Source organism: Pseudomonas sp. S60 (assembly GCF_016647865.1).
Classification (GTDB): domain Bacteria; phylum Pseudomonadota; class Gammaproteobacteria; order Pseudomonadales; family Pseudomonadaceae; genus Aquipseudomonas; species Aquipseudomonas parafulva.
On the sequence record NZ_JACVVH010000014.1, the window covers coordinates 57,672 to 112,360 of the forward strand.

At 62.1% G+C, this 54,689-nt stretch carries 57 protein-coding genes (1 of these 57 only partly in view); 30 read left to right on the forward strand and 27 right to left on the reverse strand.

Annotation, left to right across the window (positions count from 1 at the left end):
* Positions 1 to 234 carry the start of an arginine-ornithine antiporter gene (arcD, locus tag IAE33_RS09180; RefSeq protein WP_201163264.1) on the reverse strand. 1,194 nt of this gene lie to the left of the window's left edge, so only the first 234 of its 1,428 coding nucleotides appear in the window; it begins with the start codon at positions 232 to 234; its stop codon lies off the left edge, out of view.
* Positions 235 to 675: 441 nt separating this feature from the next.
* Between arcD (IAE33_RS09180) and arcD (IAE33_RS09185) the strand changes: the two genes are divergently transcribed.
* From arcD (IAE33_RS09185) to gltS, 7 genes are all read left to right on the forward strand, one after another.
* Positions 676 to 2,103, forward strand: coding sequence for an arginine-ornithine antiporter (gene arcD / locus IAE33_RS09185; protein WP_060483422.1), 1,428 nt, complete (start codon positions 676 to 678; stop codon positions 2,101 to 2,103).
* Between the two features lie 33 nt (positions 2,104 to 2,136).
* Entirely contained in the window at positions 2,137 to 3,390 is a 1,254-nt protein-coding gene (arcA, locus tag IAE33_RS09190; RefSeq protein WP_028631489.1) for an arginine deiminase, read from the forward strand.
* 65 nt (positions 3,391 to 3,455) lie between these two features.
* Positions 3,456 to 4,466: an ornithine carbamoyltransferase gene (locus IAE33_RS09195; protein WP_201163265.1), complete on the forward strand. Its 1,011-nt coding sequence runs from the start codon at positions 3,456 to 3,458 to the stop codon at positions 4,464 to 4,466.
* Positions 4,467 to 4,594: 128 nt separating this feature from the next.
* Positions 4,595 to 5,524 carry a carbamate kinase gene (gene arcC, locus IAE33_RS09200; RefSeq protein WP_201163266.1) on the forward strand — a complete coding sequence of 310 codons (930 nt, stop codon included), beginning with the start codon at positions 4,595 to 4,597 and terminating at the stop codon, positions 5,522 to 5,524.
* 53 nt (positions 5,525 to 5,577) lie between these two features.
* The gene (locus tag IAE33_RS09205; protein ID WP_201163267.1) at positions 5,578 to 5,946 is read left to right on the forward strand and encodes a DUF5064 family protein; all 369 of its coding nucleotides are present in this window, start codon (positions 5,578 to 5,580) and stop codon (positions 5,944 to 5,946) included.
* 71 nt (positions 5,947 to 6,017) lie between these two features.
* Positions 6,018 to 7,526 (forward strand): sigma-54-dependent transcriptional regulator, encoded by a 1,509-nt coding sequence (locus IAE33_RS09210; RefSeq protein ID WP_201163268.1) that lies wholly within the window; start codon positions 6,018 to 6,020, stop codon positions 7,524 to 7,526.
* A gap of 165 nt (positions 7,527 to 7,691) precedes the next feature.
* Positions 7,692 to 8,891 (forward strand): sodium/glutamate symporter, encoded by a 1,200-nt coding sequence (gltS, locus tag IAE33_RS09215; protein WP_201163269.1) that lies wholly within the window; start codon positions 7,692 to 7,694, stop codon positions 8,889 to 8,891.
* Positions 8,892 to 9,003: 112 nt separating this feature from the next.
* Here the strand turns inward: gltS and IAE33_RS09220 are convergent, their stop codons facing one another.
* The 3 genes from IAE33_RS09220 to IAE33_RS09230 all read right to left on the reverse strand — a co-directional run bounded on the left by IAE33_RS09220 (position 9,004) and on the right by IAE33_RS09230 (position 12,420).
* Positions 9,004 to 10,101: an acyltransferase family protein gene (locus IAE33_RS09220; RefSeq protein ID WP_201163270.1), complete on the reverse strand. Its 1,098-nt coding sequence runs from the start codon at positions 10,099 to 10,101 to the stop codon at positions 9,004 to 9,006.
* A 423-nt stretch (positions 10,102 to 10,524) separates the two neighbouring features.
* Entirely contained in the window at positions 10,525 to 10,791 is a 267-nt protein-coding gene (locus IAE33_RS09225; RefSeq protein ID WP_201163271.1) for a bacteriocin immunity protein, read from the reverse strand.
* Positions 10,792 to 10,794: 3 nt separating this feature from the next.
* Positions 10,795 to 12,420, reverse strand: a complete 1,626-nt coding sequence (locus IAE33_RS09230) for an S-type pyocin domain-containing protein (RefSeq protein WP_201163272.1) — start codon at positions 12,418 to 12,420, stop codon at positions 10,795 to 10,797.
* An 829-nt stretch (positions 12,421 to 13,249) separates the two neighbouring features.
* Between IAE33_RS09230 and gcvH the strand changes: the two genes are divergently transcribed.
* From gcvH to IAE33_RS09255, 5 genes are all read left to right on the forward strand, one after another.
* Complete coding sequence (gene gcvH, locus IAE33_RS09235; RefSeq protein ID WP_201163273.1) at positions 13,250 to 13,633, forward strand: glycine cleavage system protein GcvH; 384 nt, start codon at positions 13,250 to 13,252, stop codon at positions 13,631 to 13,633.
* Positions 13,634 to 13,643: 10 nt separating this feature from the next.
* Entirely contained in the window at positions 13,644 to 16,499 is a 2,856-nt protein-coding gene (gcvP, locus tag IAE33_RS09240; protein ID WP_201163274.1) for an aminomethyl-transferring glycine dehydrogenase, read from the forward strand.
* A gap of 64 nt (positions 16,500 to 16,563) precedes the next feature.
* Positions 16,564 to 17,685: a glycine cleavage system aminomethyltransferase GcvT gene (gcvT, locus tag IAE33_RS09245; protein WP_442967359.1), complete on the forward strand. Its 1,122-nt coding sequence runs from the start codon at positions 16,564 to 16,566 to the stop codon at positions 17,683 to 17,685.
* A gap of 358 nt (positions 17,686 to 18,043) precedes the next feature.
* Entirely contained in the window at positions 18,044 to 18,256 is a 213-nt protein-coding gene (locus IAE33_RS09250; RefSeq protein WP_028631500.1) for a cold-shock protein, read from the forward strand.
* 90 nt (positions 18,257 to 18,346) lie between these two features.
* Positions 18,347 to 18,832: an RDD family protein gene (locus IAE33_RS09255; protein ID WP_028631501.1), complete on the forward strand. Its 486-nt coding sequence runs from the start codon at positions 18,347 to 18,349 to the stop codon at positions 18,830 to 18,832.
* An 82-nt stretch (positions 18,833 to 18,914) separates the two neighbouring features.
* On the opposite strand, the gene lptG is transcribed toward IAE33_RS09255, so the two are convergent.
* A complete protein-coding gene (gene lptG, locus IAE33_RS09260) occupies positions 18,915 to 19,976 on the reverse strand; it encodes an LPS export ABC transporter permease LptG (RefSeq protein WP_028631502.1) in 1,062 nt (353 codons plus the stop codon).
* The gene (gene lptF / locus IAE33_RS09265; RefSeq protein ID WP_028631503.1) at positions 19,969 to 21,084 is read right to left on the reverse strand and encodes an LPS export ABC transporter permease LptF; all 1,116 of its coding nucleotides are present in this window, start codon (positions 21,082 to 21,084) and stop codon (positions 19,969 to 19,971) included. Before lptF ends, lptG begins: the two co-directional genes overlap by 8 nt.
* 300 nt (positions 21,085 to 21,384) lie before the next feature.
* Between lptF and IAE33_RS09270 the strand changes: the two genes are divergently transcribed.
* The 5 genes from IAE33_RS09270 to rlmF all read left to right on the forward strand — a co-directional run bounded on the left by IAE33_RS09270 (position 21,385) and on the right by rlmF (position 27,853).
* On the forward strand, positions 21,385 to 22,878 hold the full coding sequence (locus tag IAE33_RS09270) for a leucyl aminopeptidase (protein ID WP_201163275.1): 1,494 nt from the start codon (positions 21,385 to 21,387) through the stop codon (positions 22,876 to 22,878).
* A gap of 48 nt (positions 22,879 to 22,926) precedes the next feature.
* Positions 22,927 to 23,355, forward strand: coding sequence for a DNA polymerase III subunit chi (locus tag IAE33_RS09275; protein WP_201163276.1), 429 nt, complete (start codon positions 22,927 to 22,929; stop codon positions 23,353 to 23,355).
* A 5-nt stretch (positions 23,356 to 23,360) separates the two neighbouring features.
* Entirely contained in the window at positions 23,361 to 23,726 is a 366-nt protein-coding gene (locus IAE33_RS09280) for a hypothetical protein (protein WP_028631506.1), read from the forward strand.
* Positions 23,727 to 23,922: 196 nt separating this feature from the next.
* On the forward strand, positions 23,923 to 26,769 hold the full coding sequence (locus IAE33_RS09285) for a valine--tRNA ligase (RefSeq protein ID WP_201163277.1): 2,847 nt from the start codon (positions 23,923 to 23,925) through the stop codon (positions 26,767 to 26,769).
* A 133-nt stretch (positions 26,770 to 26,902) separates the two neighbouring features.
* Positions 26,903 to 27,853: a 23S rRNA (adenine(1618)-N(6))-methyltransferase RlmF gene (gene rlmF, locus IAE33_RS09290; protein ID WP_201163278.1), complete on the forward strand. Its 951-nt coding sequence runs from the start codon at positions 26,903 to 26,905 to the stop codon at positions 27,851 to 27,853.
* 50 nt (positions 27,854 to 27,903) lie between these two features.
* On the opposite strand, the gene IAE33_RS09295 is transcribed toward rlmF, so the two are convergent.
* Entirely contained in the window at positions 27,904 to 28,185 is a 282-nt protein-coding gene (locus tag IAE33_RS09295; RefSeq protein ID WP_028631509.1) for an HU family DNA-binding protein, read from the reverse strand.
* 372 nt (positions 28,186 to 28,557) lie between these two features.
* On the opposite strand from IAE33_RS09295, the gene yejK reads away from it, so the two are divergent.
* The gene (gene yejK / locus IAE33_RS09300; RefSeq protein WP_028631510.1) at positions 28,558 to 29,565 is read left to right on the forward strand and encodes a nucleoid-associated protein YejK; all 1,008 of its coding nucleotides are present in this window, start codon (positions 28,558 to 28,560) and stop codon (positions 29,563 to 29,565) included.
* A gap of 13 nt (positions 29,566 to 29,578) precedes the next feature.
* Here yejK and IAE33_RS09305 read toward each other — a convergent pair whose 3' ends face one another.
* Entirely contained in the window at positions 29,579 to 29,845 is a 267-nt protein-coding gene (locus IAE33_RS09305) for a GIY-YIG nuclease family protein (RefSeq protein ID WP_236403231.1), read from the reverse strand.
* An 82-nt stretch (positions 29,846 to 29,927) separates the two neighbouring features.
* Here IAE33_RS09305 and IAE33_RS09310 point away from each other — a divergent pair, with 82 nt between their 5' ends.
* Positions 29,928 to 30,800 (forward strand): hypothetical protein, encoded by an 873-nt coding sequence (locus tag IAE33_RS09310; RefSeq protein WP_155273711.1) that lies wholly within the window; start codon positions 29,928 to 29,930, stop codon positions 30,798 to 30,800.
* On the opposite strand, the gene IAE33_RS09315 is transcribed toward IAE33_RS09310, so the two are convergent.
* From IAE33_RS09315 to IAE33_RS09375, 13 genes are all read right to left on the reverse strand, one after another.
* Positions 30,779 to 31,264 carry a nuclear transport factor 2 family protein gene (locus IAE33_RS09315; protein WP_028631512.1) on the reverse strand — a complete coding sequence of 162 codons (486 nt, stop codon included), beginning with the start codon at positions 31,262 to 31,264 and terminating at the stop codon, positions 30,779 to 30,781. The genes IAE33_RS09310 and IAE33_RS09315 overlap by 22 nt on opposite strands.
* Before the next feature lie 67 nt (positions 31,265 to 31,331).
* Positions 31,332 to 32,612: a CynX/NimT family MFS transporter gene (locus tag IAE33_RS09320; RefSeq protein WP_201163279.1), complete on the reverse strand. Its 1,281-nt coding sequence runs from the start codon at positions 32,610 to 32,612 to the stop codon at positions 31,332 to 31,334.
* A 12-nt stretch (positions 32,613 to 32,624) separates the two neighbouring features.
* On the reverse strand, positions 32,625 to 33,272 hold the full coding sequence (locus tag IAE33_RS09325; RefSeq protein ID WP_060482213.1) for a FadR/GntR family transcriptional regulator: 648 nt from the start codon (positions 33,270 to 33,272) through the stop codon (positions 32,625 to 32,627).
* A gap of 134 nt (positions 33,273 to 33,406) precedes the next feature.
* On the reverse strand, positions 33,407 to 34,453 hold the full coding sequence (gene hisC / locus IAE33_RS09330) for a histidinol-phosphate transaminase (protein ID WP_201163280.1): 1,047 nt from the start codon (positions 34,451 to 34,453) through the stop codon (positions 33,407 to 33,409).
* Between the two features lie 2 nt (positions 34,454 to 34,455).
* Entirely contained in the window at positions 34,456 to 35,781 is a 1,326-nt protein-coding gene (gene hisD, locus IAE33_RS09335) for a histidinol dehydrogenase (RefSeq protein WP_028631516.1), read from the reverse strand.
* A 130-nt stretch (positions 35,782 to 35,911) separates the two neighbouring features.
* Complete coding sequence (gene hisG, locus IAE33_RS09340) at positions 35,912 to 36,547, reverse strand: ATP phosphoribosyltransferase (RefSeq protein ID WP_028631517.1); 636 nt, start codon at positions 36,545 to 36,547, stop codon at positions 35,912 to 35,914.
* A 91-nt stretch (positions 36,548 to 36,638) separates the two neighbouring features.
* Complete coding sequence (gene murA, locus IAE33_RS09345; protein ID WP_028631518.1) at positions 36,639 to 37,904, reverse strand: UDP-N-acetylglucosamine 1-carboxyvinyltransferase; 1,266 nt, start codon at positions 37,902 to 37,904, stop codon at positions 36,639 to 36,641.
* Between the two features lie 23 nt (positions 37,905 to 37,927).
* Positions 37,928 to 38,167: a BolA family protein gene (locus IAE33_RS09350; protein ID WP_028631519.1), complete on the reverse strand. Its 240-nt coding sequence runs from the start codon at positions 38,165 to 38,167 to the stop codon at positions 37,928 to 37,930.
* Positions 38,168 to 38,284: 117 nt separating this feature from the next.
* Positions 38,285 to 38,587, reverse strand: coding sequence for an STAS domain-containing protein (locus tag IAE33_RS09355; RefSeq protein ID WP_201163281.1), 303 nt, complete (start codon positions 38,585 to 38,587; stop codon positions 38,285 to 38,287).
* The gene (locus tag IAE33_RS09360; protein ID WP_201163282.1) at positions 38,584 to 39,231 is read right to left on the reverse strand and encodes an MlaC/ttg2D family ABC transporter substrate-binding protein; all 648 of its coding nucleotides are present in this window, start codon (positions 39,229 to 39,231) and stop codon (positions 38,584 to 38,586) included. Before IAE33_RS09360 ends, IAE33_RS09355 begins: the two co-directional genes overlap by 4 nt.
* Positions 39,232 to 39,240: 9 nt before the next feature.
* Complete coding sequence (gene mlaD / locus IAE33_RS09365; protein WP_028631522.1) at positions 39,241 to 39,726, reverse strand: outer membrane lipid asymmetry maintenance protein MlaD; 486 nt, start codon at positions 39,724 to 39,726, stop codon at positions 39,241 to 39,243.
* Positions 39,726 to 40,523, reverse strand: a complete 798-nt coding sequence (mlaE, locus tag IAE33_RS09370; RefSeq protein WP_028631523.1) for a lipid asymmetry maintenance ABC transporter permease subunit MlaE — start codon at positions 40,521 to 40,523, stop codon at positions 39,726 to 39,728. Before mlaE ends, mlaD begins: the two co-directional genes overlap by 1 nt.
* Entirely contained in the window at positions 40,523 to 41,332 is an 810-nt protein-coding gene (locus tag IAE33_RS09375; protein ID WP_201163283.1) for an ATP-binding cassette domain-containing protein, read from the reverse strand. The genes mlaE and IAE33_RS09375 overlap by 1 nt, the downstream gene beginning before the upstream one ends.
* A 247-nt stretch (positions 41,333 to 41,579) precedes the next feature.
* Between IAE33_RS09375 and IAE33_RS09380 the strand changes: the two genes are divergently transcribed.
* From IAE33_RS09380 to IAE33_RS09425, 10 genes are all read left to right on the forward strand, one after another.
* Positions 41,580 to 42,554 (forward strand): KpsF/GutQ family sugar-phosphate isomerase, encoded by a 975-nt coding sequence (locus IAE33_RS09380; RefSeq protein WP_201163284.1) that lies wholly within the window; start codon positions 41,580 to 41,582, stop codon positions 42,552 to 42,554.
* A gap of 12 nt (positions 42,555 to 42,566) precedes the next feature.
* Positions 42,567 to 43,091, forward strand: a complete 525-nt coding sequence (locus IAE33_RS09385) for a KdsC family phosphatase (RefSeq protein WP_201163285.1) — start codon at positions 42,567 to 42,569, stop codon at positions 43,089 to 43,091.
* Between the two features lie 8 nt (positions 43,092 to 43,099).
* Positions 43,100 to 43,672, forward strand: a complete 573-nt coding sequence (gene lptC / locus IAE33_RS09390) for an LPS export ABC transporter periplasmic protein LptC (protein WP_201163286.1) — start codon at positions 43,100 to 43,102, stop codon at positions 43,670 to 43,672.
* On the forward strand, positions 43,659 to 44,183 hold the full coding sequence (gene lptA / locus IAE33_RS09395; RefSeq protein WP_028631528.1) for a lipopolysaccharide transport periplasmic protein LptA: 525 nt from the start codon (positions 43,659 to 43,661) through the stop codon (positions 44,181 to 44,183). Before lptC ends, lptA begins: the two co-directional genes overlap by 14 nt.
* The gene (lptB, locus tag IAE33_RS09400; protein WP_028631529.1) at positions 44,184 to 44,909 is read left to right on the forward strand and encodes an LPS export ABC transporter ATP-binding protein; all 726 of its coding nucleotides are present in this window, start codon (positions 44,184 to 44,186) and stop codon (positions 44,907 to 44,909) included.
* A gap of 176 nt (positions 44,910 to 45,085) precedes the next feature.
* Positions 45,086 to 46,579, forward strand: coding sequence for an RNA polymerase factor sigma-54 (locus tag IAE33_RS09405; RefSeq protein ID WP_201163287.1), 1,494 nt, complete (start codon positions 45,086 to 45,088; stop codon positions 46,577 to 46,579).
* Positions 46,580 to 46,658: 79 nt separating this feature from the next.
* Positions 46,659 to 46,967 (forward strand): ribosome hibernation-promoting factor, HPF/YfiA family, encoded by a 309-nt coding sequence (gene hpf, locus IAE33_RS09410; RefSeq protein ID WP_003255135.1) that lies wholly within the window; start codon positions 46,659 to 46,661, stop codon positions 46,965 to 46,967.
* Between the two features lie 12 nt (positions 46,968 to 46,979).
* Positions 46,980 to 47,444 carry a PTS IIA-like nitrogen regulatory protein PtsN gene (ptsN, locus tag IAE33_RS09415; protein ID WP_028631531.1) on the forward strand — a complete coding sequence of 155 codons (465 nt, stop codon included), beginning with the start codon at positions 46,980 to 46,982 and terminating at the stop codon, positions 47,442 to 47,444.
* A 2-nt stretch (positions 47,445 to 47,446) separates the two neighbouring features.
* Positions 47,447 to 48,301: an RNase adapter RapZ gene (gene rapZ, locus IAE33_RS09420; protein ID WP_028631532.1), complete on the forward strand. Its 855-nt coding sequence runs from the start codon at positions 47,447 to 47,449 to the stop codon at positions 48,299 to 48,301.
* A 19-nt stretch (positions 48,302 to 48,320) separates the two neighbouring features.
* On the forward strand, positions 48,321 to 48,593 hold the full coding sequence (locus tag IAE33_RS09425; protein WP_028631533.1) for an HPr family phosphocarrier protein: 273 nt from the start codon (positions 48,321 to 48,323) through the stop codon (positions 48,591 to 48,593).
* 52 nt (positions 48,594 to 48,645) lie between these two features.
* On the opposite strand, the gene IAE33_RS09430 is transcribed toward IAE33_RS09425, so the two are convergent.
* The 6 genes from IAE33_RS09430 to pmbA form a co-directional block, all read right to left on the reverse strand.
* On the reverse strand, positions 48,646 to 49,539 hold the full coding sequence (locus tag IAE33_RS09430) for a ZIP family metal transporter (protein WP_201163288.1): 894 nt from the start codon (positions 49,537 to 49,539) through the stop codon (positions 48,646 to 48,648).
* An 11-nt stretch (positions 49,540 to 49,550) separates the two neighbouring features.
* Complete coding sequence (locus tag IAE33_RS09435) at positions 49,551 to 50,162, reverse strand: superoxide dismutase (protein ID WP_201163289.1); 612 nt, start codon at positions 50,160 to 50,162, stop codon at positions 49,551 to 49,553.
* 1 nt (position 50,163) lies between these two features.
* Positions 50,164 to 50,619 carry a hypothetical protein gene (locus tag IAE33_RS09440; RefSeq protein WP_201163290.1) on the reverse strand — a complete coding sequence of 152 codons (456 nt, stop codon included), beginning with the start codon at positions 50,617 to 50,619 and terminating at the stop codon, positions 50,164 to 50,166.
* A 26-nt stretch (positions 50,620 to 50,645) separates the two neighbouring features.
* Complete coding sequence (locus IAE33_RS09445; RefSeq protein ID WP_201163291.1) at positions 50,646 to 52,022, reverse strand: class II fumarate hydratase; 1,377 nt, start codon at positions 52,020 to 52,022, stop codon at positions 50,646 to 50,648.
* Positions 52,015 to 52,416 carry a hypothetical protein gene (locus IAE33_RS09450; protein WP_028631538.1) on the reverse strand — a complete coding sequence of 134 codons (402 nt, stop codon included), beginning with the start codon at positions 52,414 to 52,416 and terminating at the stop codon, positions 52,015 to 52,017. Before IAE33_RS09450 ends, IAE33_RS09445 begins: the two co-directional genes overlap by 8 nt.
* 149 nt (positions 52,417 to 52,565) lie before the next feature.
* Positions 52,566 to 53,912, reverse strand: coding sequence for a metalloprotease PmbA (pmbA, locus tag IAE33_RS09455; RefSeq protein WP_028631539.1), 1,347 nt, complete (start codon positions 53,910 to 53,912; stop codon positions 52,566 to 52,568).
* A 157-nt stretch (positions 53,913 to 54,069) separates the two neighbouring features.
* Between pmbA and yjgA the strand changes: the two genes are divergently transcribed.
* Positions 54,070 to 54,591 (forward strand): ribosome biogenesis factor YjgA, encoded by a 522-nt coding sequence (yjgA, locus tag IAE33_RS09460; RefSeq protein WP_028631540.1) that lies wholly within the window; start codon positions 54,070 to 54,072, stop codon positions 54,589 to 54,591.
* Positions 54,592 to 54,689 lie beyond the last annotated feature (98 nt).

Below are 54,689 nucleotides of genomic sequence, written 5' to 3' on the forward strand. Positions count from 1 at the left end.
GGCATAGGCATAAACCCCCGAGTCAAGCTCAGGCTTGCGGTTGGCCAGGGTCTGGAACACGAATGCCAGCGCCAGCATACCCACCGCAGTGATCGCCCAACCGATCAGCACCGCGCCGGCGCCGGCTCGCGCTGCCATGTTCTGCGGCAATGAAAAGATGCCGCCCCCAATCATGGAGCCCACCACCAACGCGATCAGCGCACCCAGCGGAAGTTTCTGCGTGTTTTCGCCCATGCTCCAAGCCACACCCTATCGCTGCACTGTCATACATAGGTAACCAGATTATTGTTTATATAACCCATTGCATGTAGAGCGCCTCCCACGCCGCCGACCTGCCCCATTCATAACCCAATTGTCTATGCAGCGCGCTTGTAAAAACCTCGCGTTTGCCAACCCCTTCACACTAAACCGTTAAAACTTTTAATTTCAGCAAAAAATTTGCGATCACGGCGAAACCGTCTAGTTTCAACCCTCGCAGGCCATCAAGAGCCACTGCTCTGGAATGACATGGAGGTGCCAGCACACCAGGCCTGCAGCCGAAGCAGTCGGCACTCTCCAGGAGCCCCGTGAAGTTTTTTTTGCGACTTCACACTGCCGTGCACTGATCCACATCAGGGCATGGCCACGGCGTCGGATTTAATCTGATGTCAACTTTCTCCTGGCAGGAGTTGTTAAATGTCTGATGGTTCGGGAAAACTTAAACTCGGTGCACTAGTTGCACTTGTGGTCGGTTCCATGATCGGTGGCGGCATCTTTTCACTGCCGCAGAACATGGCCGCCAGCGCAGGTGTTGGCGCCGTCCTGATTGGCTGGGCCATTACCGCCGTGGGCATGCTGACCCTGGCGTTCGTGTTCCAGACCCTGGCCAACCGCAAGCCTGACCTCGACGGCGGAGTGTACGCCTACGCCAAGGCCGGGTTTGGCGACTACATGGGCTTTTCCTCGGCCTGGGGCTACTGGATCAGCGCCTGGTTGGGCAACGTCGGCTACTTTGTGCTGCTGTTCAGCACCCTGGGGTACTTCTTTCCGCTCTTCGGCGAAGGCAACACACCTGCCGCCATCATCGGCGCCTCGGTATTGCTGTGGGCGGTGCATTTTCTGGTGCTGCGCGGCATCAAGGAAGCCGCCTTCATCAACCTGGTCACCACCGTGGCCAAGGTCGTCCCACTGGTGCTGTTCGCGCTCATCTGCCTGTTCGCATTCAAGCTGGATGTGTTCACCGCCGACATCTGGGGGGCTGGCACGCCCGAGCTGGGCAGCGTGATGAACCAGGTGCGCAACATGATGCTGGTGACCGTGTGGGTGTTCATCGGCATCGAGGGCGCCAGCATCTTCTCGTCCCGCGCAGCCAGGCGCGCCGATGTGGGCAAGGCCACGGTGATCGGCTTCATTACCGTGCTGCTGTTCCTGGTGCTGGTCAACGTGCTGTCGCTGGGCATCATGACCCAACCCGAGCTGGCCGGCCTGCAGAACCCGTCGATGGCGGCCGTGCTGGAGCATGTGGTTGGCCACTGGGGCGCGGTGCTGATCAGCGTCGGGCTGATCATCTCGCTGCTGGGGGCGCTGCTGTCGTGGGTGCTGTTGTGCGCCGAGATCATGTTCGCTGCCGCCAAGGACCACACCATGCCGGCGTTCCTGCGCCGCGAGAATGCCAACCAGGTACCCGCCAACGCCCTGTGGCTGACCAACGCCATGGTGCAGGTGTTTCTGGTGATCACGCTGTTCTCCAACAGCACCTACCTGTCCCTGATCTACCTCGCCACCTCGATGATCCTGGTGCCCTACCTGTGGTCGGCTGCCTACGCCGTATTGCTGGCCGTGCGCGGGGAAACCTACCAACAGGCCCTGCGCGAGCGCCGCAAAGACCTGCTGATCGGTGGCATCGCCCTGCTCTACGCCATCTGGCTGCTGTACGCCGGCGGGGTGAAATACCTGCTGCTTTCGGCCCTGCTCTACGCACCTGGCGCGATCCTGTTCGCCAAGGCCAAGCGGGAACTGGGCCAGCCAGTGTTCACCCGCGTGGAAAAGCTGATCTTCACGGCCGTGGTCATCGGCGCCCTGGTGGCAGCCTTTGGCCTGTACCGCGGTTTCCTCACGCTGTGACCCACGTTTTCAATCGTATGGAGGATAGAAACCATGTCCGCTGAGAAACAGAAATACGGTGTGCATTCCGAAGCCGGCAAGCTGCGCAAGGTGCTGGTGTGCGCCCCGGGGCTGGCCCACAAGCGCCTTACCCCCAGCAACTGTGACGAACTGCTGTTCGACGATGTGATCTGGGTGGACCAGGCCAAGCGTGACCATTTCGACTTCGTTACCAAGATGCGCGAACGCGGGGTGGATGTGCTGGAAATGCACAACCTGCTGACCGATATCGTGCAGCAACCTGAAGCGCTGAAATGGATACTGGACCGCAAGATCACCCCCGACACCGTCGGCGTGGGCCTGACCAACGAAGTGCGCAGCTGGCTCGAAGGCCTGGAGCCGCGCCACCTGGCCGAATTCCTCATCGGCGGTGTGGCGGGCCAGGACCTGCCCCAGAGCGAAGGCGCCGAAGTGGTCAAGATGTACAACGATTACCTGGGCCATTCGAGCTTCATCCTGCCGCCACTGCCCAATACCCAGTTCACCCGTGACACCACGTGCTGGATCTACGGTGGCGTCACGCTCAACCCCATGTACTGGCCGGCACGCCGCCAGGAAACCCTGTTGGCTACCGCTATCTACACGTTCCACCCGCAGTTCACCGGCGCCGATTTCCAGGTGTGGTATGGCGACCCGGACAAGCAGCACGGCCAGGCCACTCTCGAAGGCGGCGACGTGATGCCGATCGGCAACGGCATCGTGCTGATCGGCATGGGTGAGCGCACCTCGCGCCAGGCCATCGGCCAACTGGCCCAGAGCCTGTTCGCCAAGGGCGCGGTACAGAAGGTGATCGTGGCTGGCCTGCCGAAATCCCGCGCTGCCATGCACCTGGACACGGTCTTCAGTTTCTGCGACCGCGACCTGGTCACGGTTTTCCCGGAAGTGGTGAGTGAAATCGTGCCGTTCATCATCCACCCCGACGAGAGCAAGCCCTATGGCATGGACGTGCGCCGCGAACACAAATCGTTCATCGAGGTGGTGGGCGAGCAACTGGGCGTGAAGCTGCGCGTGGTCGAAACCGGCGGCAACAGTTTTGCCGCCGAGCGCGAGCAGTGGGACGACGGCAACAACGTGGTGGCCCTGGAGCCGGGCGTGGTGATTGGCTACGACCGCAACACCTACACCAACACCCTGCTGCGCAAGGCCGGCGTGGAGGTGATTACCATCAGCGCCGGCGAACTGGGCCGCGGCCGCGGCGGTGGCCATTGCATGACCTGCCCGATCGTACGCGACCCGATCGACTACTGACTCCCTCACCCCGGCCGCCCCACCCGGTGGCGGCCGGCGCGTTCAGCACTCCAAGGAGAACCGTCATGGCGTTCAACATCCGCAACCGCAACCTGCTCAGCCTCGAACACCACACCACCCGCGAGCTGCGCTACCTGCTGGACCTGTCCCGTGACCTCAAGCGGGCCAAGTACACCGGCACCGAACAGCAACATCTGAAGGGCAACAACATCGCCCTGATCTTCGAAAAAACCTCCACCCGCACCCGCTGCGCATTCGAGGTGGCCGCCTACGACCAGGGCGCCAACGTCACCTACATCGACCCCAACTCGTCGCAGATCGGCCACAAGGAAAGCATGAAGGACACTGCCCGCGTACTCGGGCGCATGTACGACGCCATCGAGTACCGGGGCTTCAAGCAGGAAATCGTCGAAGAACTGGCCAAGTTCGCGGGCGTACCCGTATTCAACGGCCTGACCGACGAATACCACCCCACCCAGATGATCGCCGACGTGCTGACCATGCGTGAGCACAGCGACAAGCCGCTGCACGACATCAGCTACGCCTACCTGGGTGATGCACGTAACAACATGGGTAACTCCCTGCTGCTGATCGGCGCCAAGCTGGGCATGGATGTGCGCATCGCCGCGCCCAAGAGCCTGTGGCCCCACGATGACCTGGTGCAGCGGTGCAAGCAGTACGCCGAGGAAAGCGGCGCACGCATTACCCTCACCGAAGACGCCAAGGCTGCAGTCAAGGATGTGGACTTCATCCACACCGACGTGTGGGTGTCGATGGGCGAGCCGATCGAAGCCTGGGGCGAGCGCATCCAGCTGCTCAAACCCTACCAGGTGAACCCTGAGCTGATGAAGGCCAGCGGCAACCCACGGACCAAGTTCATGCACTGCCTGCCGGCATTCCATAACAGCGAAACCAAGGTAGGCAAGCAGATCGCCGAACAGTACCCGGACCTGGCCAATGGCATCGAAGTGACCGACGACGTGTTCGAGTCGCCCGCCTGCATCGCGTTCGAGCAGGCGGAAAACCGCATGCACACCATCAAGGCGATCCTGGTATCGACCCTGGCTGACCTCTAAACGCTTACAGCTGCAAGCTTCGAGCTCCAAGCCACAAGAAAAAGCGGCCCATTACGCGCTCCCGCCTCTCCTTGAAGCTTGAAGCTTGAAGCTTGAAGCTTGTAGCTTCCCTAACAAGGACATCTCCCATGCGTATCGTGGTTGCATTGGGCGGCAACGCCTTGCTGCGTCGCGGTGAACCGATGACCGCCCAGAACCAGCGGGCCAACATCCGTACCGCCACCGAACAGATCGCCAGGATCCACCCGGGCAACGAACTGGTGATCGCCCACGGCAATGGCCCGCAGGTAGGGCTGCTGTCCCTGCAGGGCATGGCCTACAAACCCGACGAAGCCTACCCGCTGGATGTGCTGGGGGCGGAAACCGAAGGCATGATCGGCTACATGATCGAGCAGGAACTGGGCAACCTGCTGGACGCCGAGGTGCCTTTTGCCACCCTGCTGACACAGGTGGAAGTGGACGCTGACGACCCTGCCTTCAACGACCCCACCAAATTCATCGGCCCGGTGTACAGCCAGGCCGAAGCCCAGCAGCTGGCGGCAGAAAAAGGCTGGGTGGTGAAGGCCGACGGCGACAAGTATCGGCGTGTAGTCGCCAGCCCCGCGCCCAAGCGCATCTTCGAGATCCGCCCGATCAAATGGTTGCTGGAAAAAGGCACCATCGTGATTTGTGCCGGTGGCGGGGGCATCCCCACCCTCTACGATGAAAACGGCAGGCTCAAGGGCATCGAGGCCGTCATCGACAAGGACCTGTGCTCGGCGCTGCTGGCCGAACAACTGGAGGCAGACCTCCTGGTCATCGCCACCGACGTGGATGCGGCGTACATTGACTTTGGCAAGCCAACGCAGAAGGCCATTGCCCAGGCTCACCCCGATGAGCTGGGCAAGCTGGGCTTCGCGGCCGGGTCCATGGGGCCGAAGGTGCAGGCAGCCTGCGATTTTGCCGGGCATACGGGCAAGGTGGCTGTGATCAGTTCACTGGCCAACATCGAAGACATCGTCAAGGGCACTGCCGGCACCCGCGTTTCAACCGCAAACCCCGGGATCAGCTACCGTTGATTGCAGTCGGCGGGCGTGCAGCGCCCGCCATAACCTTTGCGTAGGAGACCCCCATGGCCAAGTACGAGCCCGGTCACGTACACATCGAGCGCACCGCGCTCAACAAGAACGACCACAGTTATGACCTGAAAGTGGACTACGAGGCGTCTACCGACCCCACTGAGGGCCGTGGCATCCAGTTCCGCATGCACGGCAACATCGAGGGCAAGCCGGTGGATGAGGCCTTCTTCCTGCCCAAGGACCAGGTACTGCCCAGCTTTCTCATGCAACTGACGCGCAGGGCCCAGGCCTACTTGGCTGCGCCGAAAAAATTCGAAAGCCTGGCCTCGCCCCACCGCATCTATGACTGGATGTTCGAGGACATCCGCGCAAAACTGGATGTGAAGTCTGGCGACCCGATCAAGCCCGAACACCTGGGGTAGGCCGGGGCCGTCACGGGCGCGGCGATGTTGAGGCATACTAGCGCCCTCCCCGGCCATATCCGATTGCCCCAATGCGTATCCACGTCAGCTTCATCGACCGTGTCGGCATCACCCAGGAAGTCCTGGCCCTGCTCGGTGCCCGCCACCTCAACCTGGATGCGGTGGAGATGGTGCCGCCAAACGTCTACATCGACGCCCCCACCCTGAGCCCGGCGGTACTCGAAGAGCTGCACGATGCCTTGTTCGACGTAGCAGGCGTGCAAGCTGTAGAGGTGGTCGACATTCTGCCGGGCCAACGGCGCCACCTGCAGCTCGATGCCCTGCTCACGGCCATGAGCGACCCCGTGCTGGCGGTGGACCGTGCGGGCAAGGTGCTGCTGGCCAACCCCGCCTTGATCGCACTGTGCGGCCGCGAGTCCACCGGGCGGTCGGTGGGCGAGCTGTTCGGCGACCCGGCCTTGCTGCCCACCCTGCTGGAAAGCAACTTCCACCTGCCCATGCGCGAGATGCAGCTCAACGGCCAGAGCCTGCTGCTTGATGCCATGCCGATCACCCACACCGGCGGCCTGCTGACCCTGTACCCGCCAACACGCATGGGCGAGCGCCTGTCGGCCCTGCGCCACGACCACGCCGAAGGGTTCGATGCACTGCTGGGCGAATCGCCTGCCATTCGCACCCTCAAGGCGCGGGCCCTGCGGGTGGCGGCGCTGGACGCACCGCTGCTGGTGCATGGCGAAACCGGTACCGGCAAGGAGCTGGTGGCCCGCGCCTGCCATGCCATCAGCAGCCGCAGCAGCGCCCCATTCCTGGCCCTGAACTGCGCCGCGCTGCCCGAGAGCCTGGCCGAGAGCGAACTGTTCGGCTACGCCCCAGGTGCCTTTACCGGCGCACAACGCGGCGGTAAACCGGGGCTGATGGAGCTGGCCAACCAGGGCACGGTGTTCCTCGATGAAATCGGTGAAATGTCGCCCTACTTGCAGGCCAAGCTGCTGCGTTTTCTCAGCGATGGCAGCTTCCGCAGGGTGGGTGGGGACCGGGAAGTGAAGGTGAATGTGCGCATCATCAGCGCCACCCACCGCGACCTGGAGCAAATGGTGGCCGAGGGCACGTTCCGCGAAGACCTGTTCTACCGCCTGAACGTGCTCAACCTGCAGGTGCCGCCACTGCGCGACCGGGGGCAGGACATCATCATGCTGGCGCACTTCTTCATGCAGCAAGCCTGCACGCAAATCCAACGCCCGGCCTGCCGGCTCACCCCGGAAACCCATTCAGCACTGCTGGCCAACCCATGGCCGGGCAACGTGCGCCAGCTGCAGAACGTGATATTCCGCGCTGCGGCCATCTGCGAGAGCAACCTGGTGGATATCGGCGACCTGGATATCGCCGGCACCTCGGTCGCCCGTGGCCACGACGGCGACGTGGCCAGCCTGGCGCAGGCGGTAGGCGATTTCGAGCGCGAGCTGCTGCAACGCCTGTACGCCAGCTACCCTTCAACCCGGCAACTGGCGGCCCGCCTGCAAACCTCCCACACCGCCATCGCCCAGCGCCTGAAAAAGTACGGCATTCCGGGGAAAGGCTGATTTTGTCGGCAATTTCCCTGAATTGTTCAGACTTTTCCTAGGATTTCGCCAGATACGCTCTGACGTGTGCCTCGTAGAATGACAGCAGTGCAATCCTGCCTGTCACCCCGCTAAACCGCCCAAGAGCGGTCTGTGGTTCGCTACTGGATATAACGAGAGTACCTGATGTTAGAACTCGATTTTTACGGCACGCTGGTGGCTGCCTCCCTGGTGTTGCTGCTCGGGCGCGGCCTGGTCGCGCGCATTGGTTTTTTGCGCGCCTACAACATTCCCGAGCCTGTGGCCGGTGGCTTGGTGGTAGCCATCGCGCTGCTGGCGATGCGCAGTTTCGACCTGCACGTGCAGTTTGACACCTCCCTGCAAACCCCACTGATGCTGGCCTTCTTCGCCACCATCGGCCTGAGCGCCGACTTCGCCAGCCTGAAAAAAGGCGGCAGGGCGGTAGGGGTGTTCCTGCTTGCGGTCACCAGCCTGCTGGTGGTGCAGAATGCGCTGGGCATCAGCCTGGCTACAGCGTTGGGCCTGGACCCGCTGATGGGCTTGCTGGCCGGCTCCATCACGCTGTCGGGGGGCCACGGCACCGGTGCCGCCTGGGGCGCGACGTTCTCAGAAACCTACGGCCTGGCTTCAGCGTCGGAACTGGCCATGGCCTCTGCTACCTTCGGCCTGGTACTCGGTGGCCTGATCGGCGGCCCGGTTGCCCGCCTGCTGATCAAGCGGGTTACCCCACCCGGCCTTGCGGGCGATGCACCGCAACTGCCCACGGGTTTCGAGCAACCTGAAAAAGAACGCCTCATCACGTCTTTTTCCTTCATCGAAACCCTGGCCCTGATTGCCGTGAGCCTACTGGCAGGTACGCTGTTGAACGGGTTGCTGAAAGGCACCCCCTTCGAGCTGCCGAACTTCGTGTGCGTGTTGTTTGTGGGCGTGGTGCTGCGCAACGGGCTCTCGGCCTTTGGTTTCTATCAGGTGTTCGAGCGGGAAGTATCGGTGCTGGGCAATGTCAGCCTGTCGCTGTTCCTGGCCATTGCCCTGATGTCGTTGAAGCTGTGGGACCTGTCAGCCCTGGCCCTGCCCTTCTTCGTGCTGCTGGCCGCGCAGACCTTGGTGATGGCACTGTTTGCCATCTTCGTGACCTTCCGCGTGATGGGGCGCAACTACGATGCCGCCGTACTCGCTGCCGGGCACTGCGGCTTCGGCCTGGGCGCTACACCAACGGCAATCGCCAACATGCAAGCGGTTACCCAGCGTTTCGGGCCGTCCCATGTCGCGTTTCTGGTGGTGCCGATGGTAGGGGCGTTCTTCATTGACCTGATCAACGTGGTGGTGATCAAGCTGTACCTGGCGTTGCCGTTTTTTCAGTGAGCCAAGCTGGCTTATGACGCCGCGGTTTATGCCGTGAACAAGCCCCTCACCCGGGTACGGGCGGGGGGGCTTTAGCTGAGGTCAGGCGGCGCCCGGAGAACACTCATGACGCTCATTCTTTGCCGAGCGCTGCCGGGCGACGTTGACGCAGATAGCGCTGAACAGGGCGTTCGAGCCAGCGGTGGCTTACCAGGCTCAATGGAATGAGGATGGCAAAAAACAGCAGCATCACCCATTCCTGGTAGAACACCGTCCGCGGAAAAGCAAAGGCATCGAGCGCTAGGGCAAAGATGATCTGCAGCGGAAAGTGAATGAGGTAGGACGCATAACTGATATCCCCCAGCCAGCCCCAACGCCGTCCGAGCCCTTGCCAAAGAAAGCCCAGCCCCGCCAGCGCCGCCACCAGAAGCGGATAGCACACATATAGAAGCAGGTTACCGTTCAATGCATCGGCCCCATGGATCAACCACCCCCACGCAACGATGCACAACGGCACCGTAACCCACACGGCGCCGGTATCGCCTGCCCAGCGCCTGATCTGTTGCAGCAACCCATAGGTCACACCGCCGATGAAAAAGCAGAGCACGCCGCTGCCGAGCTTGTACACCTGCGGGTAAAGATAGCTTCCCAATGCCAGTGCTAACACGGTCAGCGGCCATCTTCCGCGGCGGCTCAGGCAGACCAGAAAGAATACGGCATACAACAATATCTCTACTGACACGGACCAGATCGGGGCGTTGAACGACCAACCTTTTTCCAGCCCCCACGCAGGCATCATCAACAGATTGAGTACGGCGTGGTAGGCATCATTGAAGGGGTAGACGAAATAGCCCTGATGACTGTTCGAATAGGCACTTTGCAACCCAGCCACTGCCAGGAAGGTCACTAGGTGCAAAGGATACAACCGAGTCAAACGATCCCAGGCGAAGCGCGCAGCAGGAAGGGAGCGGTTCGCCACCTCGTTAGCAAAAAGCCAATAGAAAACAAAGCCGGAAAGCGTGAAGAACAGCTGAACTGCCAGGCCCCCGTGCTGGTACAGCAGCGTAAAAGGCTTGAAGAACGGCTGCTGGGCAGGATCGAAATTGACAGGCGCGCCGCCGTCGTAGAAAAAATGCTGCCAATGCCAGAATACGACGCACAAAGCAGCCACGCCACGTAGCACGTCTAGCGTGTAGAGCCTGTTTTCACTGTTGGGTAGAGCCACATTCACTGCCTCGTTCGCTTGGCCATCACGGCCCTCACGTTTACTTCAAATGCCCTAAAGGCCCTGGAAAATGTCTGACATCGTTGCATTTCAATGATGAGGTGTCTGAATACGGTTAGGACCGCAGGAGCAGCCGAGACAACCTCCTATACAACGGCATTCGCATGCGGGGCGAGAATAGGTTTTGCGTTTTCTATCTGCAATGAAAACCGAGGCAGGCCCTGATCTTTGGGAAATGGATGACGAATGACTGACCGCGATGGCTGCCCCAATTTTTCCATTCGTGAGGCGTTCCTCAGTGACCTGATCAATCTGATGGTGATCAAGCTGTGCTTGGGGTTGCCGTTTTTTCAGTGAGCCAAGCGGGCTTATGACGCTATGCCGTGAAGTAGCCCCTCGACCGGATACGGGCGGGGGGCTATAGGGAGGTTAGGCGTCTTTGAAGCCCGGCAGGCCTTGTTCTTGGCGCCAGCGTTTGACTTCATCAACAATAGCTTGAGGTGAATCTTTGATACCCACCTTGCTAGGTTTGAAAATCACATCACATCCTTTAGGGTGTTCCGAAAGCTTCTCGAATTTGATAATCCCGCTTGAGTGAGCACGGTCAGAGGGATACAACACCGGATCTGCATGATAGATACCATAAACAAGTCTAAAAAATTCCTGTTCGGTATAGTCAGATATTTTTTCCTGCATAATTTATTTACCTTTATGCTTCTGAATGTGATGATGTGGGCCCATTAAAACAAGGTTATCGAAATCATAAACACCTCCCCCATCAGAAATACTTACGATATGATGTAGCTCCCACTTATTCCGATGACCGACTCGCTCGCTGGCGAAAGCGACGGGGGCTCGCCCACGTCGCATCGCCAAAAGATCAGCAGTATCAAATTGCCCTTCAAACAGTGGGCTTCTTCCAATCATTTGCCAAAACCTTCGACGAAAAGCGCCCCAGCTACTAAATTTTTTTCCTCGCAACTTACTGGCAATCTGAGCAGGTATGGGTATGCCCTCCCGAGCGCCTTCGACAAGAAGCGTACCATCGATAAGCTTACCTTTCCCCGTCACGACCCCCGGAAGGTTCCGGCGGCTCTTGAACATCACATAAAGCGGAGCCAACCCGGAGTCGATCGGGAAAATGATGACGTAGTCATCGAACCCGACGTCAGGCAGGTCCGGGTAAACATCCAGCCGGCCGTCAAGCGGCTCCAGTGTCGGGCCTACCATTTTGTTATCGCTGGGCGAGGTAGGTGGTAATACTGTGGAGCTGCCCGACGACTCTACCGCAGGCGTCCAGACCACTGTTCTGGAGGGTATGTCGTCCGTGATGACGGTGTAGCTGCCGGTCTGCGCGTCATACTGGGCGAGCAGTACCGGCACCGCCGAAGGAAGGGCTGAGCCATCGGTACGCGCGGCGAACAACTCTGCAGGGCCATCAAGGTCCTGCCTCTCGCCCATGCGAAATGGAAGGTCTAGCGCCCCACGTTCGACCGCCTCGGCCTGGGCCGCAGCATCAAGCTCAACCGAGAGCTCGCCCAGCGGCAGGGTGAGTAGATAGTTCCCCAAGGGCTTCACTGGGCGCCGTCGTTCGGCATTACCCAATTTGGGCGCGTACAGCAGGGCGGCGAGGCCAACCAGAAACGGCGCCACCAGCGCCTCCACCGGCGCCACACTCAATGAGCTGACAGCAGCCCTGATGGCACTCCCCAGCGCTGCGCCAGCGACCACTGCGGGCGGCGCACCGGACGACATGACCACCTTGGGCTCGGACACTGGCCCTGCAGGTGGCACAAGGTAGGTATTGGCCTGCCGAATAGCCTGCTCTGCCAAGGCCTTTTCGGCAGCCGCCTTGGCTGCCGCAGCCTGCCGCGCCTCGGCCTCAGCCTGGGCTCGAGCCAGCGCCGCTGCGTGCGCCGCCTTCAGGGCTTCCTCATGGGCCCGGCGCTGAGCCTCCTCATGGGCCCGCGCCTGCGCCTCGGCCTCGGCAAAGGCTTGAGCTTCGGCGTGGGCGCGAGCCTGGGCCTCGGCTAACCGTTCTGCCTCGGCCTGGATGGCAGCCTGGGCAACGGCATTCGCAACCTCTTGCCGCAGCGCTGCAAGCTGCCCTTCGAGCTGCTGAATTTCTGCATCGCGCAGCTGTACCGTATAAGCGGCGAGGTAAGCATCATTCAACGCCTGCTGCAGGTCCGATGACTTGATACGGCCCGACGCGATATTTTGAAATGCAGCATGAGCGTACGTCGATGGATGCTTGCCCAAAGGGCTGGAACCGTAAAAACGGTTGGCCAGTTCGGTGCGGTACGCGCGATCGGCATGTTTCAAGGCCAGTAGTTTTGATCGCCCCTGTATTCCATTGTTTAACCTTTCGACAACGGTTGCCGAGGGGGCAGTGACGCTGCGGCAAGGGCATTGACTTCCTGCTCAAGCGAACTGGGCAGGCGGGATAATTGTTCTGAATAAAAACGTCTGGCAACTTCATCTGCGATCCTGAATGCATTGCCAGCGGTGGCAGTGAACCCATCCAAAATAGGACCCGTTTGATTAGGTAAGTTACCTGAAGAACTAGAGGCCCCTGGCCGACTGGGTTGCGCCCCGACGAACGTGGGTGGCAGGGTAACCTGTCTTTTTTTACGAGACACGCCATGACTCCTTTTCAATTATTGAATAGTGCTTTCCCTCCTCATTAACCTGACCAATGCAAATATAAATTCCCAGCGTGCACAATTACCTAAGGAAACCCAACTAATAACTATGAACGAAGGTTATCCCATTCCCGTTCGACAAATATTTCAGAAGCCGAATATAGGAAATTTCCGACTTATCTCTAAGTCGATTCCTAGCGTGAAGAATCAAAGGAAGAGTCAATGCACAATAAAAACAAGCGCCAAGCCGTATCGAATTCGTAACGACGTAACGAAAACGAAACGACCCTTATAAGGCGCACCCTCCCAACGGACTGAAGGGAAAAGGCTTTTTAGGTCGAAGCCAATCGTAATGAATTCGCTACACACCACCCCCACCAATAGCCTCATGACCCGCTCAACCCGCTGGTTTAAAGGGGCTTTCATCAGTTGGCCACATTATTGCTAGCAATCTTCTACCTAGAGCGCGAGCCCAATCGCGCCACTGTCCCGGTTCACGAGGAGCCCCCATGAGCGAGTTGCGTTTCACCGAAGATCACGAATGGCTGCGCGTCGAAGCCGATGGCACTGTCACTGTGGGCATTACGGCCTATGCTCAGAATGCCCTCGGCGATGTGGTCTACGTGCAACTGCCCGAGCTTCAGCACTACGAGAAGGGTGCCGAAGCGTCCACCGTGGAATCGGTGAAAGCGGCCAGCGGGGTGTACATGCCCCTGGCCGGCGAGGTGGTCGCCGTCAATGACGCCCTCAACGACAGCCCTGAGCGGGTCAACGAAGCGCCCATGGGTGATGGCTGGTTCTTCCGCTTCAAGCCAGCCGACATGAACGATGTCACCGCCCTGCTCGACCAGCAGGCCTATGACCGCCTGCTCAACGCCAACGACGACGCCTGAGGAAACCGCCATGACCATCAACCTCGGCACTGCCAACGAATTCATCGCCCGCCATATCGGCCCGCGCGCCGAAGACGAGCAGGCCATGCTCGCCACCCTGGGTTTCGACTCGCTGCAAGCCATGACAGACGCCGTCATCCCTGCGTCCATCAAAGGCACCAGCGTGCTGGGTGAGCACAACGGCCAGAGCGAAGCTGATGCGCTGGCAGCGCTCAAAGCCATCGCCAGCAAGAACCAGCTGTTCAAAAGCTATATTGGCCAGGGTTACTACAACACCCACACCCCTGCGCCCATTCTGCGCAACCTGCTGGAGAACCCGGCCTGGTACACGGCCTACACGCCTTACCAGCCAGAAATTTCCCAGGGGCGCCTGGAAGCACTGCTCAACTTCCAGACGCTGGTCTGCGACCTGACCGGCCTGCCGATTGCCAACGCGTCCTTGCTGGACGAAGCCACCGCTGCCGCCGAAGCCATGACCTTCTGCAAGCGCCTGTCGAAGAACAAGGCCAGCCACAGCTTCTTCGCATCGGTCCACTGCCACCCGCAAACTCTCGATGTACTGCGCACCCGTGCAGAACCCCTGGGTATCAGCATCGAGGTGGGGGATGAACGTGAGCTGGGCGATGTCAGTGCGTATTTCGGCGCGCTGCTGCAATACCCGGCCAGCACCGGCGAAGTGCTGGACTACCGCGAAGTGGTGCAGCGGTTCCATGATGCCAACGCGCTGGTGGCCGTATCAGCCGACCTGCTGGCGCTCACCCTGCTGACCCCGCCTGGCGAATTCGAGGCCGACGTGGCCATCGGCAGCGCCCAAAGGTTCGGGGTGCCGCTGGGCTTCGGCGGGCCACACGCGGCCTACTTTGCCACCCGTGACGCGTTCAAGCGCGACATGCCGGGCCGGCTGGTGGGCGTGTCCATCGACCGCTTCGGCAAAACGGCCCTGCGCCTGGCCATGCAGACCCGCGAGCAACACATTCGCCGTGAGAAAGCCACCAGCAACATCTGCACGGCGCAAGTACTGCTCGCCAACATCGCCAGTATGTTTGCCGTGTACCACGGTCCCCAAGGGCTCAAGCGCATCGCCGAGCGCATTCATCGGCTGACCTCGGTGCTGGCCGCAGGCCTGCGTGCGCTGGGTATCCAGCCGGTGGGCAGCAGCGCGTTCGACACCCTCACCCTGGCCACCGGCGGCAATACTGCCAGCCTGCACGAAGCGGCTCGCGCCCAGGGCATCAACTTGCGCCAGGTGGATGCCGGGCATGTGGGCATTTCGCTGGACGAAACCAGCACCCAGGCCGATGTGCAAAGCCTGTGGCAGCTGTTGGGCGGCGACCAGCCTCAGCCTGATTTCGACGCACTGGCCGCCACCAGCACGGCGCTGCTGCCAGAGACGCTGCTGCGCAGCTCTACCTATCTGGAACACCCGGTGTTCAACCGCTACCACAGCGAAACCGAACTGATGCGCTACCTGCGCAGGCTGGCCGACAAGGACCTGGCGCTGGACCGCAGCATGATCCCGCTGGGTTCATGCACCATGAAACTCAACGCTGCCAGCGAAATGATCCCGGTGACCTGGGCCGAATTCGGTAACCTGCACCCTTTCGCCCCGGCTGAGCAAAGCCAGGGTTACCTGCAGATGACCAACGAGCTGGAAGCGATGCTGTGCGCTGCCACCGGCTACGATGCCGTGTCGCTGCAGCCCAATGCCGGCTCACAGGGCGAGTATGCCGGCCTGCTGGCGATCCGCGCCTACCACCGCAGCCGCAATGAAGGGCATCGCGATATCTGCCTGATCCCATCGTCGGCGCACGGTACCAACCCGGCCACGGCCCACATGGCCGGCATGCAGGTGGTGGTCACCGCCTGTGACGCGCGCGGCAATGTCGATGTGGCCGACCTGCGGGCCAAAGCGCTGGAGCACCGTGACCGCCTCGCCGCGCTGATGATCACCTACCCGTCCACCCATGGCGTGTTCGAAGAGGCAATCGGCGAGATCTGCTCAATCATCCACAGCAATGGTGGCCAGGTGTATATCGACGGCGCCAACATGAACGCCATGGTCGGCCTGTGCGCACCGGGCAAGTTCGGCGGCGACGTGTCCCACCTCAACCTGCACAAAACGTTCTGCATACCCCATGGCGGCGGTGGCCCGGGTGTTGGCCCGATTGGCGTCAAGTCGCACCTGGCGCCGTTCCTGCCGGGCCATGCTGCGCTGGCCAACCCGACAGGGGCCGTGTGTGCGGCACCGTTCGGCAGTGCCAGCATCCTGCCCATCACCTGGATGTACATCCGCATGATGGGGGGCGCAGGCCTCAAGCGCGCCTCGCAGATGGCGATCCTCAATGCCAACTACATCGCCCGCCGCCTGGAAGAGCACTACCCGGTGCTGTACACCGGCAGCAACGGCCTGGTTGCCCACGAATGCATCCTCGACCTGCGCCCGCTCAAGGACAGCAGCGGCATCAGCGTGGACGATGTAGCCAAGCGGCTGATCGATTTCGGCTTCCACGCCCCGACCATGTCCTTCCCGGTGGCTGGCACGCTGATGATCGAGCCGACCGAGAGCGAGTCCCGGGAAGAACTCGACCGTTTCTGCAACGCCATGATCCAGATCCGCGAAGAAATCCGCGCCGTCGAGAATGGCACCCTGGACAAGGATGACAACCCGCTGAAAAACGCACCGCACACTGCCGCAGAGCTGGTGGGTGAATGGGCCCATGGTTACACCCGCGCACAGGCGGTGTACCCGCTGCCGAGCCTGATCGAGGGCAAGTACTGGCCACCGGTAAGCCGCGTCGACAACGTGTACGGCGACCGCAACCTGGTGTGCGCATGCCCACCGATCGAAAGCTACCAGGATGCATGAAGCCGTTGCCTGGCCTGGCCGTTGCCAGGTCAGCCAGCCCTACCCGAGTCGCAAGGAGTCACTGATGTCCCAAGCACTGCTCAAGACCCCGCTGCATGCCCTGCACCTTGAACTGGGTGCGCGCATGGTGCCGTTTGCCGGGTACGACATGCCCGTCCAGTACCCACTGGGTGTGCTCAAGGAGCATTTGCACACCCGCGAACAGGCCGGCCTGTTCGATGTTTCACACATGGGGCAGATTCTGCTGCAAGGCAGCGATGCCGCCCCTGCCCTGGAAACCCTGGTACCGGTCGATATCCTCGACCTGCCGGTGGGCCTGCAGCGTTATGCCATGTTCACCAACGAACAAGGCGGCATTCTCGACGACCTGATGGTGGCCAACCTGGGCAATGACACCTTGCTGCTGGTGGTCAACGCTGCGTGCAAAGACCACGACCTGGCCCACCTGCAAGCACACATCGGCGCGCGCTGCAGCGTGCAACCCCTGTTCGAGCAGCGTGCCCTGCTGGCCCTGCAAGGCCCCGCTGCGGCGCAGGTGCTGCAGCGCCTGGCACCGGAAGTGGCCGGAATGACGTTCATGCAACTGCATGCGGTGCGGTTGCTGGGCGAAGACTGCTGGGTCAGCCGCTCCGGCTACACCGGGGAGGACGGCTACGAGATCTCGGTGCCGGCCAGTGCAGCCGAGGCCTTGGCGCGCAGGCTGCTGGCCGAACCCGAGGTACAGCCGATCGGCCTGGGGGCACGTGACTCCCTGCGGCTAGAGGCCGGCCTGTGCCTGTATGGCCACGACATGAACCCCGAAACCACGCCGGTTGAAGCCAGCCTGCTGTGGGCTGTGTCCAAGCCGCGCCGTGCAGACAGTGCCCGTGCCGGGGGCTTCCCAGGCGCTGAGGCCCTGTTCAGGCAGCAGCGCGAGGGCGTCGCCCGCAAGCGCGTGGGGCTATTACCGCAGGAACGCACCCCCGTACGTGAGGGCGCCGATATCGTAGATGCCCATGACAACCCAGTCGGCAAAGTGTGCAGCGGCGGTTTTGGGCCGACACTCGGTGCACCCGTGGCAATGGGTTATATCGACAGTGAACAGGCGGCAGTTGATACGTCGTTGTTTGCAGTTGTCCGCGGTAAGAAAGTGGCCCTGAAGGTGAGCAAAATGCCTTTTGTGACGCCACGTTACTACCGCGGTTGATGGGCATTGAGGCAGGTGACAAAACCCCGTTGTATAGACGTTTTCGAACCTGCCTAATAACTTTTTGAACACGGCGCCAGGCCAGCCACCATGCCGTTTCCGACACATTGGTCGGTAACGGGCAAGGCGCCGATTTTAGCCCCTGCCCAGGGCTTGTTTTTCGTTCGGGAGTTGGCGTAGAGTCACCTCACTGTGTTTGCATGGGTCGCAACAGTTCGTGACCTGGGCCAGTAGCCGCATTCTGCTACAACCCGTTCGACGTCTCTTACTTTCCTGCAACCCAGCCCGGTAATCTTTCGCGTACTCATAACGTGAAAGAAACTGTCATCAAAATTTAAGCGTCATAGGAAATAAGACAATGGCTGAGCGTCAGAACGGTACCGTCAAGTGGTTCAATGACGAAAAAGGTTACGGTTTCATCACCCCAGAAAGCGGTGCTGATCTGTTCGTGCACTTCCGCGCCATCGAAGGCAACGGCTTCAAAAGCCTGAAGGAAGGCCAGAAAGTCTCCTTCGAAGCTGTCCAGGGCCAAAAAGGCCTGCAGGCAGACAAGGTCCAGGTGCTCGGTTAACCCGCACCAGACCCAGAGAAAAGCCCCTGCCAAGTGCAGGGGCTTTTTTTTGCCCGTAGAATAGGGCTCCGTTTTCTGGAGCTGTCCTGCATGTCCAAGCCTCTGCTGTTACCTCAGGGTGATTTTCCACCGGTTGGCCTGGGCCGACGCCTGGCTGCAATGTTCTATGACTTTTTGCTGTGTACGGCACTGCTGATCGTCACTGCCGGCGCCTACAAGATGATCCAGATGGCCATCATCGGCGAAGCACGCATGCGCACGCTGACCGAGGCCGGTGCACTGGATGGCGACCCGTTACTGTCCACCGTGCTGGTGTTCGTGCTGTTCGGTTTCTTTGCCAAGTTCTGGACCCACGGCGGGCAGACACTGGGCATGCAGGTATGGGGGATACGGGTACAGAACCCGGATGGTACGGCCATCAGCCTGTGGCAGGCGCTGCTGCGCTTCGTGGTGTCGATAGCGTCGTGGCTATGCCTGGGGTTGGGGTTTTTCTGGGCGCTGGTGGACACGCGCAAACGGGGCTGGCACGACATCTATTCCGAGAGCCAGTTGGTGCGGGTGCCGAAGCGGCGCTAGGGTGTCAGGGGCTTGGGGCTGCTGGGCAGCCCATCGCGACCTGCGGTCGCTCCTACAAGGGGACCGCAGGTCGGCGGGGGTATTACCCTGCTCTACGCAGTAACCACAACCCGGCCAAGGCGCAGATGCCGGCCGGCAACACCACGGCCAACAAGGGCGGGAAGCCGAACACCTGGCTGGATGGCCCCAGCAGGTCCTGGGCAATGCGGAACACGAAGCCCACCAATACGCCGGTGAACACGCGTTGGCCCAGGGTGACCGAACGCAGTGGCCCGAAGATGAAGGAAATGGCCATCAGTACCAGCGCTGCGGTCACAGCCGGTTGCAGCACCTTGGTCCAGAACGCCAGCCAGTAGCGCGCGTTGTTCAGGCCCTGGTCGGACAGGTAGTGGATGTAGTCCCACAGGCCGGTGATCGACAGCGACTCCGGTGCGACGACAACGGTATTGAGCAACTGCGGCGTAACCGACACATCCCACTTCTCTTCAGGGGCCTGCACTACCTCGGTATGGTCGCCGCGGAAGAACGTGGTGCGCACATCGCTGAGTACCCACTGCTCGTTTTCATAACGGGCCCGGCGCGCGAAGCTGGAACTGATGATCTTGCGCTGGTCGTCGAAACGGTAGCGTGTCACCCCCAGCAGCAGGTTGTTCGGCTGCACCGAGTTGATATGGACGAACTCCTCGCCCTGGCGGTGCCACATGCCGCGCTTGGAGCTCTGCGCTTCACCGCCACCTTGCGCCAGTGAGCGATCGGCCTGGGCCGTATTCTCGGTGACCGGCGCCACGTATTCGCCAATCAGCAGGCCGACCAGCATCAGTACCAGCATGGGCTTCATCACCGCCCAGACGATACGGCCGATGGAAACACCCGCCGCACGCATGATGGTCAGCTCGCTGCTGCTGGCCAGGGTACCCAGGCCAATCAGGCAGCCGATGAGCGCCGCCATCGGCAGCATGTCGTACACACGGCGCGGGGCGGTAAGCAGCACATACTTGCCTGCATCCATCACCGTGTAGGTATCGCTCAGGTCACCCATCTCGTCGATGAAGGCAAACAGGGACGCCAAACCGAGGATGATCCCCAGTACGGCCAGAATGGCCATGAGCACGCTCTGGCCGATGTAGCGGTCGAGCTTAGCCACGGGTCACCTCCGCACGGCGGGCAGCACGCTTGAGGCGCAGGGGCTCCCAGTACATGATCCCCAGCCCGATCAGCAGGAACAGACCGTGGACCCACCACATGCCCAGGCCAATGGGCAGCTTGCCTTTCTCGAGGGCACCGCGAACGGAAATCAGCATTGTCAGGTAAGCCATGTACAGAAGAATTGCCGGCAGCAGCTTGAGGAAGCGCCCCTGCCGAGGGTTGGCGCGGGACAGCGGCACCGCCAGCAGGGTCACGATGAAGACCAGGATGGGCAGCGACAGCCGCCACTGCAGCTCGGCGCGCTCGCGCAGGTCCGTCGAGCCGAACAGCTCGGTGGTGGGGATGGCTTCGCGCTCGGTGACCTCTTCGCTCACCTCCGGCTTGGGCAGCAGCACACCGTAGGTGTCGTACTTGATGGCGCGGTAATCGGCCTGGCCCGGGTTGCCGTCGTAGCGGTAGCCGTTTTCCAGCACCAGATAGCGGTTGCCGTCGGCCTGGATTTCCTGGTGACCACGCTCGGCCACCAGCACCGATGGGGCGCGGTCCTTGGTCTTGTCCTGGTTGAAGCGTTTTTCCGAAATGAACACCCCGGCAAGGTTCACCCGGTCATCCGACAGCTGTTCGGTGTAGGTCACCCGGGAACCGTCGCGCAGGGTCTGGAAGCGGCCCGGCACCAAGGTGTCGAACTCGGTCAGGGCATCCTGCTGGCTGATGATCTTCTGCACCTGGGCAACGCCCAGCGGTGCCAGGCTCAGGCTCAGCCAGGCAACCAGCAGTGCCACCAGCGCGGCAGGCGCCATGGTCATGCCCAGCAGACGCTGCTGGCTCATGCCCGTGGCCGAGAGCACGGTCATTTCGCTTTCCAGGTACAGACGGCCATAGGCAAGCAGGATGCCCAGGAACAGCCCCAGCGGCAGGATGAGTTGCAGGAACCCTGGCAGGCGGAAGCCCATGATCAGGAACAGCACGCCCGGGTCGAGCACGCCCTGGGCAGCCTGGGCCAGGTACTTGATGAAGCGGCCGCTCATGATGATCACCAGCAGCACTGCGCTGACGGCGCTCAAGGTCACCAGGACCTCGCGGGACAGATAACGAAAGACGATCAAACCAGACACTCCTGGGCTGTCAGCACGGACTGCCATTGAATGGCACCAGACGATGACTTAGTACATCCAAGGCCAATGCGGGTTCGCCACAGGCGAACCTTCATATAAAGTGCGCGCATTATCCTGTGATTGACCGCCCCTGTCACTTGGCGCGCATCAAGCCGCACAACGGGGTTGTCAGCACGCTTGCCGCAGGCTCAAACTGGCAGCTTTTCCGCTGGCGCGCCATGGCGCGGCCAGCCCCGTCCAGAGCGCCGGCACACACGGCGCCACACGTATCGATCATTCGGGGACCCTGACATGGAACTGGTTGTAAAAAGCGTAGCCGCTGCATCCGTAAAAACTGCAACGCTGGTGATCGCAGTTGGTGAAAAACGTACGCTGGGCGCCGTGGCCAAGGGCGTAGACCAGGCCTGCGAAGGCGCCATCAGCGCCGTGCTCAAGCGTGGCGACCTGCTCGGCAAGCCGGGCCAGACCCTGCTGCTGCACAATGTGCCGGGCCTCAAGGCCGAACGTGTGCTGCTGGTTGGCTGCGGCAAGGATGAAGCCCTGGGCGACCGCGCCTGGCGCAAGCTGGTGGCAAGCGTTGCCGGCGTACTCAAGGGCCTGAATGGCGCCGATGCCGTGCTGGCCCTGGATGATATCGCAGTCAACAACCGCGACGCCCACTACGGCAAATACCGCCTGCTGGCCGAAACCCTGCTGGACGGCGAATACGTATTCGATCGTTTCAAAAGCCAGAAAGCCGAGCCCCGCGCCCTGAAAAAAGTCACCCTGCTGGCCGACAAGGCGGGCCAGGCCGAGGTCGAGCGTGCCGTGCAACATGCCAGCGCCATCGCCACCGGCATGGCCTTCACCCGCGACCTGGGCAACCTGCCGCCAAACCTGTGCCACCCAAGCTTCCTGGCCGAACAGGCCAAGGACCTGGGCAAAGCCCACAAGGGCCTGAAGGTCGAAGTGCTGGACGAGAAGAAAATCAAGGACCTGGGCATGGGTGCGTTCTATGCCGTGGGCCAGGGCAGCGACCAGCCGCCACGCCTGATCGTGCTGAACTACCAGGGCGGCAAGAAGGCCGAAAAACCGTTCGTGCTGGTGGGCAAAGGCATCACCTTCGACACCGGCGGCATCAGCCTCAAGCCAGGTGCCGGCATGGACGAAATGAAATACGACATGTGCGGCGCGGCCAGTGTGCTGGGCACGCTGCGCGCCGTGCTGGAACTGCAACTGCCGATCAACCTGGTGTGCCTGCTGGCCTGCGCCGAGAACATGCCCAGCGGCGGCGCAACCCGCCCGGGCGACATCGTCACCACCATGAGCGGGCAGACGGTTGAGATCCTCAACACTGATGCCGAAGGCCGCCTGGTGCTGTGCGACACCCTGACCTACGCCGAGCGCTTCAAGCCCCAGGCCGTGATCGACATCGCCACCCTCACCGGCGCCTGCATCGTTGCCCTGGGCAGCCACACCACCGGCCTGATGGGCAACGACGACGCGCTGGTGGGCCAGTTGCTCGATGCCGGCAAGCGTGCCGACGACCGCGCCTGGCAATTGCCGCTGTTCGACGAGTACCAGGAGCAGCTGGACAGCCCGTTCGCCGACATGGGCAACATCGGTGGGCCCAAGGCAGGCACCATCACGGCTGGCTGCTTCCTGTCACGCTTTGCCAAGGCCTACCAGTGGGCGCACATGGACATCGCGGGCACCGCCTGGGTCAGCGGCGGCAAGGACAAGGGCGCCACTGGCCGCCCGGTCCCCCTGCTCACCCAGTACCTGCTGGACCGCGCCGGCGCCTGACGCCCTCAGCCGGTGGCGCGCGGTGCGCCCCCGGCCGGCGATATTCCCATGAGCAAAGTCGATTTCTATATCCTGCCCACCGACGCCCTGTCGGCGCGCCTGGATTTCGCCTGCAAGCTGTGCGACAAGGCCTGGCGCCTGGGCCACCGTGTGTACCTGCACTGCCAGGATGAGGCCCAGCGCATGGCGTTGGACCAACTGCTGTGGGCGTTCAGGGGTGAAGCCTTCGTGCCCCACGACATGGCCGAGATCCAACCCGATGCCAGCGTGGCGCTGGGTCTGGGCGAAAACGCAGGCGCGCACTGCGACCTGCTGATCAACCTGGGGGCAGCTGTGCCAGGCTTCGTCGGGCAGTTCGAGCGGGTGGCGGAAATCGTCGTGGAAGAGCCCGGCATCCGCCAATCAGCCCGTGAGCGATTCCGTTTCTACCGTGAACAGGGCTATGCTCTGCAAGACCACCGCTTACAGCGATTTTGACGACGATGGACAAGCACTCCCCCCTGCCAGATTCCAACCATCTGCTCGATGACCTCGAGTCGATCCGCCAGTTGCTCGGTGATGCCGACCTGCAGCCACCGCTGCTCACCGACACTGTGGAGCAGATGCCTTTGCACCTCGACGAGCCGGCCGGCAACGCTGCCCCCGCGGTTGACGGGCAACCCGCCGCAGCCGATGACAACCCGCAAGCGCGCCGCCAGGACACCCTGTTGCACTTGGAAAGCGAGCTGCGCGCTGCCGCACAGATGATCATGCAAGATGTGATCAACGACTTCACCCCGCACATCGAGAACGAGATCAAGCGCCGGCTGGACGCGCGCATCGAGCGGTTGATCAAGCGTTCGGAGTAACGTCAGTATTTGGTGGCGCCTGTTTCGCGGGTGAACCTGCTCCCACAAGGCATCAACGTGTTGCGGGCCGGTGGGCGCAGGTTTACCCGTGCAGGCTACCCCTGCCCCGCCAGATAGCAGCAGCCTGTCGCCTGCGGCCCCCAGCTTGGTTATACTTCTCGGCTTTCCCGAATTAATGCACAGGGTCCCGCCGCGCATGGATAAGACCTACCAGCCGCACGCCATCGAAACTTCCTGGTACAACACCTGGGAGGCCGAGAACTATTTCGCCCCACAAGGTGCAGGCGAGTCCTACACCATCATGATTCCGCCGCCGAACGTGACCGGCAGCCTGCACATGGGCCACGGCTTCAACAACGCGATCATGGACGCCCTGATCCGTTTCCGTCGCATGCAGGGCCGCGACACCCTGTGGCAACCTGGCACCGACCACGCCGGTATCGCCACGCAGATGCTGGTAGAGCGCCAGCTCGAAGCGAAAGGCCAGAACCGTCATGACCTGGGCCGCGAACAGTTCCTGGAAAAGGTCTGGGAGTGGAAGGACCAGTCCGGTGGCAACATCAGCCGCCAGATCCGCCGCCTCGGTTCGTCGGTGGACTGGAGCCGCGAGCGCTTCACCATGGACGACGGCCTGTCCGACGCTGTCAAGGAAGCCTTCGTGCGTTTGCACGAAGACGGCCTGATCTACCGCGGCAAGCGCCTGGTGAACTGGGACACCAAGCTGCACACGGCCATCTCCGACCTTGAAGTGGAAAACCACGACGAGAAGGGCCACCTGTGGAACCTGCGTTATCCGCTGGCCGACGGCGCCACCACGGCCGAAGGCCTGGGCTACCTGGTGGTCGCAACCACCCGCCCGGAAACCCTGCTGGGCGATGCGGCCGTTGCGGTGAACCCGGCTGACGAACGCTACCAGGCGCTGATCGGTAAATTCGTCGAACTGCCCCTGGTCGGCCGCCGCATTCCGATCATCGCCGATGACTACTGCGACCCGGCGTTCGGCACTGGCTGCGTGAAGATCACCCCGGCTCACGATTTCAACGACTACGAAGTGGGCAAGCGCCACAACCTGCCGCTGCTGAACATCTTCGACAAGAACGCCATGGTGCTGGGTGCTGCGCAGGCGTTCAACCTCGATGGCAGCGTCAACGAGCAGGTCGACACTGGCCTGCCAGCCCAGTACGCCGGCCTGGACCGCTTCGTCGCCCGCAAGCAGATCGTCGCCGACCTGGACGCCCAGGGCCTGCTGGTCAGCATCGATGACCACGCGCTCAAAGTGCCCAAGGGTGACCGCTCGGGCACCGTGATCGAGCCGTGGCTGACCGACCAGTGGTATGTCTCTACCAAGCCGCTGGCAGAACCTGCGATCGCCGCCGTGGAAGACGGCCGCATCCAGTTCGTGCCCAAGCAATACGAGAACATGTATTTCTCCTGGATGCGCGACATCCAGGACTGGTGCATCAGCCGCCAGCTGTGGTGGGGCCACCGCATCCCGGCCTGGTACGACGAAGCCGGCCAGGTGTATGTAGGCCGCAACGAGCAGGAAGTCCGCGCCAAGCACAACCTGGGCGCCGAGGTGAACCTGCGCCAGGACGACGACGTGCTCGACACTTGGTTCAGTTCGGGCCTGTGGACCTTCTCCACCCTGGGCTGGCCGGAGCAAACCGAATTCCTCAAGAAATTCCACTCCACCGATGTGCTGGTAACCGGGTTCGACATCATCTTCTTCTGGGTGGCGCGCATGATCATGCTGACCATGCACCTGGTGAAGAACGAGGACGGCACCCCGCAGGTACCGTTCAAGACCGTGTATGTGCATGGCCTGGTGCGTGATGGCCAGGGCCAGAAGATGTCCAAGTCCAAGGGTAACGTGCTGGACCCTCTGGACATCGTCGACGGTATCACCCTCGACGCCCTGCTGGAAAAACGCACCAGCGGCATGATGCAGCCCAAGCTGGCCGAGAAGATCGCCAAGCAGACCAAGGCCGAGTTCCCCGAAGGTATCGCCAGCTACGGCACCGACGCCCTGCGTTTCACCTTCTGCTCGCTGGCCTCCACAGGCCGTGACATCAAGTTCGACATGGGCCGCGTCGAAGGCTACCGCAACTTCTGCAACAAGATCTGGAACGCCGCCCGCTACGTGCTGGACAAGGGTGAAGACTGTGGCCAGAACGGTGAAGCCTACGAGCTGTCGCTGGCTGACCGCTGGATTATCTCGCAGTTGCAGCGCACCGAAGCCGAGGTGACCCGCCAGCTGGAGCAATTCCGCTTCGACCTGGCCAGCCAGGCGCTGTACGAGTTCATCTGGAACCAGTACTGCGACTGGTACCTCGAGCTGTCCAAGCCTGTGCTGTGGGACGAGAACGCCCCGGTCGAGCGCGCCCGCGGCACCCGTCGCACCCTGGTGCGCGTACTGGAAGTGGCACTGCGCCTGGCGCACCCGTTCATGCCGTTCATTACCGAAGAAATCTGGCAGCGCATTGCGCCGCTGGCCGGCATCGAAGGCAAGACCATCATGCTGCAGCCATGGCCGGTAGCCGTTGAAGCCCGCATCGATGCCGCCGCCGAAGGCGATATCGAATGGCTCAAGGAACTGATGGTAGGCCTGCGCAACATCCGCGCCGAAATGAACATCGGCCCAGGCAAACCACTGCCGCTGTTCCTGAAGAACGCCAACGCCGACGACCAGCGCCGCCTGCAGGAAAACGAAGCGCTGCTGAAGAAGCTGGCCAAGGTCGAGTCGTTCACCGTGTTGGGTGATGCTGACGAACCACCTTTGTCGGCCACTGCCCTGGTGGGCGACCTGCAGGTACTGGTACCCATGGCCGGGCTGATCGACAAGGATGCCGAGCTGGCACGCCTGAACAAGGAAATCCAGCGCCTGCAAGGCGAAGTGGCGCGCGTGGGTGGCAAGCTGTCCAACGCTGCCTTCGTCGACAAGGCACCGCCTGCGGTGATCGAGAAAGAGCGTGCGAAGCTGGCCGAGTCCGAACAGGCGCTGGCCAACTTTACCGAGCAGCACGCGCGGATTGCAGCGCTGTAACCTGACATTGCGGATGTGACCGGCGGGGGCCATGCCCTCGTTCGCGGCCAAGGCCGCTTCCACAGGGGACGAACATCCCAGTGGAAGCGGCCTTGGCCGCGAATGGGCCGGCACCGTATCACCGGACCCAACCATGACTGAAAAGCCCACCCTGCACCCGCGTAACCGCCATCAGGGCCGTTATGACTTCCCCAGCCTGATCAAGGCACACCCCGACCTGGCCCGCTTCACCATCACCAACCCCTACGGCAAACCCAGCATCGACTTCGCCAACCCCGAAGCCGTGCGGGTGTTCAACCGCGCCCTGCTCAAGGCGCAGTACGGCATCCAGCATTGGGACATTCCCGCCGACTACCTGTGCCCGCCTATCCCGGGCCGCGCCGACTACCTGCACGTGGCCGCCGACCTGCTGGCGGAGGACAATGGCGGCGAAATCCCCAGAGGGGCCCAGGTACGCGTTCTGGATGTGGGGGTAGGGGCAAACTGTATCTACCCGTTGCTGGGCCACAGCGACTATCGCTGGCGCTTTCTGGGCTCGGACATCGACCCCGTCGCGCTGGCCTCGGCCAAGGCCATCGTGCAGGCCAACGGCCTGAGCAAGGCCATAGCCCTGCGCCAGCAGGCAAACGCTGCGCATATCCTCACCGGGCTGCTGCAAGCGGACGAGCGCCTGGCATTGACACTGTGCAACCCGCCCTTCCATGCCTCACGCGACGAAGCCACCCGGGGTAGCCAGCGCAAATGGAAGAACCTTGGCAAGCAGGACCCTAGACGCAAGTTGCCTGTGCTGAACTTCGGTGGCCAGAACAACGAGCTGTGGTGCGAGGGGGGTGAAATCCGCTTCGTCACCCAACTGGTTGGCGAAAGCGTGCAGTACGCCCAGCAAGTGCTGTGGTTCACCAGCCTGGTGTCCAAGGCCAGCAACCTGCCCGGCATCGAGGCCGCGCTGAAAAAAGCCAGGGCGAAGGCGGTACGCATCAGCGAAATGGGCCAGGGGCAAAAGCAGAGCCGCATGGTGGCCTGGAGCTTCCATGCACAAGCGGCCCGCCAGGCCTGGTACGCCCGACCAGAATCGAAGGCATGAAAAAACCGCGCCCGGGCAAGCCGGGCGCGGTTTAGTCAACCCAACAAGAATTACTTGTTGATAGCGTCGGTCAGCACTTTGGCTGGCACGAACTTGACGACTTTCTTGGCAGCGATTTCGATGGCAGCGCCAGTCGATGGGTTGCGGCCGGTACGGGCAGGACGCTCGGAGACTTTCAGCTTGCCGATGCCTGGCAGGGTGATTTCAGCGCCGTTTTCCAGCTGGTCGGCAACGATCTGGCCCAGTTGCTCCAGAGCGTTCTTGGCGGTGGCTTTCGGTGCAGAGATCGATTCGGCGATATCGGCAATCAGTTGGTCTTTGGTCAATGCCATGGTGGTGTTCCTTCCCTATCAAATTCGATGGTTTTGCAGCGAACGACGACGTTATCGGGCCAGCCCCGTCAACTTGGCGGGCCGCGCCAATTGGGTATGTAGATACACAAATCGGCGTTTGGTTCGACGTGGCGAACGTGCGCTGCCAGCAATGCGCCACAGCAGGGGCGCAAGACCGCGCAAAACTATCACACGAATGAACAAATATCCGCTGCGCACCCTGATTTAATGCAGGTTTTTCGGGGGTTTTTCGTCTTAAAGCCACAAAGTTGCTTAAAAAACGAGCAACTGGCATTTGCGCCAACTTCCGGCCACTGCATCCCCCTGCGTCTGAGGTAAACTTCAAGCCTTTTGCAGCCCGTTGAGAATCCCATGCCAATCCGCCATTGCATCGTTCACCTGATCGACAAAAAGCCCGATGGCAGCCCCGCCGTGCTGCACGCCCGCGACACAGAACTGGCCGCCTCCGACGCCATCGAAAACCTGCTGGCCGACCTCAATGACAGCTACAACGCCAAACAAGGCAAGGCCTGGGGGTTTTTCCACGGCGAGTCAGGGGCCTACCCCCTGAGCGGCTGGCTTAAACAGTACCTGGATGCCGACAAGGATTTCACCGCGTTCAGCCGCATGGCCGTCGAACACCTGCAAAAGCTGATGGAAGAGTCCAACCTCTCTACGGGCGGGCACATCCTGTTCGCCCACTACCAGCAGGGCATGACCGAGTACCTGGCCATCGCCCTGCTGCACCACAGCGAAGGCGTGGCCGTGAACGCCGAACTCGACGTCACGCCATCACGGCACCTGGACCTGGGCCAATTGCACTTGGCAGCACGCATCAACCTGTCGGAATGGAAGAACAACCAGAACTCCAAGCAGTACATCTCGTTCATCAAGGGCAAGAACGGCAAGAAGGTATCGGACTACTTCCGTGACTTCATCGGCTGCCAGGAAGGGGTCGACGGCCCAGGCGAAACCCGCACCCTGCTCAAGGCCTTCAGCGATTTCGTGGAGAGCGAGGACCTGCCTGAAGCGTCCGCCCGGGAAAAAACCCAGACACTGGTGGAGTACGCCACGACCCAGACCAAACTGGGCGAACCGGTCACCCTGGAAGAATTGTCCAGCCTGATCGACGAAGAGCGCCCCAAGGCGTTCTACGACCATATCCGCAACAAGGACTACGGCCTGTCGCCGGAAATCCCTGCCGACAAACGTACCCTCAACCAGTTCCGCCGCTTCACCGGGCGCGCCGAGGGGTTGTCGATCAGCTTCGAGGCCCATCTGCTGGGTGACAAGGTGGAATATGACGAAGCCGCAGGGACGCTGATCATCAAAGGGCTGCCGACTACCCTGGTCGACCAGCTCAAGCGGCGCAAGGACTAAGGCCCAGGCTACCCTACACAGCGGCGGGTGCGGTATAGGAGGCCACCAAGGCCTCCTTCGCCGACTTGCGCAGCCGCTTGACCAGCCGCTCCTGCCGCAGGGCCTCGCCCTTGTCCGGCCATTGCTCCACATACACCAGCGCCTGGGCCGGGCTGGTCTTGAAGTACCGCGCGCCCCTGCCGTTCTGGTGCGCCACGAAGCGCCGCTGCGGGTCGTCGCTGATACCGCAGTACAGCGAACCGTTTGCGGCCCTGACCAGGTACACATACCAGGGTTTCATTGCCTGACCCGGCACTTGTTCACTCACGACGCCTGCCCTTTCCATCATTAATTTGATGAGCCCACACATCGAGGGCTTCATCATGCTTGCTTGTAAAACCCGTACGTGGCTGACCGTCGCACTGCTGGCGGCAGCCTCTGCCACCCAGGCGTCCATCGGCGAGAAAACCGCGCAGCGCATGCAGCGCAACTACGACGCTACCCCAGCACAGTGCGAAGGCAACGCCGTACCGGCCCATGCCTGCTCGGGGGTACTGCTCAGGTCCACCCGGCCATCCCCGCACTATCACACCTGGCATCATAGCCAGAACAGCAAGGACAAGGGCGGCGTTTCTTTCTCGTACCTGCGTCGCGATTTGCCTGTCACCCGGCTGGCCGCCGACGGGCGCAGCGGCTTCACCCTCTACCCCCTGCTGCAGCGGCCCAAGGGCTCGCTGCACTACGAGATGCTGTGCGCATGGCCCACCGACGGTGACACCTGGGAGCGAGACAACCGGGGCTGCGGCGATAACCGCCAGACCCCTGAACGCGAAGCCGCCTGCCACGAGCAGGGCGTGCTTAGCGCCGAGGACTGGATAGCCCACTACAGGAAAACCGGCGACTACAAACGCCAGTGCGCCTTCGACATCCGCCGCACACGCGTACCGGAGCGGGCCGACGCCTTTTACCAAAGCCTGCGCGGCCAGCAGCTGTTCGCACAGGAAATGCCGTTCCCCTGGAACGAAGTGGTGGTAGGCGCCTGGGAAGAAGCCAGCGCCAATACCCTGCCCATCCAGTCGTTCTTCCACATCGAGGGCGAGTATGGTGCCTTGCAGCAGGCTCAGGCCGACCAGCAAGACTGGCACAAGACCTACGGCGGCTTCATACCGGTGATACGCATCCGCCTGCCGCAAGATGGCACTGAACGCGCCACCTTCAATTACTACGAAAGCGATCAGGCCGTCGCGCTACCTTGAGCATGCTGGAACGCTCGCAGGCCCTTGAAGGCCTGCTGGCGTACCTTACCCTGCAGCCAGGGTGTCCAGCCCAGCAGCAAACCCGGCGTGCCCAGCGCCTGGCGCGACCACCCCCACAGGTCGAAGCTGTCGTCGTGCTGGTAGATCAGCCCGTCCCGAATCAGAAAACGCGCCTGAATGCGGTTGACCACCGTGCGCCCGGTCTGGGCAAACGTGTAGGTCGCCACCCACTGCGCCGCCCCGCCGTGCTCATCCGCCCGCACCTTGTCGAAGTTAAGGGAGAACGCCTTTGCCCGCTGGGTCAGCATGCGCCACATGTCTGCGGCATCCTTGCCGCGCAGGGTGCCGAACACCGGGTCACTGAAGACGACATCGTCGCTGTAGCAGGCAGCCATGGCCTCGGCATCGAGGCGCTGGAAGGCCTGGTAGAAGCGGGTGATCAGTTCACGGTTGGCGTCGCTCATGGGCTCAAGGTCCTGGGAGGGCAAAGCCGCACGATAATCTGCCCGGCTCGCGTGCGCCAGCGGCCTTTCAGACCTTCTCGCTGGTGACCTGGACATGCAGGGCACGTCCGGCCCCCAGGCCGAACACGATGGCCCCCAGGCCGATAATCGCAAATACCCAGCCCAGGGCTGCCCAGCCACCGGTCAGGTCGTGCACCAGCCCTACCGCGAAGGGCCCCATGGACGCCAGGGTATAACCCACGCCCTGAGCCATGCTCGACAGGTTCGCCGCCACATGGGCATCCCGGGAGCGCAGCACGATCAAGGTCAGCGCCAGGGCGAACGTGCCACCCTGCCCCAACCCCAGCACCACCGCCCAGCCCCACAGCCCGGAGAGCGGCGCATACAGGCAACCGAACAACCCGCAAAGGGTCACCAGCATGACCAGCACGATCGCCAGCCGCTGGTCTTTGCCACGCGTGGCCAGCCAGGGGGCTGCAAGGGAGCTTGCTAGTTGCACGATCACCGAACCCGACAGCACCAGCCCTGCTTGCGTGGGGCTAAGGCCACGCCCGATCAGAATCGACGGCAACCAGCCAAAGACGATATAGGCCAGTGACGACTGCAGGCCCATGTACAACGTCACCTGCCAGGCCAGCGGGTCGCGCCACAGGCCGCGCACGCGGTAAGCAACCTTGTGCTGGCCGTGGCCTTGGCGAGCCTGGGGCAGCCACACCAACATGGCCACCAAGGCGGGCAGCATCCAGAACCCCAGCCCCAGGGCCCAGCTGTCATCGAAATACTGGGCCAGCGGCACCGTGGCCCCGGCCGCCATGGCTGCACCGAGGCACAGCGCCATGGTGTACACGCCCGTCAGGGTGCCAGCATGCTGAGGGAAGTCACGTTTGACGATACCGGGTAGCAAGACCCCGATAATGCCGATGCTGGCCCCTGCCACCAGGCTACCCATGAACAGCCCTGTTACCCCCAGCGTACTGCGCAGCACAATGCCCAGCGCCAGGGTGACAAGAATCACCAGCACCACGCGCTCGCTGCCCAGACGACGCGCCAGTACCGGCGCCAGTGGCGCGAACAGGCCCAGGCACAACACCGGCAAGGTGGTCAGCAACCCGGCCTGGGCGGCGCTGAGCCCCAGCCCGTCGGACACCTGGCCCAACACGGGTGCCATGCTCGACAACGCCGGGCGCAGGTTCAATGCCACCAGCACCAGGCCGAGCAGCAGCAGCCAAGGGCGCGGCGTAACCGCCGGTTGCGCCTGCACCTGCTCGTCATCGGCCTCGGCATCGATCAGCAAAGGGTCGAGGTCCGCCGTGCCGGGTGGGTTGGTACGGATCGTGGAATCAGACATGGGCTTCTCGTATCAGGATTCGATGAGGGTACGGCTCAGGCGCTTGGCCCGCTGGGCATCGCGTTGTTCGATAGCGTCGAGGATTTGCCCGTGCAGGTCGAACGTGGCCTGGCAACGGGGGACCGTGGCCATGTTGTGCTGCAAGGCCGCAGCCACCACGCCGGAAAAATAGCGGTACAGCTCACTGAGCGCCGGGTTGTGGGCCGCATCGACCAGACGCTGGTGGAACACCAGGTCGCACGCGACGTAGGCGTCCACATCACCGTGGAAATGGCCGGCGCTGCCCTTCAGGGCCTCCCGCAGGCGCTGCAGATCCGTGTCGGTACGGCGCAGGGCTGCCAGCGCAATGGCCTCGGTTTCCAGAATATGGCGGGTTTCCCGTGCCTGCTCGGGGGTGCACTGGGTCATGGCCTGTACAGCGTGCAAAGGGTCCTGAGCGGTGCGCAGGTAGCTGCCATCCCCCTGGCGAATTTCCACCAGGCCACTGAACGCCAGCACGCGCATGGCCTCGCGCACGGTATTGCGGCTGATCCCCAACTGAAGGGCCAGTTCAGGCTCGGTGGGCAGCCGCTCACCAACCAACCAGGCGCCTTGCGAGATACGCTCGCGCAACTGATCCACCGCCTGCTCGACCAACGAGCGTTTTATCAACAAGGACATCGGTACATCCAGTCATCGGACGAATTAGCGATCAAAATAAAGCATCTCTGATCGCTCAACAATCGTTTATCGCCAGATAAGGTGGGGTAGCCGGTTTGCACCGCACCTTATCCCGGCCAGCCTCTAACTGTGTGTCAGCCCAGTGCATCCAGCAACGCCTGGTTCATCTCAGGCGTACCGATGGTAATGCGCAGGAACTGATCAATACGCGGCTGCTTGAAGTGGCGCACGATCACGCCTTGCTCGCGCAAACGCGCCGCCAACTCCCCGGCATCCTGTTGTGGATGGCGAGCGAATACAAAGTTGGCAGCAGACGGCAGCACTTCGAACCCCTTGGCCTGCAGCTGCGCGACCAGCTTTTCGCGGCTGTCGATAACCTTGCGGCAGGTCTGGTCGAAATAGGCGCGGTCCTCGAATGCCACTGCCGCGCCGACGATGGCGGCGCGGTCCAGCGGGTACGAGTTGAAGCTGTTCTTGATCCGCTCCAGCGCCTCGATCAGGTCCGGGTGGCCCACCGCCAACCCAACCCGTAGGCCGGCCAGCGACCGCGATTTGGACAGGGTCTGGGTCACCAGCAGGTTGTCGTAGCGGTCTACCAGGCTGATGGCCGTTTCGCCGCCAAAGTCGATGTAGGCTTCATCCACCACCACCACCGAATCCGGGCTGGCCTGCAGCAACTGCTCCACGGCCTGCAGGGGCAACAGGCAGCCAGTGGGCGCGTTGGGGTTGGGGAAGATGATGCCCGCGTTCGGCTTGCGGTAATCCTCCACGCGGATCTGGAACTGCTCATCCAACGGCACCTGTTCGAAGGCGATGCCATACAGGCCGCAGTACACCGGGTAGAAGCTGTAGCTGATGTCCGGGAACAGCAGCGGCCCGTCGTGCTGGAACAGGCCATGGAAGATGTGCGCCAGCACCTCGTCCGAACCGTTACCTACGAATACCTGCGCCGGGGTGACGCCGTAGTACTCCGCGACCGCCTGCTTGAGGCGGTCACCGTTGGGGTCCGGGTAGAGGCGCAGGTTTTCGCCCAGCTCCCCGCGCATGGCTTCCACCGCTTTAGGCGATGGGCCGTAGGGGTTCTCGTTGGTATTGAGCTTGACCAGGCGCGCCAGCTTGGGCTGCTCGCCGGGGACGTAAGGCACCAGGTCCTTGACGAAAGGGCTCCAGAATCGACTCATGCTCAGTTCCCCTTCTCTTGGCTCAGGATGCGGTATTCGGCGCTACGGGCGTGGGCGGTCAGGGACTCACCGCGGGCCAGCACCGAGGCAGTGCGGCCCAGTTCGGAGGCGCCCTGCTCGGAGCAATAGATGATCGATGAACGCTTCTGGAAGTCGTACACCCCCAGCGGCGACGAGAAGCGCGCAGTGCCGGAGGTGGGCAGCACGTGGTTGGGGCCTGCGCAATAGTCGCCCAGCGCTTCGCTGGTGTGGCGGCCCATGAAGATCGCACCGGCGTGGCGAATGTGCGGCAACCAGGCCTGCGGGTCAGCCACCGACAACTCCAGGTGCTCAGGGGCGATACGGTTGGCCACCTCGATTGCCTGCTGCATGTCCCGCACCTGGATCAGGGCGCCGCGACCATTCACCGATTTCTCGATGATCTCGGCGCGTTCCATGGTCGGCAGCAATTTGCTGATGCTGGCTGCCACCCGGTCGAGGAAATCGGCATCGGGGCTGACCAGAATGGCCTGGGCGTCTTCGTCGTGCTCTGCCTGGGAGAACAGGTCCATGGCAATCCAGTCCGGGTCGGTCTGGCCGTCACACACCACGAGAATTTCCGACGGCCCGGCGATCATGTCGATGCCTACCTGGCCGAACACGTGACGCTTGGCGGTGGCCACGTAGATGTTGCCTGGGCCGACAATCTTGTCCACCTGGGGCACGCTCTCGGTGCCATAGGCCAGGGCCGCCACCGCCTGGGCGCCGCCCACCGTGAACACCCGGTCCACACCCGCAATGCAGGCTGCGGCCAGCACCAGCTCGTTAACCTCGCCACGCGGGGTCGGCACTACCATGACCACTTCGGTGACACCCGCCACCTTGGCCGGAATCGCGTTCATCAGCACCGAGGACGGGTAGGACGCCTTGCCACCCGGCACATAAAGGCCGGCGCGGTCCAATGGCGTGACCTTTTGCCCCAGTACGGTACCGTCAGCCTCGGTGTACTGCCACGAGTCCTGCTTCTGCCGCTCGTGGTACATGCGCACGCGGTCGGCTGCCTTCTCGAGGGCTGCTCGCTGCTCGTCGGTGATACGGGTAAGCGCCAGTTCAAGGCGCTCGCGGCCCAGAATGAGGTCGTCGATGCAGCTAGCCTCTACCCCGTCGAAACGCTGGGTGAACTCCACAAGGGCAGCATCGCCACGCTCGCGCACGGCCTTGATGATATCGAGTACACGCTGGTTGACCGCTTCGTCGGACACGCTCTCCCAGCTCAGCAGATGATCCAGATGCCGAGCGAAATCCGGGTCAGCAGCGTTGAGACGGGCAATTGCGGTGGACACGGTCATGGCGAGGGCCTCGATTGATAGCGAATGCTCAGGCGCCCTAAGCTACCAGTCCATCCGCACGGGCACCCGAGAAAAGTGGCTATGACGCGGATAGACGGGCGCGACAGCCAACGCTGCGCGCAGGAAGTCGTCAGCCGCGGTGTCGCGATTCGACCGCTTGGCGCAGCGTGTCGATCAGGCTCTGGATGCGGGCGTGCTGCATTTTCATGGAGGCCTTGTTGACCACCAGGCGCGAGCTGATGTGCGCGATCATTTCCTGGGGCTCCAGGCCGTTGGCACGCAAGGTGTTACCGGTGTCGACCACATCGATGATCTTGTCTGCCAGGTTGATCAGGGGTGCCAGCTCCATCGAGCCGTACAGCTTGATGATGTCGACCTGGCGACCCTGCTCGGCATAGTAACGCTTGGCCACATTCACGAACTTGGTGGCCACGCGCAGGCGGCCCTTGGGCTCGGGCGCGCCGACCACGCCAGCGGTCATCAGCTTGCAGCGGGCAATCTGCAGGTCCAGGGGCTCGTAAAGGCCCTGCCCACCGTACTCCATCAGCACGTCCTTGCCTGCCACACCCAGGTCGGCGGCGCCGTGTTCGACATAGGTCGGCACGTCGGTGGCACGCACGATCAGCAGGCGCACGTCGTCCTGCGTGGTGGGGATGATCAGCTTGCGGCTCTTGTCCGGGTTCTCGGTGGGAACGATACCGGCCTCGGCCAGCAATGGCAGGGTATCGTCGAGAATACGGCCTTTGGAAAGCGCGATGGTCAACATTGGAACGTCGGTCCTTAAGCAGCTACTGCCGGCCAGGTGGTGCACCTGGCCGCATTCAATTCGAACGGCGCGTCCTTGCGCCCCAGGGCAATCAGCCCGGTACGCGGCGGATCTTGGCGCCGAGCATCTGCAGTTTTTCCTCGATGCACTCGTAGCCACGGTCGATGTGGTAGATGCGATCGATCAAGGTGTCGCCTTCGGCCACCAGTGCCGACAGCACCAGGCTGGCGGATGCGCGCAGGTCGGTGGCCATTACCGGGGCACCTTTCAGGGCGTTGACGCCGGTCACGATGGCGGTGTTGCCCTCGACCTGAATCTGCGCGCCCATGCGGTGCATTTCGTACACGTGCATGAAGCGGTTTTCAAAGATCGTTTCGATCACCGCACCGGTGCCTTCGGCAATGGCGTTGAGCGAAATGAACTGCGCCTGCATGTCGGTCGGGAACGCTGGATACGGGGCCGTGCGCAGGTTGACGGCTTTCGGCCGCTTGCCGTGCATGTTCAGCTCGATCCAGTCTTCACCGGTGGTGATGTCGGCGCCTGCTTCCTTGAGCTTTTCCAGAACCGCCTCAAGGATGGTGGGGTCGGTGTCCTTGACCTTGACGCGGCCACCGGTAACGGCAGCGGCTACCAGGTAGGTGCCGGTTTCGATGCGGTCCGGCATGACGCGGTAGTGGGCCGAACCCAGCCGCGCAACACCCTCGATGGTGATGGTATCGGTGCCGGCGCCCTGCACATTGCCGCCCATGGCGTTGATGAAGTTGGCCAGGTCGACCACTTCCGGCTCGCGGGCCGCGTTCTGCAGCACACTGCGGCCGTTGGCCAGCGCTGCGGCCATCATGATGTTCTCGGTACCGGTCACACTCACGGTATCGAAGAAGAAGTGCGCACCGCGCAGGCCACCCTCAGGCGCCTTGGCCTTGATGTAGCCACCTTCAACCTCGATCTTCGCGCCCATGGCCTCCAGGCCACGTATGTGCAGGTCGACAGGTCGCGAGCCAATGGCGCAACCGCCTGGCAACGCCACCTCGGCCTCGCCGAAACGGGCAACCATGGGGCCGAGTACCAGAATGGAGGCACGCATGGTCTTCACCAGCTCGTAGGGTGCGACCAGGGTCTTGATGGTACGGGGGTCGATTTCCACCGCCAGCTTTTCGTCGATCACAGGCTCGATGCCCATGCGACCGAACAGCTCGATCATGGTGGTGATGTCGTGCAGGTGCGGCAGGTTGCCCACGGTGACCGGGCCATCGGCCAGCAAGGTCGCAGCCAGAATGGGCAGGGCTGCGTTCTTAGCGCCCGAAATGCGGATCTCGCCATCAAGGCGAGCGCCACCAGTAATAATCAGTTTGTCCATTGGAATCTCGCCGCCAAGTTGGCTCAGGTGCGCTCAGCCCAGGCTGCGCTGCTGAAAAATTTCATGGTTACCGCATGGATGCTGCCGTTGGCGATCCACGGATTCAGGTGAGCGTAAATCGCCTGCTGGCGTTTGACCGGGCTCAGGCCGGCCAACTCGTCGCTGATCACGTTCAGCTGGAAGTTGCAGCCTTCGCCTTCAACTTCGACCCGGGAACCCGGCAATTTTTCTTCAAGGAAGCTTTTAACTTCTATGGCCTGCATGCTCAACCTCAATCGGCGCCCGATGCGCACGGGTCGGCCATCATACAAAAAAGCCCCTCGCCTGCGAAGCCCAACAACGGGTTCGCTGACCGAGGGGCCATCATCCCAGCAGAGCCATCAGGTGGCCAGCACCTCGTCGAGGTCGTACACCTCGGCGATTTCCCGCATGTCATCGGGCATGCCGCGCACCTGGCAGCGTTTGCCGGCAGCGCCAGCATCGCGCATGAACGCCAGCAGCAGCGAAAGCCCGACGCTGGTGGAGCGCTGCACGGCGGAGCAATCAATCACGATGTCCACCCCGCCGCTGCCCGCTATCAATGCCTTGCCTTGCTTGCGCAAGGCAGGCCCGCTGCGGTAGTCCAGCACGCCGGCAAGGCGGACCACACCTGGCTCGCTCATGCTCGCGGTCGCTTCACTCATTTGACGGCCTTTTCTGGCGAACTGTCGGCGGTCTGCTTGGCCTTGGCCACTTCACCCGCCCAGCCGTCGATGGTCTTGTCCAGGTTGTTGCCATTGCGCTGCATGGCGTCAGCGAACTGATCTCGGAACAGCTTGCCGATGTTGATGCCATTGACGATGACGTTACGCACCTTCCATTCGCCAGCGAGGTTCTCCAGCGTGTACTGCACCGGGTACACCGCACCGTTGTTACCGGTGACCTTCATGCCGACACTGGCCCGCTTACCATCGTCAGACTTGGCCGGATCCACCACGATGCCCTGGTTGTTGTACTCCAGCAGGGCGTTGCCGTAGAACTGCATCAGGCTGCGCTTGAAGTTGTCCTGGAAGCGCTGCATCTGCTCAGGGCTGGCCTTGCGCGAGTACTTGACGGTCATGATGCTGCGCGAGATGCCATCGGCATCCACCACCGGGCCCAGGATGCGGTTCAGCGCGTCGTAGAACGCGCTCGGGTTGGCCTGGTACTGCTGCTTGTTGGCCTTCAGATCACCCAGCAATTCATTGGTGGTGCTTTGAATCACGTCATGAGGGGACTGGGCAGCCATGCTCATGAGAGGCAAGGCTGCCAGCAGGACCAGCAAGCCACGTCGCAGAATCGATATCATGGAAACTCCTCAATTAGCCGGTTGCGCGTCTCGGGGTTCCTTGCCAACAGTGTTGAGCAGGAACTTGCCAATCAGATCTTCCAGCACCAGCGCGGACTGGGTGTCATGGATGGTACCGCCGTCCTTGAGCACCTCTTCCTCGCCGCCTACGCTGATGCCGATGTACTTCTCACCCAACAGGCCTGCGGTCAGGATCGATGCAGTGGAATCGGTCGGCAGGTTGTTCACCGACTTGTCCAGCTGCAAGGTCACCCGACCGGTGAAGGAATCACGGTCCAGGTCGATGGCGGTGACTTTGCCGATGGTGACACCGGCCATGGTCACTTTGGCTCTGACAGTCAAACCGGCGATATTGTCGAAGTAGGCGTAAACTTTATAGGTATCGCTGGTCGGGCTTGCCGACAGGCCGCTGACACGCAGGGCCAGCAGCAGCAACGCCAGGATCCCGGCCAACAGAAACAGGCCTACACCGATTTCCAGGGTGCGGTTTTGCATCAGAAATCTCCAAACATCAAGGCGGTCAGAATAAAGTCCAGACCCAGTACAGCCAGCGAGGCATAGACCACGGTCCTGGTAGTGGCACGGCTGATCCCTTCTGAGGTGGGCTCACAGTCATACCCCTGGAATACGGCGATCCAGGTGGTGACGAAGGCGAACACCAGGCTCTTTATCAACCCGTTGAGCACGTCGTCGGTGAACGAAACACTGTTCTGCATGTTGGCCCAGAACGAGCCCTCGTAGACGCCCAGCCAGTCGACTGCCACCCACGACCCGCCCCAGATGCCTACCACGCTGAAGATCAGTGCCAGCAACGGTAGCGAGATGAAGCCGGCCCACAGGCGCGGGGCAACGATGTACTTGAGTGGGTCGACGCCGATCATTTCAAGGCTCGACAGCTGCTCGGTGGACTTCATGTTGCCGATTTCAGCCGTGAGCGCGGACCCGGCGCGGCCTGCGAAAAGCAGGGCGGTGACGACCGGGCCAAGTTCGCGCAGCAGGGTAAGGGCGACCATCTGGCCCACCGCCTGCTCCGAACCGTATTTGGTGAGGATGCTGTAGCCCTGCAGGGCCAGCACCATGCCAATGAAGGTACCGGACACCACGATGATGGCTAGCGACAACACACCCACTGAGTACAGTTGCCTGGTCAGCAGCTGGAAACCGCCGCCAATGCCACCGCGCCCGACCAAGGCATGGAACAGGAACAGGCAGGAGCGCCCCAGCACGGCCACTACATCGATTGCCGCGCGGCCGAACAGGCGCACGCGCTCAAGCATGGATTTTCTACGCATCAGCGCGCCCCCAGCAGATCGGCGCGGTAATCGGGCGCAGGGAAGTGGAAGGGTACAGGGCCATCCGGGTCGCCTTTCATGAACTGGCGGATACGCGGGTTATCCGACCCCATCAACTCGTCGGGAGTGCCCTGCCCCAGCACCTGGCCGTCACCCACCACGTAGATGTAGTCGGCGATGCTGGCGGTTTCTGCCAGGTCATGGGACACGACGATGCTGGTGATGCCCAGGGCATCGTTGAGCAGGCGGATCAGCCGCACCAGCACACCCATGGCGATCGGATCCTGACCGACGAACGGCTCGTCGTACATGAGGATCTGCGGGTCCAGCGCAATAGCCCTGGCCAGCGCCACGCGGCGTTTCATGCCACCCGACAGCTCGTCCGGCATCAGGTCGATGGCACCACGCAGGCCCACGGCCTGCAGCTTCATCAACACGATGTCGCGGATCATTTCATCCGGCAGCTGGGTATGCACGCGCAGCGGGAAAGCGACGTTCTCGAACACATCCAGGTCGGTGAACAGCGCGCCACTCTGGAACAGCACGCCCATCTGCTTGCGCGCGTCGAACAGGTCGCTGCGCGACAGGGTCGGCAGGTTCTGCCCGGCGACCCACACTTCACCGCTGGCTGGGCGCAACTGGGCGCCCATCAGACGCAGCAATGTGGTTTTACCGCACCCGGATGGCCCCATGATGCCAGTGACCTTGCCGCGTGGGATGCGGATGTCGACATTGTTGAAAATGCTGCGCGAACCCCGTTTGAAGGAAACCCCCTTCAACTCGACCGCGCAGGCGCTATCCACACTCATCTAGACTCCTTGCTAGTGCAGCCTCGTCCTAGTGGACGTCGGCCTTCATCTGGAAGGCACACGCCCCTGGGCAGGCTGAATAGCGGCGAACTATAGCACCGCTGGCAGCGCCGCCCCAAGGCTGCCAAACGCATCGTTCAGCGTCACGACAGCCTGGGGGTACATTGCCTACGACAATCGAAAGCGTGAGGGTTTCATTCAATACCGCTATAATCGCCGCCTTTTCATCAGGCACTGCTTTTTCGACATGAGCCAATCCAGCGAGCTGATCCAATCCGCCCAACGCACCCTGCGCCTGGAACTCGAGGCTGTAGAGGACCTGCTGGCGCGCATCGACGCTACCTTCGTCAAGGCCTGCGAGCTGATCCTGGCCAGCAAGGGCCGCGTGGTCGTGGTGGGGATGGGCAAGTCCGGGCACATCGGCAACAAGATCGCCGCCACCCTGGCCAGCACTGGCACACCGGCTTTCTTCGTGCACCCGGCCGAAGCCAGCCATGGCGACATGGGCATGATTACGCGCGATGACGTTATCCTGGCCCTGTCGAACTCGGGCAGCACTGCCGAAATCATCACCCTGCTGCCGCTTATCAAGCGCCTGGGCATCAAGCTGGTCAGCCTGACCGGCAACCCGGCTTCACCGCTGGCCCAGGCTGCCGACGTCAACCTCGACGCCGGCGTCGAACACGAAGCCTGCCCGCTGAACCTGGCGCCGACATCGTCCACCACAGCATCGCTGGTGCTGGGCGACGCCCTGGCCATCGCCCTGCTCGAAGCCCGCGGCTTCACCGCCGAAGACTTCGCCTTCTCTCACCCGGGCGGTGCCCTGGGCCGGCGCTTGCTGCTCAAGGTCGAGAACGTGATGCACGCTGGCGACGAACTGCCGCAGGTCGCCCGCGGCACCCTGCTCAAGGAAGCACTCCTTGAAATGTCCCGCAAAGGTTTGGGCATGACCGTCATCGTCGAGACCGATGGCACGCTGGCCGGGGTGTTCACAGACGGTGACCTGCGCCGCAGCCTGGACCGCAACATCGACGTGCATACCACCCTGATCGAAGACGTCATGACCGTGCACGGCAAAACCGCCCGTGCCGAGATGCTGGCGGCCGAGGCCCTTAAAATCATGGAAGACAACAAGGTGGGCGCCTTGGTGGTCGTAGACAGCCAGGACCGCCCAACCGGCGCCCTGAACATGCACGATCTGCTGCGTGCCGGCGTACTGTAAAGGAGCGATGCAATGCACCAGGACCTCATGCAACGGGGCAAAGGCGTCAAGCTGGCCGTGTTCGACGTGGACGGCGTACTCACCGACGGGCGCCTGTATTTCCTCGAAGACGGGAGCGAGTTCAAGACCTTCAATACACTGGATGGCCAGGGCATAAAAATGCTCATGGCGTCCGGTGTGACCACCGCCATCATCAGCGGGCGCAAGACACCGGTCGTCGAGCGGCGGGCGAAGAACCTCGGCATCCCGCATCTGTTTCAAGGGCGCGAAGACAAACTGGTCGTACTTGACGGCCTGCTCGCCGAGCTGGGCCTGAGCTATGATCAAGTGGCCTACCTGGGCGATGACCTGCCCGACTTGCCGGTTATCCGCCGGGTGGCACTGGGCATGGCGGTCGCCAGCGCGGCACCGTTCGTGCGCCAGCACGCCCATGGCGTCACGCAGTCACGGGGTGGCGAGGGTGCCGCCCGTGAATTCTGCGAACTCATCATGCAGGCCCAGGGCACCCTGGACGCTGCCAACGCCAACTATCTGTAAGGTTGCCCATGTTCAGCAAGAAAGCCAGAAACATCGTGCTGCTCGGGGCCATCGCCGCCCTGCTGATAGCCGTCGGCTACTGGAACGTCAGCCCCGAGAGCTTCCTGGAGCAGCCCGCGGCGCAGGTGGACGAAAGCGCCATCGATTACTACGCCATCAATGCCCACAGCGTGCAGTTCTTGCCAGACGGCAAGCTGCAGTACGAAATGACCGCCGACAAGGTCGAACACCTGAAGGCCAGCGAAGTCACACTGCTGACCACCCCGGACCTGCACATGTATCGCGGTACGGAATACCCGTGGCATGTGCAGAGCGTGCGCGCGGAGGTCAACCCTGACGGCAGCGAGGTCGAACTGATCGACAACGTGCGGATCGCCCGCACGGACGAAAAGAAGCGTGAAACCATCATTACCAGCTCGCGCATGACCGTGTTCCCGCAGAAGGAATATGCGCAGACCGAGCAAGCCGTTAGAATCGACGGCGCCGGTGGCACGACTACGGGCAAAGGTATGAAAGCGTATTTGAAAGAAGGCAGGATGGACCTGCTCTCTAACGTAAGAGGACAGTATGAGGCTCGTTAAAACCCTCCCCCTTTTGCTCAGCCTGAGCGCAGCACTGGGAAGCGCGAGCGCCCTCGCCCTGCCGAACGACCGTGATCAGCCCATTCGCATCCAGGCCGACAACGCTCACCTGGACGACAAGAAAGGCGTGGCCACCTATACCGGCGACGTCATCATCACCCAGGGTTCGATGATGATCAAAGGCAATACCGTGACCATCACCCGTACCGCTTCCGGCGATATCGACGTGGTGACCTCGGTGGGCAACCTGGCCTACTTCGAGCAGCAGCAGAGCGCCGCCAAAGCCGACAAGATGAAAGGCTGGGGCGTGACCATCCAGTATCAGTCGCAGAAGGACCTGGTAGTGCTCACCGACCGCGCCAAGGTCGAAAACGAAGGCAACACCACCGAAGGCGAGAAGATCGTCTACAACACCCAGACCCAGGTTGCCACCGCAGGTCGTGGCGGCAATGTGACCACACCGCGTCAGCGCATCGACATGGTGATCCAGCCCAAGAAGAAGGCCGAGTAAATGGCAACCCTCAAAGCCCAGCACCTGGCCAAGAGCTACAAGGGCCGGCAGGTGGTACGTGACGTCAGCCTGTCCATCGACAGCGGCCAGATCGTGGGCCTGCTCGGCCCCAACGGCGCCGGCAAGACCACCTGCTTCTACATGATTGTCGGGCTGGTCCAGGCCGAACAGGGCCGTGTGCTGATCGACAACCTCGATGTCAGCCACCAGCCCATGCACGGGCGCGCCCGGGCGGGTATCGGCTACCTGCCACAGGAGGCGTCGATCTTCCGCAAGCTGTCCGTGGCTGACAACATCAAGGCCATCCTGGAAACCCGCAAGGACCTCGACCGCGAAGGCCGTCGCCAGGAGCTGGAAAGCCTGTTGCAGGAATTTCACATCAGCCACATCCGCGACAACCTGGGCATGAGCCTGTCCGGTGGTGAGCGTCGCCGCGTCGAAATTGCCCGCGCACTGGCCACCGCGCCCAAGTTCATCCTGCTGGACGAACCCTTCGCCGGCGTCGACCCGATTTCGGTAGGCGACATCAAGCAGATCATTCACCACCTCAAGGCCAAGGGTATCGGCGTGCTGATCACCGATCACAACGTGCGTGAAACCCTGGATATCTGCGAAACCGCCTATATCGTCAACGATGGCCGCCTGATCGCCGAAGGGGATGCAGAAACGATCCTGGCCAACGACCTGGTCAAAGAGGTGTACCTGGGCCACGAGTTCCGCCTCTGATCCCGGGACGGGCCTGGGGCACGGCAAAAAAGCCTATCTATTGCGGGTCAAGTTGTTACAGTGCTCTAGGCAAACGCTACATTTTAAGGCATAAAACTTGCTTGATTTGGCGCCCCGGCGCCCTCGTGTAGTGGATGGCGCATGCGCGCCGGCGAACAAGGTACCAAGCCCCTGCCATGAAACCATCGCTCGTCCTAAAAATGGGCCAGCAACTGACGATGACACCGCAGTTGCAACAGGCCATCCGCCTGCTCCAGCTTTCCACCCTGGACCTGCAGCAGGAAATCCAGGAAGCCCTGGAGTCGAACCCGATGCTCGAACGCCAGGAAGACGGCGACGACTTCGACAACAACGACCCGATGGCCGACAACGCCGAAAACAAGCCGGCCGCCGAAACGCAGGACAACAGCTTCCAGGAAACCACCGTCAGCACCGAAAACATGGAAGACGGTGAGTGGAGCGAGCGCATCCCCAACGAGCTTCCCGTGGATACCGCGTGGGAAGACATCTACCAGACCAGCGCCAGCAGCCTGCCCAGCAACGATGATGACGAATGGGATTTCACCACCCGCACGTCCGCGGGCGAGAGCCTGCAAAGCCACCTGCTGTGGCAGTTGAACCTGGCGCCCATGTCCGACACCGACCGCCTCATCGCGGTCACCTTGATCGACAGCATCAACGGCCAGGGCTACCTGGAAGACACCCTCGAGGAAATCTGTGCAGGTTTCGACCCCGAACTGGACATCGAACTGGATGAAGTCGAAGCGGTGCTGCACCGTATCCAGCAGTTCGAGCCCGCAGGGGTAGGCGCCCGCACGCTGGGCGAATGCCTGCTGCTGCAACTGCGCCAGTTGCCTGGCAGCACCCCGTGGATGGCCGAGGCCATGCGCCTGGTGAGCGACTTCATCGACCTGCTGGGTAGCCGCGACTACAGCCAGCTGATGCGCCGCATGAAGCTCAAGGAAGACGAACTGCGCCAGGTGATCGAGTTGGTGCAGAGCCTCAACCCCCGCCCCGGCTCGCAGATCGAGTCCAGCGAGCCCGAGTACGTGGTGCCCGACGTGATCGTGCGCAAGGACAGCGAGCGCTGGCTGGTGGAACTGAACCAGGAAGCCATCCCGCGCCTTCGCGTCAACGCGCAGTACGCAGGCTTTGTACGCCGTGCCGACACCAGCGCCGATAACACCTTCATGCGCAACCAGTTGCAGGAGGCGCGCTGGTTTATCAAAAGCCTGCAGAGCCGCAACGAAACCCTGATGAAAGTGGCCACCCAGATCGTCGAACACCAGCGCGGCTTCCTCGACCACGGTGACGAGGCCATGAAACCCCTGGTACTGCATGACATTGCCGAAGCGGTAGGCATGCACGAGTCGACCATTTCCCGGGTTACCACGCAAAAGTACATGCACACCCCGCGTGGTATCTACGAACTGAAATACTTTTTCTCCAGCCATGTGAGCACTGCCGAAGGCGGCGAATGCTCGTCCACGGCGATCCGCGCGATCATCAAGAAACTGGTTGCCGCGGAAAATCAGAAAAAGCCATTGAGCGACAGCAAGATCGCTGGTTTACTGGAGGCACAAGGCATCCAGGTAGCCCGTCGTACCGTCGCCAAGTACCGCGAGTCCCTCGGTATTGCACCGTCGAGCGAGCGTAAGCGGCTGATGTAACCCTGAGATGCGCCATAGCGTTTGTGTGGCAGGTGCAACACCTGCCTCTTTATGCACGGGCAACAAAAGGAGAAGCTGTATGCAAGTCAATATCAGTGGACAGCATGTAGAAGTCACCCAGCCACTGCGCGATTATGTGCTTGAAAAGCTCGCCCGCGTGGAGAGTCACTTCGACAAGATCACCAACGTGCAGGTCATCATGAAGGTCGAGAAGCTGCAGCAGAAGGTCGAGGCGACCTTGCAGATTCCCGGCGGTGAAGTGGTAGCGAACGCCGAACACGAAGACATGTATGCAGCGATCGACGCCTTGGCCGACAAGCTCGACCGTCAACTGAAAAAACACAAGGAAAAACAGCAAAGCCTGCTGCAAGGTGCGGCTGCCCGCTGATCCCCCTCATCCATGATCCGACTTGAAACCATCCTGACCCCCGGCCGTTCCCTCGCGAACGCGCCGGGCGGCAGCAAGAAACGCGCCCTTGAAAAGGTCGCCGAGCTGATTGCCAAAGAAGTGCCAGAACTGGACGGGCAAACTGTATTCGAAAAACTGATCGCTCGGGAAAAACTCGGCTCCACCGGTTTCGGTAATGGCATTGCCATTCCCCATTGCCGGCTCGAAGGCTGCACAACCCCGGTCAGTGCCTTGCTGCACCTCGAAGCCCCTATCGATTACGACGCCATCGACGGCGCCCCCGTGGACCTGCTGTTCGTGTTGCTGGTACCCGCGGCCGCCACCGATGCTCACCTGGAGCTGCTGCGCCAGATTGCCAGCATGCTCGACCGCAAAGAGGTTCGCGAGCGCCTGCGTGCGGCCCCCAGCAGTGAGGCCCTGTTCCAGGTTGTCCTGGACGTACAGAACGAGCACTGAACATGCGCCTGATCATCGTCAGCGGCCGGTCTGGCTCCGGCAAGAGCACCGCCCTCGATGTCTTGGAAGACAACGGTTTCTACTGCATCGACAACCTGCCCGCCAGGTTGTTGCCGCAACTGGCAGAAACCGCCCTGTTGAACACCGAACTGCCGCAACCCAAGGTGGCCGTTTCGATTGACGCGCGCAACCTGCCCAGCCACCTGTCACGCTTCCCAGAACTGCTCGAGGAGGCCCGGGCCCGGCACATCAAGTGCGATGTGTTGTACCTGGACGCCGACGAGGACACGCTGCTCAAGCGTTTTTCCGAAACCCGTCGCCGCCACCCGCTGACCAACGCCGACCGCTCACTGGCAGAAGCCATACGTGTGGAGCGCGAATTGCTGGGCCCCATCGCCGACCTGGCCGACCTCAAGATCGATACCACTCGCCTGAACCTGTACCAACTGCGGGATTCGATCAAGCTGCGCCTGCTGGACACCCCCGAACCGGGTACGGCGTTTCTGGTCGAGTCGTTCGGCTTCAAGCGTGGCATGCCGGTTGATGCCGACCTGGTATTCGATGTGCGCTGCCTGCCCAACCCGTACTGGAAACCTGAGCTGCGGGAGCACTCCGGGCTGGAGCAGCCGGTGATCGATTACCTTGCTGCGCAACCCGACGTGCAGGAGATGTTCAACGACATCTCCAGTTACCTGCTCAAGTGGCTACCCCGCTTCGCCGCCAGCAACCGGGCCTACGTTACCATTGCCATCGGCTGCACCGGTGGCCACCACCGTTCGGTATACATCACCGAACGTCTTGGCCAGTTGCTGCAGCAAACCCTGAAAAACGTTCAGGTCCGTCACCGCGACCTCTAGCCCAAGGATCCGCCACGCCATGCCCGCCCGTGAAATCACCATCATCAACAAGCTGGGGCTGCATGCCCGGGCGGCAGCCAAGTTCGTCGGTGTTGCTGGCCGCTTCCCCTGCCAGGTCAAGGTTGGCCGGGCGCCGGACAAGCTGGTAGACGGCAAGAGCATCATGGCCGTGATGATGCTGGCGGCCGGCAAGGGCACCCAGGTGCACCTGCACACCGAAGGCGAGCAGGACCAGCAAGCCATGGACGCCCTGGTAGCGCTGATCGAGAACTTCTTCGACGAAGGCGAGTAAACCGGCGGGGCCGCCGCAGCCTTGTCGCCGATCCTTCGGCGACAAGGCGTGGTCAGGACATCGCAGTGTCCATCACCATCATCAGGCAGAAGCCCGTACACAGCCCCAGGCTGGCCAGGCGATGATGACCATTGCTGCGTGACTCCGGGATGATCTCCTGCGTGACCACCAACAGCATCGCACCTGCAGCGCACGCGAGCCCCAGCGGCAAGAGCAGTTCCGCCACGTTCACCAGCCACGCGCAGATCACCGCGGCCACCGGCTCCACCAGCCCGGATGCAGCACCGATGAGAAACGCCTTGAAGCGTGGCATCCCTGCCCCAGCCAGCACCAACGCGATAACCAGGCCTTCGGGCACGTCCTGCAGGGCAATGCCCATGGCCAGGCTGTCGGCATCGGCCATGCCACCCCCAGCTGATACGCCAATGGCCATGCCCTCGGGAATGTTGTGGGCAATGATCGCGAATACGAACAACCAGATGCGCGCTGCAATCACGGGCTGCCCCTGGGACGCCACGAGCGCCTGGGGCGAAGCACTGGAGATTCTGAGGTCAATCAGAAACAGGCACAGTGCACCGCCCAGCAGGCCGGCACTGATCAAGCCGCCGGCGCCCCACGCGCTGAACCCGATGGCTTGCGCGGCCTCGAGCCCTGGCACGATCAGCGAAAAGGCCGTGGCGGCGAGCATGACCCCGGCGCCAAAACCCAGCAGGGTATCGGCCAGTGCCACCGGCATGTTGCGGATGACCAACACCGGTACAGCACCCAGCGCCGTGCCCAGCGCACACAGTGCACCACCCTGCAGGGCACGCAACATGCGCGGCTCGAGGTCTAGCCAGGCCAGGCCGCGAGCCACCAGCAATGCAGTGCCAGCCAGCATCAACAGGGTGCCAAGCGCCAACCTGAACAACCGCACACTGTTGACCGACAGTACCTGGGAGGGCATACCGATGCGACTCACTGAATGGCGGCGTGGTAACGGCGCTCCACTTGCGCCCAGTCGATGACGTTGTAGAACGCCCCGATGTATTCAGGGCGGCGGTTCTGGTACTTCAGATAGTACGCGTGCTCCCAGACGTCCAGCCCGAGGATGGGTGTGTTGCCGTGCATCAACGGGCTGTCCTGGTTGCCGCTGCTTTCGACTACCAGTGTTTTCTGCGGGGTCACGCTGAGCCACGCCCAGCCACTGCCGAAGCGCGTCAAGGCGGCCTTGGTAAAGGCGTCCTTGAACGCCTCGAACCCGCCCAGCTGTGCAGTGATCGCCTGGGCCAGCTCGCCTTCAGGTTCACCGCCGCCCTGTGGCGACATCACGGTCCAGAACAGGCTGTGGTTGGCGTGGCCGCCGCCATGGTTGGTCACCGCGCCGCGCAGGTTTTCGGGCAAGCTCGCTACCGCTGCCACCAGTTTCTCCACCGGCCACTCTGCCCACTGCGTTCCCTCGACGGCGGCGTTAAGGCCGTTGACGTAGGTCTGGTGGTGCTTGGTGTGGTGAATTTCCATGGTCTGCGTGTCGATGTGCGGTTCCAGCGCGGCGTAGGCGTAGGGCAGTGCAGGCAAGGTATGCGGCATGTCAGTGGATTCCGTAGGTCTGGTTATTGGGCGTTGCATCCGGCACCCGTGTGCTGGCCGGAGTGCTGTGGCGATTGAGCAAACGTTCGGTGCGGGGGTATTGCCCATACTCGGCAATGAAACTGAGCAATTCGCTGTAGGTGCGCGAACTGTGACGCAGCGCGGCGTCGCGCAGTGCCTGGGGCAGGCGCAGGTCCTGGCAGGCCTGCAGCAGCCGCTGGTGGGCGGCGCACAGGTAATCAGCACTCTCCTGCGGCTGGTTAAGCCGCAGGTGCAGGTCGGCCAGGTTGTGGTGCGCAACGACCAAGGCGGCTACTGCCTCGTCGGCGTCATGCCAGCGCTCGAACAGCACCTGGGCCAGGGCCAGGGCCTGCAGGTAATGTTCACGGGCATCGACCAGCTGTCCTTGCTCGAACAGCCGGTTGGCGGCTTGCGTGGTGCGTTTCCAGTGCTGCATGACGGGCCTCCAGGCGGTGACGCGAGTCAGATGCCGCCAGCGGTGAGTTTTTCCGGGTCGAGCAACGCCTGCAGCTGATCGCGGGACAGGTCTGTGTGCTCCAGCGCGACGTCGATGATGGGGCGCCCCTGCTTGTAGGCGGTTTTGGCAATTTCGGCAGCCTTGAGGTAACCAATGATCGGGTTGAGCGCGGTCACCAGAATCGGGTTGCGCGCCAGCGCTTCCTTGAGCTTGGCCTCGTTGACCTTGAAGGTGGCAATAGCCTTGTCCGCGAGCAACCTGCTCACATTGGCCATCAGCTCGATACTCTCCAGCAGGTTGCGTGCGATGACGGGCAGCATCACGTTCAACTCGAAGTTGCCGGACTGCCCGGCCACGGCGATGGTGGCGTCATTGCCGATGACTTGCGCCGCCACCATGGCCGTGGCCTCGGGAATGACCGGGTTGACCTTGCCAGGCATGATCGAAGAGCCGGGCTGCAACCCCTGCAGTTCGATTTCGCCCAACCCGGCCAGGGGCCCGGAGTTCATCCAGCGCAGGTCGTTGGCGATCTTCATCAATGCCACGGCAGTGGTCTTGAGCTGACCGGACAAAGCCACCGCTGTGTCCTGGGAGCCGATGAGGGCAAACAGGTTCTGCCCAGGGGTGAACGCCACGCCGGTCAGCGTGCTGAGCTGCTCGGCAAAGCTGGCGGCGAAGCGCGGGTGGGCGTTGATCCCGGTACCCACCGCCGTACCGCCCTGGGCCAGGGCCTGCAGGCTCGGCAAGGTGGCCTCGATATGCGCCTTGGCAGCATCGACCTGCGCGGCCCAGCCATCGAGTACCTGGCTCATGCGCACGGGCATGGCGTCCATCAGGTGGGTGCGGCCAGTCTTCACGAACTGATGCACCTGCTGGGACTTGTGCTCGATCACCTGCACCAGGTGGCTCAAGGCCGGCAACAGCTGCTCATGCAAGGCTAACGCCGCGCTGACGTGGATGGTAGTGGGGATGATGTCATTGCTGCTCTGGCCGCAGTTGACGTGATCGTTGGGGTTGACCGCCTCGCCCAGCACGCGAGTGGCCAAGGTGGCAATCACCTCATTGGCATTCATGTTGGAACTGGTGCCGGAGCCGGTCTGGAACACATCGACCGGAAAATGCCCGATGAAGTCTTCGGCCAGCAACTGCTCTACCGCCTTGACGATGGCTTGCCCCTGGGCGGCAGGCAGCTGCTCCAGCTCGATGTTGGCCTTGGCGGCAGCGGCCTTGGCCAGCAGCAGGGCACGAATGAACTGCACCGGCATACGTTGCCCGCTGACCGGAAAGTTGTCGACCGCGCGCTGGGTCTGGGCACCGTACAGGGCCTGGGCAGGCACCTGCAGTTCGCCCATGCTGTCGCGCTCGATTCGGGTATCACTCATCATCAAGTCCTTGCATCAGTTCTTCAGGAGAAATCGACGGCAACAGGCGGCAATTAGCCAGTTGCAGGGCATAGGGTTGCCAGCGCTGGTTCTGCTCCTGGCGGTCGAGGTTGCGCAGGTCCAGCAACGGGCGCCATGCCTGGTCCAGGCACAGGCATCGCCAGTGCCAGGGCAGCATGCGGTCACAGGCGGTATCGAGCAGCAGGCGGAAGGAAGTCAGCGCCACCGTCCATGGCGAGGTCTCGGTGCAACACACCAGGTAGCGGCCCTCGGCAAGGTAGTGCTCGATCAGGCGCGGCTCATCGGCTTCAAGCGCGCAACGGATGCGGCGGCTCAACCAGCGCCAGTTTTCCAGGTAGGGGAGTTCGCGTAGGACGGTATTCATGAACATCATCGCCGGGTGACTGGATAATGATATTCATTATTAATTGATAAATAGAATCAATTCAAGCGGGGTGTGGGGTTAAAAAAACCGGCGCTGGGCCGGTTCGGTGATGTGTAGCACAAAGGGCCGCACAGCGGCCCCAACAAAACGAGGGGCCGTTAACTGCCCGCTACCGTCATCCGCTCGATCAACACCGAGCCTGTATGAATATTGCTGCGCGTTTCAAGATCGCTGCCGATGGCGACAATTTGCTGGAACATGTCCTTCATGTTGCCGGCAATGGTCACTTCTTGCACAGCGTGCTGAATTTCGCCATTTTCAACCCAGAAGCCCGCAGCGCCGCGGGAGTAATCGCCGGTTACCATGTTCAGGCCATGCCCCATCAGCTCGGTTACTAGCAAGCCACGCCCCATGCGCCGGATCAGGGCCGCCTGGTCTTCTTCACCATGGGTAACGAACAGGTTGTGCACGCCACCCGAGTTGGCGGTGCTCGGCAGCCCCAGCTTGCGGCCGGAATAGGTGCCCAGCAGGTAGGACACCAGCTCGCCTTTGTCGACAAATGGCTTGGCATACGTGGCCAGGCCGTCGCCATCGAATGCGGCACTGCCCAATGCCCGGGGAATGTGCGGCCGCTCATCCAGGGTCAGCCAGGACGGGAACAGGCGCTGGCCCAGCGCCCCTTCGAGGAATGACGACTTGCGGTACAGGTTGCCGCCTGAAACTGCTGCCAGGAAGCTGCCGAACAGCCCGCCCGCCAACTCTGCCGAGAACAGCACCGGCACCTCGCAGGTGGGCACCGGGCGCGCGCCCAGGCGGCTGGCCGCACGCTGGGCAGCGCGCACGCCAATGCTGCGCGGGTCTGCCAGCAGGTTGCCTTGACGGTTGACGTCGTACCAGTAGTCACGCTGCATCTGGCCATCGCCTTCAGCGATCATCACGCAGCTCAGGCTATGCCGGGTGGAGGCATAGCTGCCGACGAAGCCATGGCTGTTGCCGTACACACGGCAGCCCTGGTGAGTATTGAGGGTGGTGCCGTCGGCATTGAGGATACGGGGGTCGGCATCGAACGCGGCTGCCTCACAGGCAAGGGCCATCTCGATGGCCCGCTCGGGTTCCAGATTCCAGTCGTGATAGAGGTCCAGGTCTGGGATGTCGCGCGCCATCAATGCGGCATCTGCCAGGCCCGAACACGCGTCTTCGGAGGTGTGTTTGGCAATGGCCAGGGCCGCCGCAACGGTTTCCCTGATCGCGTCGGGGCCGCTGGCCGATGTGCTGGCCGACCCCTTGCGCTGGCCCACATACAAGGTGATGCCAAAGCCCTGATCGCGGTTGAACTCGACGGTTTCAACTTCCCGCTGGCGTACTGTGGTGGACAGGCCCTGTTCCAGCGACACAGCCACTTCGCAAGCGCTGGCGCCCTGGCGGCGTGCCTCGGCGATTATCGCCTCAACCTGCTCCTGCAATGCTGGCAGGTCTTTCGGACCTACGCTCTGGACTGCACTCATGGTGATCTCCACTCAAATTCTGCATTCACCGGGGGGTCAATCTACGACCGGGCCGGACAAGCGGCCCCCGGGTGGTTATCATGGCGGCAATTTTCAGGCCTTGTACGAAAAGTGCCTACGTGGCGACTTTTCATAAATACCCAAGCGGACTGCCCCCATGGTTGATTCAAACGACGACGCCTTCGACGGCGAAAAAAGCAAAACCCAGATCAAGCGTGAACTGCACGCGCTGGTCGAACTTGGCGAACGCCTCACAACCCTCAAAGCCGACACGCTGGCCCGCCTGCCGCTCACCGACGAGCTGCGCAAGGCCCTGGCCGAGGCCAGCAAACACACCGCTCACGGCGCCCGCAAACGGCATATGTCGTTCGTCGGCAAATTGATGCGGGTACAGGACCTGGATGCCATCCAGGCGCTGCTCGAACAGATGGACAGCTCCACGCGCCAGTACAACGAACGCTTCCACGGCCTTGAGCGCTGGCGCGACCGGTTGATCGATGGCAATGACGAAGACCTTGAGCGCTTCGTCAACGAATACCCTGATACCGACCGCCAGCAGCTGCGATCGCTGGTGCGCCATGCCCAGCACGAGAAGGCACGTAACAAACCACCGGCTGCATCGCGCAAGGTATTCAAGTACATCCGCGACCTCGACGAGCTGCAGCGCGGCTTGCGCTGACCCTCCAGGCGGCCGCTGCACCAGCCTTGGTGCCAGCGGCCGCCCCCGGCCCGCCGCCGGCGGGCGTAATCACCCGCCGGGACCACCCCCGGTGATTG

Excerpts from the sequence above, each read along its gene's own strand:
- IAE33_RS09250 (WP_028631500.1), top strand. The coding sequence starts at position 18,044 with ATGGCTGAGCGTCAGAACGGTACCGTCAAGTGGTTCAATGACGAAAAA.
- mlaD (WP_028631522.1), bottom strand. The coding sequence starts at position 39,726 with ATGCAAAACCGCACCCTGGAAATCGGTGTAGGCCTGTTTCTGTTGGCC.
- hpf (WP_003255135.1), top strand. The coding sequence starts at position 46,659 with ATGCAAGTCAATATCAGTGGACAGCATGTAGAAGTCACCCAGCCACTG.
- gltS (WP_201163269.1), top strand. The coding sequence starts at position 7,692 with ATGTTAGAACTCGATTTTTACGGCACGCTGGTGGCTGCCTCCCTGGTG.
- lptC (WP_201163286.1), top strand. The coding sequence starts at position 43,100 with ATGTTCAGCAAGAAAGCCAGAAACATCGTGCTGCTCGGGGCCATCGCC.
- murA (WP_028631518.1), bottom strand. The coding sequence starts at position 37,904 with ATGGACAAACTGATTATTACTGGTGGCGCTCGCCTTGATGGCGAGATC.
- rlmF (WP_201163278.1), top strand. The coding sequence starts at position 26,903 with ATGACTGAAAAGCCCACCCTGCACCCGCGTAACCGCCATCAGGGCCGT.
- IAE33_RS09255 (WP_028631501.1), top strand. The coding sequence starts at position 18,347 with ATGTCCAAGCCTCTGCTGTTACCTCAGGGTGATTTTCCACCGGTTGGC.
- IAE33_RS09445 (WP_201163291.1), bottom strand. The coding sequence starts at position 52,022 with ATGAGTGATACCCGAATCGAGCGCGACAGCATGGGCGAACTGCAGGTG.
- IAE33_RS09270 (WP_201163275.1), top strand. The coding sequence starts at position 21,385 with ATGGAACTGGTTGTAAAAAGCGTAGCCGCTGCATCCGTAAAAACTGCA.
- IAE33_RS09450 (WP_028631538.1), bottom strand. The coding sequence starts at position 52,416 with ATGATGTTCATGAATACCGTCCTACGCGAACTCCCCTACCTGGAAAAC.
- IAE33_RS09210 (WP_201163268.1), top strand. The coding sequence starts at position 6,018 with ATGCGTATCCACGTCAGCTTCATCGACCGTGTCGGCATCACCCAGGAA.
- IAE33_RS09385 (WP_201163285.1), top strand. The coding sequence starts at position 42,567 with ATGCACCAGGACCTCATGCAACGGGGCAAAGGCGTCAAGCTGGCCGTG.
- arcC (WP_201163266.1), top strand. The coding sequence starts at position 4,595 with ATGCGTATCGTGGTTGCATTGGGCGGCAACGCCTTGCTGCGTCGCGGT.
- IAE33_RS09320 (WP_201163279.1), bottom strand. The coding sequence starts at position 32,612 with ATGTCTGATTCCACGATCCGTACCAACCCACCCGGCACGGCGGACCTC.
- IAE33_RS09325 (WP_060482213.1), bottom strand. The coding sequence starts at position 33,272 with ATGTCCTTGTTGATAAAACGCTCGTTGGTCGAGCAGGCGGTGGATCAG.
- IAE33_RS09380 (WP_201163284.1), top strand. The coding sequence starts at position 41,580 with ATGAGCCAATCCAGCGAGCTGATCCAATCCGCCCAACGCACCCTGCGC.
- IAE33_RS09425 (WP_028631533.1), top strand. The coding sequence starts at position 48,321 with ATGCCCGCCCGTGAAATCACCATCATCAACAAGCTGGGGCTGCATGCC.
- IAE33_RS09280 (WP_028631506.1), top strand. The coding sequence starts at position 23,361 with ATGGACAAGCACTCCCCCCTGCCAGATTCCAACCATCTGCTCGATGAC.
- IAE33_RS09375 (WP_201163283.1), bottom strand. The coding sequence starts at position 41,332 with ATGAGTGTGGATAGCGCCTGCGCGGTCGAGTTGAAGGGGGTTTCCTTC.
- hisC (WP_201163280.1), bottom strand. The coding sequence starts at position 34,453 with ATGAGTCGATTCTGGAGCCCTTTCGTCAAGGACCTGGTGCCTTACGTC.
- lptA (WP_028631528.1), top strand. The coding sequence starts at position 43,659 with ATGAGGCTCGTTAAAACCCTCCCCCTTTTGCTCAGCCTGAGCGCAGCA.
- IAE33_RS09315 (WP_028631512.1), bottom strand. The coding sequence starts at position 31,264 with ATGAGCGACGCCAACCGTGAACTGATCACCCGCTTCTACCAGGCCTTC.
- gcvH (WP_201163273.1), top strand. The coding sequence starts at position 13,250 with ATGAGCGAGTTGCGTTTCACCGAAGATCACGAATGGCTGCGCGTCGAA.
- pmbA (WP_028631539.1), bottom strand. The coding sequence starts at position 53,912 with ATGAGTGCAGTCCAGAGCGTAGGTCCGAAAGACCTGCCAGCATTGCAG.
- IAE33_RS09205 (WP_201163267.1), top strand. The coding sequence starts at position 5,578 with ATGGCCAAGTACGAGCCCGGTCACGTACACATCGAGCGCACCGCGCTC.
- IAE33_RS09310 (WP_155273711.1), top strand. The coding sequence starts at position 29,928 with ATGCTTGCTTGTAAAACCCGTACGTGGCTGACCGTCGCACTGCTGGCG.
- rapZ (WP_028631532.1), top strand. The coding sequence starts at position 47,447 with ATGCGCCTGATCATCGTCAGCGGCCGGTCTGGCTCCGGCAAGAGCACC.
- gcvP (WP_201163274.1), top strand. The coding sequence starts at position 13,644 with ATGACCATCAACCTCGGCACTGCCAACGAATTCATCGCCCGCCATATC.
- IAE33_RS09305 (WP_236403231.1), bottom strand. The coding sequence starts at position 29,845 with ATGAAACCCTGGTATGTGTACCTGGTCAGGGCCGCAAACGGTTCGCTG.
- IAE33_RS09430 (WP_201163288.1), bottom strand. The coding sequence starts at position 49,539 with ATGCCCTCCCAGGTACTGTCGGTCAACAGTGTGCGGTTGTTCAGGTTG.
- yjgA (WP_028631540.1), top strand. The coding sequence starts at position 54,070 with ATGGTTGATTCAAACGACGACGCCTTCGACGGCGAAAAAAGCAAAACC.
- hisG (WP_028631517.1), bottom strand. The coding sequence starts at position 36,547 with ATGTTGACCATCGCGCTTTCCAAAGGCCGTATTCTCGACGATACCCTG.
- IAE33_RS09360 (WP_201163282.1), bottom strand. The coding sequence starts at position 39,231 with ATGATATCGATTCTGCGACGTGGCTTGCTGGTCCTGCTGGCAGCCTTG.
- IAE33_RS09295 (WP_028631509.1), bottom strand. The coding sequence starts at position 28,185 with ATGGCATTGACCAAAGACCAACTGATTGCCGATATCGCCGAATCGATC.
- IAE33_RS09275 (WP_201163276.1), top strand. The coding sequence starts at position 22,927 with ATGAGCAAAGTCGATTTCTATATCCTGCCCACCGACGCCCTGTCGGCG.
- mlaE (WP_028631523.1), bottom strand. The coding sequence starts at position 40,523 with ATGCGTAGAAAATCCATGCTTGAGCGCGTGCGCCTGTTCGGCCGCGCG.
- IAE33_RS09440 (WP_201163290.1), bottom strand. The coding sequence starts at position 50,619 with ATGCAGCACTGGAAACGCACCACGCAAGCCGCCAACCGGCTGTTCGAG.
- lptB (WP_028631529.1), top strand. The coding sequence starts at position 44,184 with ATGGCAACCCTCAAAGCCCAGCACCTGGCCAAGAGCTACAAGGGCCGG.
- gcvT (WP_442967359.1), top strand. The coding sequence starts at position 16,564 with ATGTCCCAAGCACTGCTCAAGACCCCGCTGCATGCCCTGCACCTTGAA.
- arcD (WP_060483422.1), top strand. The coding sequence starts at position 676 with ATGTCTGATGGTTCGGGAAAACTTAAACTCGGTGCACTAGTTGCACTT.
- IAE33_RS09195 (WP_201163265.1), top strand. The coding sequence starts at position 3,456 with ATGGCGTTCAACATCCGCAACCGCAACCTGCTCAGCCTCGAACACCAC.
- IAE33_RS09355 (WP_201163281.1), bottom strand. The coding sequence starts at position 38,587 with ATGAGTGAAGCGACCGCGAGCATGAGCGAGCCAGGTGTGGTCCGCCTT.
- IAE33_RS09435 (WP_201163289.1), bottom strand. The coding sequence starts at position 50,162 with ATGCCGCATACCTTGCCTGCACTGCCCTACGCCTACGCCGCGCTGGAA.
- ptsN (WP_028631531.1), top strand. The coding sequence starts at position 46,980 with ATGATCCGACTTGAAACCATCCTGACCCCCGGCCGTTCCCTCGCGAAC.
- IAE33_RS09405 (WP_201163287.1), top strand. The coding sequence starts at position 45,086 with ATGAAACCATCGCTCGTCCTAAAAATGGGCCAGCAACTGACGATGACA.
- arcA (WP_028631489.1), top strand. The coding sequence starts at position 2,137 with ATGTCCGCTGAGAAACAGAAATACGGTGTGCATTCCGAAGCCGGCAAG.
- yejK (WP_028631510.1), top strand. The coding sequence starts at position 28,558 with ATGCCAATCCGCCATTGCATCGTTCACCTGATCGACAAAAAGCCCGAT.
- IAE33_RS09350 (WP_028631519.1), bottom strand. The coding sequence starts at position 38,167 with ATGCAGGCCATAGAAGTTAAAAGCTTCCTTGAAGAAAAATTGCCGGGT.
- IAE33_RS09285 (WP_201163277.1), top strand. The coding sequence starts at position 23,923 with ATGGATAAGACCTACCAGCCGCACGCCATCGAAACTTCCTGGTACAAC.
- hisD (WP_028631516.1), bottom strand. The coding sequence starts at position 35,781 with ATGACCGTGTCCACCGCAATTGCCCGTCTCAACGCTGCTGACCCGGAT.
- IAE33_RS09225 (WP_201163271.1), bottom strand. The coding sequence starts at position 10,791 with ATGCAGGAAAAAATATCTGACTATACCGAACAGGAATTTTTTAGACTT.